Origin of the sequence: Saccharicrinis sp. 156, assembly GCF_050589685.1 — a bacterium.
In the GTDB taxonomy this organism is placed as follows: domain Bacteria; phylum Bacteroidota; class Bacteroidia; order Bacteroidales; family Marinilabiliaceae; genus Saccharicrinis.
Genome location: NZ_JBNGOS010000004.1, coordinates 1 through 57,671, shown reverse-complemented (window position 1 = coordinate 57,671; position 57,671 = coordinate 1). Strand labels below are relative to the sequence as shown.

Genomic DNA, 57,671 nt, shown 5'->3' with positions numbered 1-57,671 from the left:
CAGCATAAACATAAACCTGGCTTGATTAGCAATCCCAAAAGAAATATCCGTATTTAAATCCGATTTACCGCATCCCAGCAAATCAACTACTATGACCCTAAATTCATCTTTAAAATAAGGTACAATCTTTCGCCAAATAAATGAATATGTGGAAATTCCATGAATAAATAAAATAGGTGTGCCTTTCCCGGTTTGGTAATATACCAATTTATGGCTATCCAACAGAACACTGTTTTCTACTAGGTTTACCATTTTTTAAGAATGCGTTTGATGGATATCAAAGTTAATTAAAAAAGCTTATTAAAAGGCAAGTAAAATAAGAAAGGCAATTTACATCAAGAATTCAAGGTGTTTTTTTACCTCCCTTACTATGAATTTAATCTCAAAGCTATTTTTATTGCCATTAACTCCACACCATTACATCAATCAAACGTTTGATTGGAATTAGATGAAATTTCAATCATTTCTTCATATTCCTCGGCCGATAAGTCATTAAAATAATAATGTGACGGATTAACTTTTTTGTTTTTCACATGCACTTCGTAATGCAAATGTGGCGCGGTTGACGTTCCTGTATTACCAACAAAACCAATAACATCCCCTCGTTTAACTTTCTGACCTTTTTTAACGTTAAATTTATCCAGATGTGCATACAGGGTTTTAAATCCAAAACCGTGATCAATCTCAATTCTATTGCCATATCCTGTTTTCTCCCGGGTAATCTTTGATACCTTACCATCTCCTGTTGAATAGATTTCTGTTCCGGTTGGTGCGGTAAAGTCCATTCCCGAATGAAATCGCCGGGTTTTATAAATAGGATGAATTCGATATCCCCATCCGGAAGCGGTACGTTTTAAATCCTTATTGGAGATAGGCATAATGGCCGGCGTAGACATAATCAACTCTTCGTTCCTCTTGGCCATTTCAATAATTTCATCGAACGACTTAGATTGAACATAAGTTTGCTTCATGATAACATCCAACTTTTTAGCCGTCGAAATAACCAACTCCGCATTGTCCAAATCCTCCAACGGCTCATACCTGTTTACACCTCCGAAACCAGCTTTTCGAATAGAATGAGGAATGGAATCGGCCTGAAAAATCACACGATAAATATTTTCGTCCCTGCGCTGAATATCGTCCAACACCTTAACTGTTTCATCCAGTCGTTTGCTCATTATTTCAAACTGTGTTGTTAATCGGGCATTCTCCCTAATCAGTCTTTGCTCTTTAGGGCTATCAATCAAATACGAATAGGCAAAAAAGAACACTAAGCCAAGTACTGCTCCAAAGAAAAATCCGAAGAAAATACGGGATAGATAATACTTAAACCCTTTTTCTATTTTATCGTAACTCAGGGTCTCGGGATTGTATCTAAATTTAACTTTTGGCATGAAGAATTGAAGTTTAAATTTCTTAACGTCGATTTTTAATGATAATTGCTGCAAAATTAGCTAAATAATCTACCTTTGCAACTTCCAAATTTAGTGCTTATTCGCAAAATTAAAACAATAATTGCAATTAATATGAATGCTTCTGAGATAAGAAAAAGCTTTTGGGCTTTTTTTGAGTCGAAACAACACCGGATTGTATCTTCGGCACCCATGGTGGTTAAAAATGATCCTACCCTCATGTTCACCAATGCGGGCATGAACCAGTTCAAAGATATTTTTCTTGGAAACAGCAAACCAATTGCCCCCAGGGTAGCCAACTCGCAAAAATGTTTGCGGGTTTCCGGCAAACACAACGATCTGGAAGAGGTAGGCCACGACACCTATCATCACACCATGTTTGAGATGTTGGGAAACTGGTCGTTTGGCGATTATTTTAAAGAAAACGCCATTAACTGGGCTTGGGAATATCTTACCGAAGTTCTTAATATTGACAAGCGCATTTTATATGCTTCCGTATTTGAGGGCGATAAAGATATGGGCCTGGATAAAGATATGGAAGCCTTCAATTATTGGAAACAATTTCTTCCGGAAGAAAAGATCATCAACGGAAACCGCAAAGACAACTTTTGGGAGATGGGAGAAATGGGACCCTGCGGACCATGTTCCGAGATTCATGTGGATTTAAGATCAGAGGAAGAACGCAAAAAGATTCCCGGAGCCCAACTGGTCAATGCAGACCATCCCGAGGTGATTGAGGTTTGGAACCTGGTATTTATTCAATTCAACAGAAAAGCTGATGGCAGCCTGGAACCACTGCCCTCCAAACATGTGGACACAGGAATGGGTTTTGAACGACTGTGCCGGGTTTTACAACAAAAACAGTCGAATTACGACACGGATGTGTTTGTACCGATCATTAATGAGATTGCTGAAATAACCCAAACACCATACGGCAAGAACGAAGAAACGGACATTGCCATGCGCGTCATTGCCGATCATATTAGAACGATTGCGTTTTCTATTACGGATGGACAGTTACCTTCGAACAACAAAGCGGGTTATGTGATCCGTCGTATATTGCGCAGAGCCATTCGTTACGGATATACTTTTCTGGAACAACGCCAATCCTTTATGCATAAGCTGCTCCCTGCTTTGATTAATTCAATGGGGGATGCGTACCCTGAATTAAAAGACCAACAGGAATTGATTACCAAGGTAATTAAGGAAGAAGAAGAGTCATTCCTAAGGACGTTAGCCACCGGAATCACTATGTTGGACAAAATCATACAACAAACAAAAGGCGGTAATTATAAAGTAGTTGATGGTAAAGTCGCATTTGAGTTATACGATACTTACGGATTTCCGTTGGATTTAACAGAGCTGATTCTGAAAGAAAACGACTTGGTAATTAACCGCAAGGAGTTTGAAAAAGAAATGGAAGCCCAAAAAAACCGCGCCCGAATTGCTACCGCTATCGAAACCGAAGATTGGGTCACCTTGCTACAGGATGATGTGGAAGAGTTTATCGGTTACGATTATCTGGAAACAGACATAACCATAGTTAAGTACCGCAAGGTTACACTCAAAAACAAATCGCTATATCAATTGGTGTTTAACATTACACCGTTTTATGCCGAGAGCGGTGGTCAGGTAGGAGATACCGGTTATATTGATAACGGCTCTGAAAAAGTAGAGATTATCGATACTAAAAAGGAAAACAATTTGATTGTTCATATCACCAAAAAACTCCCAAAAGAAATAAAAGGTGAATTTAAGGCTATTGTGAACAGCACTAAACGACAGGATATTGCCAATAACCATACTGCAACCCACCTTTTACACCAGGCCTTAAGAGAGGTGTTGGGTACACATGTGGAGCAAAAGGGGTCATTGGTTCATTCCGACTACTTACGTTTTGACTTCTCTCATTTTCAGAAGTTAACCCGCGAAGAAATTGAAAAAGTTGAAAAACTGGTCAACAAACGCGTACGTGCCAATTTTGCGTTAGAAGAGATGCGCGAAATACCTGTTGCCAAAGCCCACGATTTGGGTGCCATGATGCTTTTTGGAGAAAAATATGGCGACCTGGTTCGTGCCATTAAGTTTGGTGATTCAATTGAGCTATGTGGTGGAACCCATGTAAAACACACCGGTGAAATCGGCTTCTTTAAAATCATCAGCGAAGCATCCATTGCTTCAGGCATAAGAAGAATCGAGGCGGTTACTGGCGTAAAAGCCGAAGAAATGATTATGACCCAACACAACCTGTTGTTGGCCATTCAGGATATGTTTAAATCATCGGGCAACCTGCAAAAAAACATCGAGTCGCTTATGACCGATAACAATAAGTTAAGCAAGGACTTGGACAGCATGAAGCAAAACTTTATCAATATTGAGAAACGCAATTTGATAGATGGTGCCAAAGAGCTAAATGGCGTAAAACTAATTGCCGCCGTTATTGACTCAAGGTTAGGCGACAAGATGAAAGACCTTGCTTTCCAGATAAAGAAGGAGATGGGTGAATTTGTCGCCATATTAGGTACCGATGTGAACGGTAAACCACAGTTGAGCGTTGTCATTTCGGACGAACTGGCCCAATCAGGTAGAATTAACGCTGTAGAGGTTATTCGGGATTGTGCCAAAGAAATTCAAGGTGGTGGTGGAGGCCAGCCGTTTTTTGCAACCGCCGGGGGTAAAAACCCTAACGGATTAGGTTCTGCCATCGAAAGGGCCAAAGCTTTTGTTTCGGAAAAATTGAGTTAACGGTTGGCTCCTCGTTACCAACCTGCAGACTAAGGAATAGTAAAGCCGGTAATCGAATATGATTACTGGCTTTTGTTTTTATTAATGTATAAAGATTATACCGGTCGTACTTTCAGCGCACCATGGCGAATCATACGCTCGCAGGGATAAAACCCTTTGTTTTTACCCATGGCCTTTCAGGCTCTATCAATTTACAAATAATGAAAAATAGTTTTATTTTCCACATTCTTACCTAAAAATCAAAACAGATTCACTTTCAACCTACTTCATCATGTCCAAGATAATCGGTTTTAAACCACTAAAGAAGAATTCCACGGCAATCACCATCACAATAAGCCCCATTAGGCGCATCATTACATTGTTTCCTGTTTCTCCCAAAAACTTGATAATACGGGAGGAACTATAATAAATCAGGTAAGTCAATAACATCACCAAAACCAAGGTAAGGATCAGCACCGCTTTTAAGCCAAAAGAAGTGGCATCCTCCATTAAAACGATGGCATTAGTAATGGCTCCCGGACCGCAGATCATGGGGATTGCCAAAGGCGTGATGGAGATATCGTTTACATAGGTTTTTATTTCTGAATCTTTGATTTTTACTTTTCCCAAACGAGCTTGCAGCATGTCCATGCCCATAATAAAGAAAATTACTCCACCAACAATACGGAAACTATTGACCGAGATACCAAAGAAATTGAACAGCAATTGACCCGAAAAAGCAAAAGTTAATATAACGGCAAACGCTATAAAAGTAGCTTTCTTTGCTGTTCTTACCCGATGCTCTTGTTCCAGGTCTGCCGTCATGGTCATAAACACCGGCATGGAGCCCAAGGGGTTTATCAACGTAAAAAACGAAGTAAAAGAAAGCAGTCCGAAGGTTAGAAGTTCACTCATAAGTCATCGATTAATTGATGGTTTCAAGTAACCACCGTTTCAGTCGATAGACAATGATATTTATGAGGTTTTACTTTCTTTTATAAATTTTTAATCCATAATAACTGGACGCCGGAGATTGCTGAAACGAAAGCATTAAACTATCATTTCTGATTTCATAGTGCCAACTCGCATGACGTTTGCCTTTAACAAAAATAAAAAGACTATCCCTTTCGGTGTAATAGTTAAACGATAGATGGCTATATAAATCTTTAAATTGATAGACTGACTGAGAACCAGTATTATCGCTATTAAAACGTATGGAATCTGTCCAAACGGTTATGGCATTGTCAAGGTCTTTCGACATGCCCCCCTGTACCCATGTGCCAACAATTTGTTCATCTAAAGTGGCATTCAAAAAATCCAAGCGAGCCTCCTCTTCAGCATCTTTGCTACAAGCCATAAAAGATAGAATACAAATGAATATAAAAAATAGTTTCCGCATCATCTCCCTTTTTCAATATGACTTACTTTTGTTGACAAGGTTGCGTCAACAATTAAAAATGCATTTCCGTTATTTACTATCGCTCATTCCAAATCCAAAAGGGATTAATTAGGATAATATCCTCTGAAAGTTTTCGCTCTATCAACCCCAATATGCCATGCGGATCAACAGGCCCATATGAGGCTAACATATTTTTATCAAAGTTATCTTCGTTCCCAATTGAAACAAACAAAGCTTTATCTGTTTTAAAGGTAAATAAGGCCGTATCTCCTTTAATTATTTTTTCTTGCCTTATTCGTTCTCTTTGCACTATGTCATTCTGTTCGGGTTCATAACTATCCAGTTCCTCGCCCCACAATGTAAAATGCCCTGGCCCTAGATAATGAAAGAGTTCATTAGGATTATTTTCAATATCATATTTCTTTACTATCACTTTGGCTTTATCTCTCGCATCCAGAATCACCTTTTCAGCAACATCTTGACCTCCTGAAACTTTACCTGAAACAATTTTTAAAACACTTAACTCAATTTCGTCACCTTCCTTATTGGTTACACTTACCTCATTGGTATAATATCCCATATCTTTAAAATACTTATCGATCTTTTGGGGTGCAAAATAGATATCAACCTTGTGCCTTACTTCCTCACTTAAAATATTAAATAAATCTCTTGTTTCCATATGTTCTTAATGTTTGGTTCTCTTAAAAGAATACTCCCACAAACGAGTGTCAAGTCAGGTGTGGAATTTCGGGTAAGTTGCCATTATTAATGAATTTTTCAAAAGGAGAAAAAGTAAGCATAGCCATAGCTACGTGATCCTTTTTATCGTGAAGAAAAATTCAATAAGAACAAAACTTGGCCCGTAAGGCCATGCTTGACTTGAAGCCAGATTATTACATCAACTCAAGCAGATCCTTGTACAAAGTATAGTTCTCCTCATCAAAGCATACAAACCGCACTTCCTTAACGGTATTACTTACTACATGCTTAATCGATTTTATTGCGATTTCTGCGGCTTCTTTTTTAGGGTAGCCATAAACTCCGGTGCTAATATTTGGAAATGCAATGGTTATGACATTATTCTGTTCTGCCAGTCTTATTGAATTCAAATAACAGTTCCTCAACTTCTCAGCTTCGCCCGATTTACCACCATTCCAAACCGGCCCTACCGTATGGATTACATATTTGGCAGGAAGCTTTCCGGCAGTGGTAATGACTGCCTCACCGGTTGGACAGCCGCCTTGTCTATCCCTAATCATCATACATTCATCCAAAATAGATTTGCCCCCTGCCCGATGAATGGCCCCATCGACTCCTCCACCACCCATTAATGATGAATTAGCAGCATTAACAATGGCATCGGCTTTTTGCTTTGTGATATCCCCTTGTATAATTTTTATTTTCATGGCGATGGCATTAATTTATCCCCTACAATTTACATATTTTCCATAAAAAACGCTCGATGTATTTACACCGAGCGCTTATATTTTTACAATAGCTAAGAGCTATTGTTTTAGTCCACATACTGATTGTACACTCTTTTTAACCATGGCATTAATAATACAATTATCAAAAAGGCGCCGAAAGTTAGAACTGCATTGGTCAGGAAGAAATAGGATTTCTTTTCGAACAAGTCCCAAAGACCGGATAGTACACCTGAAAGTTTGTTACCGATGGCGGTGCTTAAAAACCACCCTCCCATCATAAGTGCTGCAATACGTTTGGGTGCTAGCTTACTCACCAACGAAAGTCCCATTGGGCTTAGGCAAAGTTCACCAACGGTAATTACACCATAAACTCCGAATAGCCATGCGACCGATGCTTTATCTAATCCATTCTGTGAATAAATCGCCGCCACCACCATTACCAGCCACGACAAAGCAGAGATCAACATCCCCCAGGCAATCTTACCCGGTGTGGTAGGCTCTTTTTTACGTCGGCGAAGCCAGGCAAAAACGCCCACCACCAATGGCGTTAATAATACCACAAAACCAGGGTTAATAGACGCTTGCAACTCTGTAGGCCACAAGCTCAATTTACCACCTTCCGATTTTTGGGCTGCCGATAACGACGCCCATTCCGAATCCGTCATATCTCCTGGTTTTCCTTCCAGGTTACCTTTTGGAAACTCCTTGGTATAATTATCGAAATAAGTATTAGGTCCCTGCTTTGTTCCTAAGTCCTCCCCATGCGGCCCTTGTAATTTTATGGTTCTTGGCAGTGTAGAAACATCTTCTGTTTTCGCAATGGTATTTATCACACTTTCTGTAATCCCTGAAACTTCTCGTGCAGTATTATTTTTTGCCCAATACGTCAAAGCCGAACCATTTTGATGAAATACGGCCCAAAAAATAATTACTACACCAAACACCGCTAACAAGGCAGCGATAGGTTCCCGCTCCGTTTTTTTGTCCGCAGTTTTCCAGGTAGTAAAAAAGAATCCTAACACCGGAATACAAAAAAAGATAAAAGCATCAGTTGAATCACCACCAAACATGGTTCCAGGTATAAACCAACCGAGTACGGCCGCGCCAAAAGCCGGCAAGAAAAGGGCAGTAAATAAGCGGCTCATAGAAACATCACCAGGACGTTTCGGTGATATTTTATCGGCCTCCTTAATTTCCGGAACACGGGCCAAACCAAACAGGAACCAAACTACTCCAACCAGCATACCAATACCGGCAGCAGCAAAAGCCCAGCCCCAACCGTAGGTTAACCGAAGGTAAGCAGCCACAAAGTTACAGACAAAGGCACCTATGTTGATACCCATATAAAAGATATTATAACCAGAATCTTTTAACGATTCATACTCCGGTTTTTCATATAATTTACCAAGTAACACCGACACATTAGGCTTAAACATTCCGTTACCTAGAATAATGAGCAACAGGGAAATATAAAACGCACCCATGGAATCAGGTATGGCCAATCCAATATAACCTGCAGCCATCAGCACTCCACCAATTAATATGGACTTGCGATAACCTAACATTCGGTCCGCAATTAATCCGCCAAAGAACGGGGTTAAATAAACCAAAGCCAGATAAGTTCCGTAAATATCAGCAGCCTGCATGTTCGTAAAGCCTAGTCCGGCAAATTTTGAAGATGAAGGTTCAATCATATAAAGACTGAAAATCCCGAGCATCAAATAATAACCGAACCGTTCCCACATTTCGGTAAAAAAGAGAATCATTAGCCCCTTTGGATGTTTTTGTTTGGACATATTCTAAGCGTTTAAAGTGTAAAGTTGAAAGTTTAAAAGTACCTGCTCCCCAAAAAAAGGTTTCGATCTCCAACTTGCAACGTATCAATGAATATCTTATGGCCGCCGAAAATAGAATAAATTAAGGTAAGTCCTCATGATTAATGTTAGTAATTGACCATTAACCTCAAGCTAAAAGCTGCCGGCTACCAGCTAAAATCAAACCGAATTATTCATGAAAATTCACGAACCATGACGCAAACCGTATGTTTTTTCAGGGATAACCCTAATTTTTTATAAATTTTTCAATACCCAAATTTTGGATTATTGACGAACTTCCCTCATAGTTTACTACTATACCGTAAGTTATTAAGAGAAAAAAATAACACGCGAGCCCTGATGGTGAAAAATTTTACGAATTTTCAGGTTAAACAGCAATAAGTATGTTTAAGCATAAGGACTATGGATAAAAATAATCGTTGTAATTGATATAATTTTGTGCATTGGTTTTTCTTCAGAACGAAATAAGAGCTGCTTTGTTAATCTGCACTGCATGGATCAAAACAAGAAAAGGTGGAAAATACACTTATCTGGTTTGGGCACTCATCCTATTTTTTACAAGTAGATGGAAAAAATATTTTAATAGGTCCCGTGTTGAGCGGGAGTGCATCACCATTTTCATTCTCTATAAAAGCATTTAAAGGAGCCGATGTTTATGCATACGAGGATATTCCCAAGATAGATTATCTATTTATCACCCATGATCACTGGGATCATCTGTATTACAAAACCATGATGGCTTTAAAACCGAAGTTCAAAAAAAATATTTGTGGTTTAGGGGTTGGGGCGCACCTTGAGCACTGGGGAATTTCAAAAGAAATCATCTTTGAAACAGACTGGAACGACATGGTACTGCTCGACGAAGGCTTTGTTTCACACACCACTCCTGCACGACATTTTTCGGGCAGAGGATTTAACGAAACCAAACACTTTGGGCTTCCTTTGTTCTGAAAACGCCAAGTAGCACCTTATTTCTGGGAGGTGATAGTGGATATGATAACCACTTTGCCCAGATAGAAGAAAGATTTGGGCCCTTTGATTTGGCATTACTTGAAAACGGTCAGTACGAGGCCCGGCGGTACATCCATATGCATCCTGACGAAGTGCTGAAAGCTGCCTCTGACTTAAAAACAGAGAACCTGCTTCCAGGTCATTGCGGCAAATTTGATTTGGCCAACCATGCTAGGGATACTCCGTTAAACCCGGATTATGTATTGGAGGTTCGTCACGAGCATGGCAAGTACAATAAAACAAGGCATTACTGAAACAAGGCATAACTTGTCCCTATTACTTTCGGGAGCATCGTTCTGGTGAGTTGAAGTGATGCAACAAAGTGTCTTGTTTTAAAGTAATTTCAATGTGTAATAGAATTTCTAATGCATATTGCGGGTTAAAAACGATATCGAAACTATACGACAACGAAAGTTTTAATTTGGTAACTCCTGTAATTGGAGAACAAGTTTTCCTAAATGAGAACAAACAAGATTACAGGCAGTGGTGGGCTGATGAAAAAACAGCAAAGATTGCCATAAAATAAGTAGCATTTAAAGAAGCTGTCGCAACTATTTTAATCAACGATAAAATATACAGTTACCACCCCATCCCCGCGCCTTTAACGTGTTACTTCCCCCTGACTCCACCGTCAAAAGGGAAGAATTTTGGGCATGACACTTACGTTCTAAAAAGTTTACTATTAATTTTTGAGACACCCTTAAGCTTATGATAATTCCTATCTTAACACCACCATAACTTCTTGTGGAGCTGCCGCCCCCAGGTCAACGCTTAATTTACCGGGTGACGCATTTCCAACAACAATTTTATATTGTCCTTTCCGCCAAACTTTTTTACCCATCTCATTTACTACTTTTAGTTGTTCAGGAGGAATGCTGAAAGCAATCTGTTTTTGTTCTCCCTTTTTAAGTGATATCCTATTAAACGCTTTCAAACTTTTTAAAGGAATACCACCAGTTGTATCCACTGGGCAAACATATAATTGAACTACCTCATCAATATCGTAATCACCCATGTTAGCCACATCCACTTTCACATCAAGACTTTCCGATTTCTTTAATTTTGTCCTGCTTAAAGTTAAACCACTCAGCTCAGTTTTTGAATATGTCAAACCGAATCCAAAAGGAAACATGGGTTCTTTCGTCATATATTTATAAGTTCTCCCTTTCATAGAATAATCTTCGTAAGGAGGCAGCTGATCCACATTTTTAGGAAACGTTAGAGGAAGATGACCTGAAGGCGATATATCTCCAAACAATACATCGGCCACAGCCTTTCCTCCCTGTTCTCCCGGATACCAAATTTGAAGGATGGCTTCGCAGTGCTCCTCAATACCTTCCAGTGAAACAGGGCTTCCGCTGGCAATTAACAGCACCAATGGACCTTTTTTCACCTCAGCAATCTGCTTTACATAGTCGATTTGGTTTTGAGGCAGCTTTAAATCGACTTTATCACCTATGGCACCGGAAGCAATGGCATCCACTTCCTCGCCTTCAAAATCGGCTGTTAACCCCACAACGCAAATAGTAACATCCGACTCCTTTGCGACGTTAGGTGCCCAGTTTTTGGGGTTTATATTTTTATGGAATGGCAAAGCGCCACTTCTGTAGTTCAATGAAGTTCCTAATGAAACGGCATCAGCAACCCCTTCTAAAACAGTTACCAAATTCGGACTTATGCCATAATAACTTCCAATTAACATATCACCGGAGTTAGCAAAAGGTCCGGTCACATAAGGCACTTTAATATCCTTGGCTAAGGGCAGTGTATTGTTTTTATTCTTCAACAACACTATGGATTTCTGGGCCACCTCGCGCGCCAATTCCACATGCTCAGCGCAATGAATCTTATCGGACCCAATGTTAGCATAAGGATTGTCACCTGCATTTCCCACTATGCCCAACCTAAAACGGGTTTTAAACAGTTGTTTGGTACGCTCGTGAATCAATTCCTCGGTGATCAATCCCAGTTCCAAAGCTTTTTGAAGATTACCATATGTTCCGCCACAATTTAGGTTTACCCCTGCTTTTAAAGCCACGGCGGCGGCTTCGGGTGCAGTTTTTACGAACTTCTGTTTCCAGACAATCCCACCGATAGCACCGCAATCCGAAGTTACATACCCATCAAAGTTCCATCGGTCCCTCAACACCTCCTTTAATAAAAAGGTATTGGCACAAGCCGGTTCGCCAAAAACCGCGTTATACGCCCCCATTACTCCTTCCACTTTAGCTTCGGTGACCAAAGCCTCAAAAGCCGGGAGGTAGGTTTCATACAAATCCTGCTGTGTTGGTTCGGCATTAAAAGTATGTCTCACTTCCTCGGGGCCGGAATGTACGGCATAATGCTTGGCACAAGCTGCCGATTTTAAATAAACAGGATGATCACCTTGCAACCCCTTAACAAATGCCACCCCCATTTTCGACATTAAAAAAGGGTCTTCACCATAGGTTTCCTGTCCCCTTCCCCAACGCGGATCCCTAAAAATATTCACGTTGGGTGTCCAAAAAGTTAAACCCGCATATTTACTATGGTTGCCCATATGCTGCGAAACCGCATACTTGGCCCTGGCCTCGGTAGAAATAGCAGAAGCAACCCGATGAGCCAATTCCGGGTCGAAAGTAGCTCCCAAGCCAATTCCTTGTGGAAATACCGTTGCTTTCCCATTGCGGGCCACTCCATGCAAGGCTTCGTTCCACCAATCGTAATCAGGTATATTTAATCGGGGAATAGCAGGAGCCCCATTTACCAACTGGGCTATCTTTTCCTCTGTGGTTATTTGCGAAACCAAAATCTCAACCCTTTCTTCTAAGGGCAATTCATTATTTTCAAATGAAAAATCCTCCTGCTGAGCATTAACTACCGAAAACTTTACCGCAATCGCCAGTAATAACAATATTGTTTTTTTTAAATTCATCATATGTCTGCTTTTAAATTGTCCAAACCCAAATTCCGCGAAAGCAAAATTAATATTTGGTTTCTAGAGATACGGTATGTTTGGCTATTCAAACAGTATTCAACTGGGAATTCTCCCTATTCAACTTCTAATTAATCCTCATTTTAAACTAGACAACCATCTTTTAATTTCTAATAGATATCTTTAAAATCAAATTATACCATAACTTTGTTTTATGGGTTATAGCAAGCATTTACATCTCATTTTTTGGGGTTTCATCTCCGGCTCTTTGCTTTTTTCCGCATATTCAGTGGGCAAATCAAAACTCACAACACCCGATAGTTTGTTAAGTTCTTCTATAAATGTAACCATTCAAAATTCGGAGGCTAATTCAGAAGAACAAATTTTGTTATTAAAACAAAAACTAGAACAATTAACAAGTGCCAGGGATACTGGAAATGCCATTCAATGCTTAATTGGCTTAACAGATATTTATCGTTTTAGGGGGGACTATAACGATTCATTCGATAAGCTATGGGATGCCTTATTGCTGGCTGAAGAAATAGATGATGAAATAAGCCAAATACATATCCATAGAAATTTGGGAATTCTTTATAATATATTTAATAAGGACAGTATGGCCATAAATTACATAAGATGGTCCATCAACAGAATAAAATCGAGTAAATTACCAAAAGAAAACAAACATAACCAAGCTAAACAAAGTTATTTTAGTTTGGCTATAGTTCATCGCGACAATAAGGAATATGATTTAGCCTTAAATTATTTAGATTCTTGTTATTTTTTTAATCCGGACGGGGCCCAACCTTTTGTGGTTGCAGAAAAGGGTCTCATCTACTTAAAAAAAGGTCAGTTGACTATGTCGGAATCCTTTTTAAGCAAGGCCAATCGATATTTTATTGATAACAACGCTAACTACCAAATTGCCACTTGTTTATTTTTGGGTGATTTAAAACAAAAACAAAATAAGTTGGACAGTGCAGAATTTTACTATTTAAAGAGCTTGCAAGCACTAAAAGAAAAAAAAGCATATCTGGAGTACAAACCTCAGATTCTAAAGAATCTGGCCTCTGTATACCTGAAGCAAAACAATCCTCAACTGGCATATTCTTTTTTGCACGAAGGAAACATGGCTTCTGACAGCCTTTTTAACGCCAAAAGTGAGAGAAACAATCAACTTTTTGAAATCAAAAACAAATATAAGGAAGCTCTAATTGAAAAGGAAAAGTTGATTCAGCGACAGCATGACGTCATTCATCAGAAAAACAAGATTCAAAATATTTTGAGCATTTTATTTGGTTTGCTATTTCTATTAGGTATTTCGGCCACCGCACTTTTTAAATTAAAAAACCGCTTGAAGAAACTTAACCTACAACAGCAACTAGAGAAAGAAAAAAGCAGAGCCATCCTAGATGTAAAAAGCAAAGAATTAACTACCTATGCTTTGCAACTTATCGATAAGGACCAAGCTTTAAATGAGTTGTTAGATACCATTAAAAAAGAAGTTCCCGGCAAGTACAATTTTTTACGCAACAAGTATTCCAAAGGTAACCAAAACCTTTGGGAAGAATTCAATATGCGATTTGTAAAAGTTAATGATAATTTTTACGAACGACTTAGAGAGAAACATCCTAACATTACAGCTACAGAACAGAAACACTGTGCCTTGATTAAACTACACTTTGACAGTAACGAGATGGCTAAAATCCTTAACATTTCGGTACAGAGTGTCCATACTTCCCGCTATCGTATACGCAAAAAAGTGGGACTTGCACATAAAGAAAGCTTAGGTCATTATATTGGCAGTTTATAATCAACCTATATCCGGGAATAACAATAACTTTGCTCCTATTGACATGATTTGCGTATAAACGGCGTTGACGCAATAAATTAGGATGACAACACCGTTTTCAACACCTACACACCTAAACTAATGCGACTTTACCAGAACAACCCAATCTTTTCCATCTTTATCAGGAGGATTTCCCAAATCTACATCTTTACCTGCTTCAACCTTTTTTCTACTTCCTTTTTGAAGCTCTCCTCCTGTTCGAGGATTAAACCACATTACACTTAACTTACCCGTGGCCGCTGACAAATCCACTTTTGAAGTTCCTTTTTTTAAGAAGAAAACATAGATTTCCCCCGGCTTGGCAAAAGCATAATCACTTTTGGCAGCTACTAATTCGTCATGGCTTTCCATTTCCCAGAAAGGAATTTTGTTATCCTGGAAAAAATCCAATGCTATTTTCCCTTGATCCCAAAATAAATCACGGCTGGCATAATCCTGGCAAGTCAAATCGCTATGTGCGTGCTTGTAACCGAAATACCATTCGGTACCCCAGCCTCCCGCCATAAACGTCCCCCAAAGCCCGTTCATACGGGCATTATTGTGTTCCGGATTTTCGGCATCCGGCAACAAAGAATGCTGTGCATCTCCTGGCTCGTCACAGGCCACGGCCCATTGTTTGCCTGCTTTTTTCGATTCGTTGATCCATTTCAGAACCGAACCATGCACATTACTAAAATCAGCTTTGTTGGTTTGTACCGAAGGCCCCGTCAATGGGCAATCAGGCCCAAGCATGTCGTAAAACGGATTTCCGTTATGGATTACGATATGATGTTTATACGGATCATGTTCTGCAAAATAAGCAGCCATAGACCAACGTTGCCATTTAAACTGAGGTGCAGTTCGGTTGTCCTTTACCCAATCTCCGCTTTCTTCACAAAGGTTCCAATTTAAGGCCAGGTGGTGCCCAAAACGAGCTATTAACTCGCGGTAGTACAATTTACTATTGGCACCTACTCCTCCATTATCCAACAACCCCTGGTTTTCTACTTCTAGCGTTTTAAAATGAAGAAACATCCCTAGGCTATCGGCGTGTAAAAACAATACTTCCCACTGGTCCATTTTGGAGCAATCGATCCTATCATAAGTGTCGTAATTTATATAAGGAAAAACATTTTGGTCGTCACCTTTAATATTGTTGGTAATAAACGAGAATGCATTCATTCCCTTTGAAGCCAGATAATTTACTGCACCAATGATATCTTTCCCCTTTCCATCTTTCCAGGTTGGGTCACCTTTGTTCCAATGTTTCTCGTGTGCTTCCCATGTTTTTACCAGATTATCTTTGTGTCCGTCATTATGGAATGTGCCATCAAATTCTTCGTATGCCAACATATTTTCCGGTGCATCGGCACCCACTTTCAAGAAATATTCTCCCGACCCGGCAAACTTAAGGTAACGATTGCCGACATATTGCAGGTATCCCTTACTTCTGAAATCCCTTCCTGTTTTATCTGTTTCCTCAATATCAAACGAACCAGAAGATTGATCCATATATTCACCGCTAACCCCTGTCTTTTCCTTATCGCTTACTGCAACAAAACCGCCTTTGCGGAAGTTGACCGTGTAATCCCATTTCCCCAATTCATCAGGAGCAAAATGTACTCGCCACTTATTACCTTTAGTCGAAGAAGTGTTGCCTGCATCACCATCTGCCGCAAAATAACCTGGAACTTTATATTTCTTGCCGCTTGCTTCGTGGGTAAAAGTTACATCGAAACGGTAATGCATGTATGGATTAAATTTATCAGTTTCTGAAGTTTCCGGCCCATCAAAGGTTAAGGTTACTTTATGCCATCTTTTCAACTCTCCTGTTATGGCAGGTTTAACATTGCTTACTTTCTTTTTTCCTTTATAAGCAAGCGGACCAGCATTAGCAGCTGTTGAATTTCTGTCAATCGCCTTTAGTACCTTGTCCGATTTTCCAAGTGGCACAAAAGCAACTCCCGACCAGCGAGCTCTGCTAAACTCTCCGTTAACACTTCCTACTTTTGCTTTTACTGTCACTTTATCTCCCCTATTGACAGTTACATTTCTCCAAACCTTACAATATTTAGCTGATTCTTCGAAAGAGTTAAGACTTAAAGGAGGCAAATAAGTACCTACCTTTTTATCGTTAATTAGAAGTGAATATTCCGAAGAACCATCATTTTCTCCAACACCTAAAAACACCACATCAAAAGTTCCGTTTCTACCCTTAAACACTCTGGTAGTCATAGCTTCTTTTGCTTTATCTGGGTTAATCGCCAACCAATTTTTATCTACATAATAGCTGGTTCCTTCAATGGGGAAATCAATTGCTTTAAGCACAGCAACATCACTTGTGCTTTGAGCAGCAGCAAGCGTTACAGACCTTTTTACCATCAAATCCTCATTAACAACAGGAAATGGTTTAGGCAAGGTTCCGCTACTCACCAACACTTTTGGCCCTTCATCCGCATTAGGAACATAGTTGATATCGTTGGTAAGGATGAACTTATCAAACTCAAATCCATCTTCCCGCATGCTAAATGCAACTTCGTGTTCTCCACTTTTATCAATATCCAGATAAATGAAGTGAGGCACTCCGCAATGCTGTTTTTCGGTACGTTGCTTGCTTTCCCAATGCCAGCTATGCTTATTGGTGCACCATTGCAGTCTTTGCCCTGACTCTGGCCACTCCCCATCTAAACCCACATGCAATCCATTGTCTTCACTACCTGTACTATAAGCTCGCACCCACACGTAATACCTACCTGTTGTTTTGAAGTTTACCTTATAATGAACAAGCGCCATTTTACCCGCTTCACCACAGAAGTTCTCATTAGGAATTAACTTATCATCGTGCGTTACACGCGTATCAGGAATTATTTCGATGTACGAATTATTACTGGCACCTTTACAATGCGGATCATCATCATCTCGACCAACTTTGGGCCAAACGTCTTTTTGATACATATACCACTGACGTAAATCATTCTTAGATTGTCTGTAGAAATATTCGGCTTCCACCGCCACAAGGCCGTCATTTTCCTGAAAGATAACATCTTCGGTTACGATGGGTTTTGTCTGCGCTAATGAACTTAAGGTAACAAAAAGCAAACATGCTACTATAAATTGCAGATATAATGTAGATTTCATATTTATTTTAATTTATGATTAAAAAAATGACAGCATAAATCTAAGTCAATTTATATCTAACACATAGTAAAATTGCCCCTATTTTGGGGTGTAAAATAATATCTACCTATCCACATATTAAAAACGAAAAGCCCACTAAGATCAATCAGCAGGCATTACAATACTGCAGTCTTTGGTTGCCGACTGCAGAGTGAGATAAAATAGGCGAAGACCTCATCATTCATGTGATATGCTAACGCCAAACCAAATGTACAAACGACAACATGTTTGGATCAGAACCTACAAAAAACCAGAAGTCCACAAGGGTACCCTTGTGGACTTCTGAGAATGTTGTTATTTTTAGTATAATAATCTGTAAAGGTTATTTAGGACCAATCAAATAAATAGATCTATTCAATACCGTGCAATAACTTACGCAGCCAAGGCGATAACAATGCCACCAATAAACCAACACCCACAGCGGTGAGCCCCATTGTGCTGTACACATCAATATAAGTGGCCAAACTGTCCTTAGTAGAAGCCACAATGGCCTCTCCACCGGATTGCCCTTCTGAACCTGTTAACGTAGCCAAAATACCTGCCACATAGTTGGAACCTGCAAACGACAGGAACCAAACCCCCATCAATGTGCCGGTTAGCTTAGCTGGAGCTAATTTTGTAACCATTGATAACCCAATTGGCGAAATAAACAACTCGCCGGTGGTATGCAACATATATAAAAATGCTAATGTCCAAAGAGGCACCTTATAATCTACCGCAAAATGATTTCCAATAATAACTACCAGATATCCTAATCCAAGTTGAATAATACCTAAACCAAACTTCAATGGAATGCTTGGGTTTTTGCCAATCTTAGTTAATTTTGTCCACATCATTGAAAACAATGACCCGAAAAGAATAATATAAAGAGGGTTAAAGAACTGCGTATTACCGGCTGTTAATTCAAAGCCTAAAACATTCCTGTTTACATTAACGTCCGCAAAAACGGTCAACGAAGTTCCTGCTTGCTCAAACAATGCCCAGAAAACAATATTGAATATACAAAGGATAATAAAAAGAATCATCCTATCCAACAACACCTTACCTTCTTTAATACCTTCTTTAATTAGATAGATGATAGAAAATATGGCAGTAGCTCCAAGAATAATTCCAACTATACTGTTTTCGTTCACCAAAAGGTAAATCAAAGGAACAATAGCAAGGGATAACACATAAACCAAGTATTCTTTCGAGATGATTCCTCCCACTTTCTTCTTCAAATCTTCAGGGTTTGGTGGCAATGCCTTTTCAATGTAGTATTTTTGTCCCAGGGTAAAAAAGATAAGTCCTAGCAACATACCAATGCCAGCTAACGCAAATCCGTAATGAAAGCCGTAAGTTTCGCCGATATACACACATACTGTCGTTGCCAGCAGTGCACCAATATTAATCCCAATATAAAAGATCGTAAAACCCGAATCCCTGCGTTCATCGCCATCTTTATAAAGTTTTCCTACAATACTTGAAATATTAGCTTTAAAATACCCGTTACCCACAATCAGTAAGCCCATACCCCAGAACAAGGCATTAGGAGTTCCGCCCAGAATAACAAACTCACCAACAGCCATCAAAACGGCTCCAAATACAACAGCTTTTTTGTATCCTAAAAGAGTATCGGCTATTTTACCACCAAGAACGGGCGCCAGGTAAACCAAAGCTGTATACGCCCCATAAATTAGGTAGCTTTCCGATTGTTCAATCAACAATACTTTTAACAGGTACAGGGTCAATAGTCCTCGCATACCATAATAACAGAAACGCTCCCACATTTCAGCCATAAATAGGACAAATAGCCCAAACGGATGCCCTAACAGTTCTTTTTGATTTCCATTCATCTTTAATAGTTCTAATTATTTTATATTGTTTATGTACTAAACGTGATTCTTACTTATATTTGTGAATACGCACAAATGTAAAAAAAAACGAGGCATGAATATAGTGCTTTTTCTCATGTTACAAAGTTTAAATTGTTTTTTTACCTTTTTAATGGAAAAACCAAGGGTATTAACTAAATAAATATAAAAAGTGAAAATATTGACCCCTCAACAAATTAGGGAACTCGACCAATTTACCATCGACAATGAGCCTATAGCCTCTATTGACTTAATGGAACGGGCTGCTCAAAGCTGCATGGATTGGATGGTCTCTAATATTGATGCTACTTCGTATTACGTTTTTGCCGGTACGGGCAATAATGGTGGAGATGGTTTGGCTATCGGCAGAATGTTAGACGCTTTTCCGTTTAACAAGAAAGTTTTTTTGATTCAATTTTCTGATAAGCTTAGTAAGGATGCCAATGCTAATTACAAACATCTGCAAAAAACTGATGCCAATTGCCTTCAAAAAATCGAGTTTTTAAAAGATATTGATTTCGAAAAAATTGAGCCTGATGCCATTATTATTGATGCCATTTTTGGTTCCGGCTTAAATCGTCCTGTTGAAGGATTGGCAAAGTTGGTGATTGATAAAATAAATCAACTTCCCAATAAAATTATATCCATTGATATCCCATCAGGCTTGCTTGCCGAATATGATGAGGATCATACCAACCAGCAGTCTATTGTAAAGGCAGATATTACATTAACTTTTCAAATGCCGAAATTGTCTTTTCTTTTTCCGGAAAACAGCGAATTTGTGGGTCAATGGCATGTGTTAGATATTGGTTTGCTTTCGGAATATATCGAAGAACAACAAGACTTGCACTTACTCGTGGAGAAGTATTTTATCTCTTCTATTCATAAATCCCGCCCCAAGCATAGCCATAAAGGAAATTTCGGTCATGCTTTGTTAATTGCGGGAAGTTACGGTAAAATGGGAGCCGCAATATTAGCAGCTAAAGCTTGCCTGAAATCAGGAGTTGGTTTGCTGACCGCCCATGTTCCGCATTGGGGCTACAATATTATCCAAACCGCTATTCCCGAAGCCATGACCAGCATTGACCGCTCAGAAATGATTTTTACCGAATTTCCCGAATTAAATGGATATAACGCCATAGGCATCGGCCCCGGACTGGATAAAAAGAGAAACACTGTTTTGGCATTTGAAGAGATGCTGGATAAAATTGAGGAACAAACACTGGTGGTGGATGCTGATGGATTAAATATACTGAGTGAAAACAAAAAATTGCTCAATAAGCTGCCCCAACATACTATTCTTACCCCGCATCCAAAGGAGTTTGAACGATTGGCTGGTTCCTGGAAAAATGATATGCACAAACTTAAATTGTTAAAAGAATTTTGCCAGCAAAACAATGTAATCACGGTTTTAAAAGGTGCCCACACGATCACCTGCCTTCCCGATGGTAAATGCTACTTTAACAACACCGGTAATCCGGGCATGGCAACTGCAGGAAGCGGAGATGTATTAACCGGCATAATTCTTGCCTTATTGGCGCAGCGTTATTCACCGGACAAAGCTGCCATTATGGGCGTATATGTGCATGGTAAAGCAGGGGATATAGGATTGCGACACGAATCAGAAGAGTCATTGCTAGCCTCTGATATAATAAGTTCGCTGGGAGAAGCGTTTAAGAGAGTACGATTGAAATAAGAGATTAATATATTTAATAAGTATACCAAATGATTAAAATTAAAATAACACCATTCATCCTGATAGTTGCTTTTTGCGCAACATCAGGTTTGTTCGCGCAGAAAAAAGGAATTGCGCAGGTTGAGGTTAAACCAACCGCTGAAGTCTCCGATGCCACTGCTGAGTCGTTGACCTATATGTTGCCCCAAACAACCATTAAGGTGGATATTGAAATGGAGAAAGTAATTAAAAAAACAGGGCCATATTATCGGTATTCGCAACGCTATTTAAATCTCAACAATGTAATAACCGAAGATGACGAAGAATGGGTCATTAAAGGAGTAAGCATAAGTACCCAAGGGAAAGCGGACGAAAGCAAAAGGTTTAGTATTTTTACAACGGGTAATACTTCTGCTCAAATGCTCACTTTAACTCCGGATGGAGTTTTAGCCGGTATCAACAACAGCTATTCCTTCACGACCGAAGCACCTCACACTGCCACCATATCTACTCCGGCTCTGGCAGATATAGATTTTGACAATGTTGCTTTAAACGAAGAGTTATTATATAAGACCTCTTCTGCAGCTATGGCTCAGGAAGCCGCCAATATGGTTTATCGGTTAAGGACTACCAGAACCGACTTGCTTTCCGGAGAATTAGAAAATTTGCCACCGGATGGTGAAGCCTACAAAACAGTTTTAAAAGAGATAGAAAAACAAGAAAAAGATTTCGTATCGCTTTTTGCAGGTAAAACCGTTACGGTTACTTTAACCCGAAGTTTTGAAGTAACACCTGATCCGCTAAGTAGTTATGAAAATTATGTTATATGCCGTTTCAACCAACAAAAAGGCTTAGTGGATGCCATGGATATTTCAGGAACACCTATCTATTTAAAGCTGAATATTGAGAAAAGAAAAGAATTGAAAAACAATATTACCGCGCCATCGAAAGAACCCGTTAGAAATGGTTTATTCTACAATATACCAGCGGATGCTACCGTAAATATTGTTGATAAAAATATCTCAATTGGTTCTAAAGGCGTGAAATTAGCCCAATACGGTCAGGTTATTTCAATGTCGCCATCGATACTTGCCAAAGAAGGTGTGGTGATTGAGGTTTGTCCGGTTACAGGGGCACTTTTGTCAGTTTCCAGTAAGTAATCCGACCGGCAATAGTCATAACAAAGCCTCAAGGGGACTAGCGCATAAGCAAGGCATCCGAAATTAAGTTTATGAAAAAACTTACAATTTGTAAGACTTGCTGTTAATTACAAATATTTTTGGACACCCCCGTTTCACCATGCAATTCAAACCGACGTATCACATATCTAATTCATGATAAACAGTGACAGTGCATTGGAAATTTAAACCTGGATTATGTATTAGAGGTACGTAATGAGTATTTAAAATACGATAAAACAAGGAGTTTCTGAAACGAGGCATAGCACCGCTCTGGTGAGTTGAAGCAACTCCGTGAAACGCCTTGTTTTGAAGTAGTTTAATTGCGCAACAGGATTTCTAATGCATATTGTGGGTTAAATGATGATAAGCAGAAGAAATTGTTCTTTTGGAAACGGTAAAGGTGACAAAATCAAAAAAATTCATGACAGGAGAAACTAACTTATCTGTTCTTATAAAAGGGATGACCCCCATACTCCATCCAGGCGAATACGTTTTCGTAACCATTAAGGATTTAAACCGGATAAACAGAAAAGACACGATATGCGAGTTTAAAGAAAAAGAAGGAGTAACAATTGTAATCAATAGAATTAAAGCGGACGAATTAGGTTTCAGCTATGATTTTATTGCTTCCTGGATTACACTATCTGTGCATTCTTCATTGGAAGCAGTTGGACTGACTGCTATTTTCTCTGGAGAGTTGGCAAAAAATAATATTAGCTGCAATGTAATTGCAGGTTATTATCACGACCATATTTTCGTCGACAAGGAGGATTCTGTTAGAACCATTGAGGTTCTAACAAACCTATCCAGGAACTTTAAGGAAGAATAATTGTCAACAAGAAGCCTGATAGTTATCACATACTATCCGTTTCTAATTGGTTATTTTAGCGAAAATTAATTAACAAGAACCTCCGTGCCTCAGTGCCTCAGTGTTCGTCATTTCAAATATTACATTCATGAGCAACGAAATATCAAAACTGGAACCCATATCGTTATGGGAGAATTTTTATGCGCTAACACAAATCCCTCGTCCAAGTAAAAAGGAAAAACAGGCAGCCGATTATGTGATGGAATTCGGAAAGAAACTTGGTTTGGAAACTATTGTTGACGGTACTGGCAATGTGGTAATAAAAAAGCCGGCTACACCAGGAATGGAAAACCGTAAGACCGTTGTTTTACAAGGACATGTAGATATGGTGCCGCAAAAGAACAGCGATAAAGTTCATGATTTTGAGAAAGATCCCATTGAAACCTATATTGAAGACGGTTGGGTAAAAGCCAACGGAACTACATTAGGGGCCGACAATGGAATAGGTGTAGCGGCAGCGATGGCCGTTCTGCAATCTAAAGATATACAACATGGACCCATTGAGACCTTATTTACCATTGACGAAGAAACAGGAATGACGGGAGCCTTTGGCCTGGAAGCTGGAATGTTGGAGGCCGATATCTTAATCAATATGGATTCCGAAGATGAAGGTGAACTCTATGTGGGTTGTGCCGGTGGATCCAACGCTAATATGACATTTAACTATAAAGAGGTAGAACCTGATGCTGACACGGTTGCTTTTAAAATTTCACTGACTGGTTTAAAAGGCGGTCACTCAGGAATGGATATTGTATTGGGTCGGGGAAACGCCAATAAACTGATGTTCCGCTTATTAAAAGAGGTAATTGCAGCTTATGGTGTTCGTTTGGCCTCCATCGATGGAGGAAGCTTGCGCAATGCCATTCCCCGTGAAGCCTTTGCGGTGGTTACCGTTCCTGCCAACAATGTTATAGAATTCTCCGAAACCATTGAGGAATTTGCAACAATATACCAAAGCGAATTATCGGCTACCGAACCGAACCTATCTCTGATGGCTGAAAAATGCGATATCCCGGCCACATTGATGGATGAGCTTTCGCAAGATGATTTGGTCAATGCCATCCAAGCGTGCCCCAACGGAGTGATCCGTATGAGCGACAGCATGGAAGGTCTGGTAGAAACCTCATTAAATCTGGCCATTGTAAAATCTGAAGGAGGAAAAACCAAGGCCATGTGCTTAATTCGCAGCTCTGTGGATTCTGCCAAGGAAGACGTGGAATCAACGTTAGAAAGCTTATTCCGGTTGGCCGGTGCAGAGGTCGAATTTAGTGGTCAATATCCGGGCTGGAAACCAAATCCCGATTCAGAAATATTGACTGTGATGAAAGATGTATATCACAAGGAATATGGAAAGGTTCCGGAAATAAAAGGAATACATGCTGGATTGGAATGCGGAATACTGGGCGCTGTTTATCCAAATTGGGATATGATTTCATTTGGCCCCACCATCCGTTTTCCACACTCACCTGATGAAAAAGTGAACATCGAAACAGTAGAAAAATTCTGGAAGTTTTTGGTGCAGACATTAAGAAATGTACCTGTTAAATAGTTTTGTTTCCAACAGAGCATGCCATCGAGAATTGCGCAAAAGTTAAAAGGCATCGAAAATAGAAGCCTCTTATCTTTTGCGTAAATAGTTATTTATTCATACTTAATCGTATTTATTTGATTCTTTATGAAATACTAGCTAATCAACCAAAACCACACTACCCGCCTTTTGTTGTTCAATTACCTTTCTCACATACAAGTTTCTGGTTATCTGGCGCCCCAGGTTAACCAAATCAATTTCAACGGTCAGGGTTTGAGATGAGGTTGCCTTGCCTTGCGGTAGTTCCGGCATTTCTACCCTACCCCGATCGTCCGATTTCACATGATCGTTTACCAGATAGCCACCTGAATATTCCAGTCGTACCGGACAGTTGCGTACCCTTCTCCCCTTATCATCGCATACCAAAAAGAAATTAGATGTATCCAACATGGATACATCGGAAATCAGTCGAAAACCGTTCACAATGTCACTCATTTCGGTACTAGATTCCGAAGCCAAATCCACTTGTTCTCCTTCCACCTCAGTCGTGGTTGATTCATTTAAATATCCGCTCAGCGCATCAATCGACTGTGCAAAATGTTCTATTGCCGGCATATGGCTTCCCTTTTCGATCAATTCAAGCCCCGTTAAATATTTTTCAGAAGCCAACTTCAATGCTTTTCTTTTTCTTTGTTCTTTTATCTCCTGGTATTTCTGTTTCGAAAGGCGATAAAAGATGTACACATTTGACAGATCTTCCCATTCATCCACATATTCGTATCCCTCCAAATATTCTGACGAAGTAGATTTAATCCTGTTTTGCAAATATTCATGTACCCCTTGTTTATCCTCCACCTGATAAAACACGGCCTCCGCTTTAATCGTCGAGTTAATCTGACTCGAAATATCGGCCAAAGCCCTCTCCTTGGCCTTATCTTCGTACAGCATTGGCGATCCAATCTTAGGCGTTATTCCTATACCATAATAGTAATTTGGATTTACAGGCCGCTCTTTCAGCCATGACGGTTTAGTTTGCTCCAATAACTCTGCTTGTTTTTTGGTACCCGAACAAGCAGAAAGCAATGCCGCAATAAGCAGTATTAAAGTAGTTCGCATGTAACTTTTTTATTTAGTTCTCTGGCTTATAGTTAATAATCTCCCCGGTAATTTGCGCTACGCAGTTATCCATTAAAGTATTCTCTAATTCCGTTAGTGTTTTTGCTGTTTTATGGCTTTCAAAAAGCTGGTGTAACTTATCCACACTAATCGCATTATCATATACCTTATCTGTATCATGATCTTTGGTTTGATATTTCCATGTACCCGGAACCAATTCCTTGTAGTCTCCTTCAAAATCGGCATACATAATAATATCAGTCTCTTCTTTGTTAAACACATTTGAAACCGCAACTTCATCCCGATCCCTCCTTTTCATTGAATAAGACACCGTCAGGCTTGCTTTGCGCGTCAGGTTATATTCGTAGTACTTCACCTTATCGTATATGGTTCTTTCCTTTGTTAGCTTGGTAGTTGCATCCTCATATTTTTCAACCCGCTTCAGATATCCCCTTTTTTCGGTTTTCACCAGCCGTCCATTATCCCTTGAATATTTTTGTACATATGCTTCAAATAACGCCTTGGAATCGGGAATGGAGACTTTGCTTTCCACGCCCTTTGTTCTATCCAATAAAAAAGCCTTAAAATTATTGGTACTGGTGGAAGCGGAAGATCCGGCACCAACAACCTCGTAGAGAGGCGAGTTAATATCGTTAATTCCTTTAACCACTTTATTGTTTAACTGACTTGCAATAGTTTTGTAAGATGAAGAATTGGTGTTAACCGACGATATATATATCGTAACCTTGGCATAATCCAATGACTTATTCATCAAATCAAGGCTGTTTTGATAGGTGCTAACACCATCAATAATACCCTTAAAAGTATAATAAGCCGAACGATACATATTGTTATTCATCTGTTCGTTTCCCTTCCTATATAAAGGCTCGTATTTGGCAACTACCCATTTACTTTTAGCATCCTTATAATTCCCGTTAATAGACAAAATTTCGGAGAACTGTTTCTCAGAACCGGCAAACTGCTCTAAACTAAGTGCTTTCACCGCATTTCCATACAGTTGGTTCAAGTAGGTATCTTCAACCTCTTGATAATAACTTTTTTCCTCCTCGGGAAAAAGAAGTTTAATGCCTACCCCTTGTAACTTTTTATAATAATTTTCGGCAGCACGGTAGGCATAAACGGCATCTTTTGCACTTCCGCTTTGATATTGCGCTTTGAAGTTTTCGATTTTATCTTCCAGAACTAATTGTCCGGTGCGCTGAAGCCCTAATTTGGCATCAATATTATTGATGTTTTTGCGCAGGGAACTAAAATAATTATCGGCCGCATCGGCATAAAGACCCGAGTTTTCCAGCAAACTTGCTTTTTTTACATATCGCTTACTGGCACATCCACCTACAATAACCATCAAACAAAACAGAAGTAATAATTGCTTCATATAAATATCGTTTATAAATAAATTAATCTTGAATAAAACAGTTCCTCAAGCTACTTCTACTTCATCATTTCGATAAAGTTACCTTCATTGCTTAAAAACTGTTTCATTAAATGAGCTGTCAGACATGAGTGAACCGGTATTATACCAAGCGTATCACCCGGTTTAATCTGCTCCAGGACCTCTTCACCAACAGAAACTATGCCGTGTTCCTGCGATATGGACCTGACCTCACCCACCACCTGTCCCGTATCCCATTCCAGGCCATTCAACTTAACCACTTTCCCATAAGAAGTAACTCCACTAGGTAATTCTACCCAATCCTTGGAAAGGTGCACTGCCCCTGCATGCATAACTATTTCTTTTCTTTGTGGATGTACAGCCAGTACAGGTGCAGCCAAACAAACCGCTACATCACTCATTTTACAACTACCTATCTGAACCTGGGTATAATCGTAAAAAACGAAATTACCAGGACGATATTCATCCATGCCATAAAAATTGTTGTAAATAGAACAACTCGGCGTGTCGCCCCAGGAAAGTTGCATCAAGGGAAACTCATCTTTTAAAAACGTTTTTATGGCAAGTATTTTTTCCAAAGCAGGTTCAACCATATCCTCTAATTGCTCCTTGTTACGGGCATAGTAAGTGTTACCCGCATGGGTCAAAAAACCTATAAAAATTAACTTCGTGGTATCTTTTAAACAACAAAGTATTTTTTTAATCCCTGATAAGTCACTGGCATTAATACCTGTACGATTATATCCGGTATCGGCCTTAATAAAAACGCCCACCGGATTTTTCAAAGTCTTTTCCAGTTCTTGTATGGTTTCGTCATCTTCCACCAAAATATTCAGATTGATGTTAGCGGACAACTCGTTGATCAGCTCACTATGAATCTTGGTACAAGTCAATGCAACGGTAATATCCTGCCAACCTTGTTGCGCAAAATATTTGGCCATTGTAAACGAGGATACGGTAATCCGCTCCACACCTACTTCCCGAAACCAACCTCCAATTTCAGCGGATTGATGGGTTTTGAAATGTGGCCTAAAGTCTCCCCGCCATCCTTTAACACGCTCTGCCATCTTTTTAATATTGGCCTTACAGATGGAGGTGTTTAGCAGTAATGTTGGTTCTATAATTTGATACATAGCCTTTCGTAATTGGTTGCTCAAATATAATCAACCCTCCTTATTATTACAAAGATAAAAAGGGATGAAACAAATTGTATAATACTATCCGAATCATCCCTTTATTGTTTCAACTAGAACGTTTTATCATTACTCTTCGTGCTCAATTTCTATTTCAATAAAAAACTCACTTTGATTCCCTGCTGCATCCAAGCAATAAACACCAAGGTGGTAGTGACCTTCCGCAACTTCTTCGCTGACTCCTTCGTGAAGTATCGTTACAGGAATAACCATTTCCTGATGGCTTACCGAGGCAGTACTCAAACCATCTTCAAAAGTCCATGTATTTTCATAATCCCAGGCCTCGCCATGATCTTCTTCTGCACCTGATTTTAATTGAATGGCGGAATGCGCATGACTATCAAAAGCACTATGGATATCTACTTTGTAGGATGCCAATTCATCGTTATCTGAAAAATTACATATAAATTCAATTTTATCTCCAGGATGAAAAGCTTCACCATCGACAGGCTTCATCAATTCAATGGTTGGTTTTGTTGTATCTACTTCATCGCTGCTGCTACAGGCAACAAAAACAAAAATAAATATGGGTAATACAAATAATATTTTTTTCATTCTTCTAATTTTTATGGTTAAAAGGAACTTTAATCAACAATTGCAGGTTTCTGCCTTGTTCCGGTATTTCAATTCTTCGGTAAAAACTTATATGATTGAAGTACTTCGTGTTTAAAAGATTACTGCCTTGCAAAACGAGTTCTATCATTTGTTTGCCAACCCAAGCTTCCGTTGAAACTCCAGCCCCTCCAATGATATAACCGTTTGTTTCTTCCTCGTTATTAGATATTCTGCTTTGTTTTAAAGCAAAACGACTATTCAAAAACAAACGAGTGTTTCTTATGGATTTACTTTGTCTGAATATTTTGCAATCCACTTCGGCAAAACCATTAAAGGGTGGCGTAAAAGGTAATGGATAACGTTCTTTTTTGCTGTCCGAAATCCTTTGATTATAGATATATTCTAACGTTACAGAGGAACCTAAAATGCTGTTAAACCATTTTTTCTCCAGGCTAAACTCCACACCCGAAAGCATTGCTTTTGTTTGTGAATATCGATAAATCTGTCCCGCATGTGGAAGCTTGCTAAACTCACCTGTTGGCTGGAGGTACAGATAGTTGGAGAAATAATACAAGTACGGACTTAGTACCAGCATCCAAATTTTATTGTCCCATTCCAGGTTAGCATCTATGTAATATCCTTTCTCCGAACCTAACTTACCATCCCCTTTTTCATGCCTAAACGATCCATGATGTACCCCATTAGCGCCCAACTCGATTGGAGTTGGCATCCTGAAAGCAGTTCCCAGATTCATCCTGGAAATCAGTTGATCGTTTGGCTTATAGACCAACCCAACCAACCAGCTTATATCACCAAAATCCTTATTCAGGTCTGTGCTACGCTGAGCATACAAAGCAGCCTCCTCATTTGAATCACCTTTTGATGTCAGATAATCAAACAAAATATCGTCGTAGAATCCATGGGTTTCAACCGAACCATAATCATATCGGAAGCCTCCGTTCAGTTTCAGTCTATCGTTTAAAGGATATTCTGACTGAACAAAGCCGCCTAAGCTATAGGCATCATACTGAGGCAACAAATAATTATACCCCGTCACATCATTATCCTTTAACTGATACTGCAGGCCCAAGCGCAATTTACCCAATGCCGAGGCGTTTAATTGGTATTTGACATTTGCACTATAGGTCTTTAAACGGAACTCTAATTCCAGATCTTTATTCGTTTCAGGTGCGGTCTGATTTGAATAATGCGTATGGAAAGTGCTCCATTCCTGCCTTAAGTTATCCTGCAAACCCAAATAAAATGCAAGGTCACCATTGCTTAGGAAAAACCTGGTTTGACTGAGCACTTTTAAATGATTGGCTTTCTGATATGGATAATCTATATTCCTATAATCTCCGTCATGTGCTACCCTTTCAATCTTAGGCACCCCATGTGCACCCTGAAAAAACCCTGACTTTTGATAAACACTACTTGCGGAAACCGTTGTTTTATACTTTTCGGTTATTCTGCCTACCAAAACCGACAAGTCTTTTTCTTCACCTGCCGTGTTCTTAAGCCTATTATTATAGATCGGAATATCCGTTTCTAAATATCTAATTTTGACAGAAGGGATTCGGTAGTCACCATAGTCCTGAGCCGAGGCTCTAGCCTTAAAAAAATATTTATCCGACCTACCCGTCAGCGACAATGATCCTCCATAGTTATCATTCACCGATTTCCCGATTAAAGTCACATCGCCCGAAAAAGAATGTTTAGTCGGCAGCTTGTTATTGGTAATGTTTATATAACCACCAATGGCGTCGCTACCATATTCCAAACCGGAAGCACCTTTAACCACCTCTGCCATTTCAATGCTAAAAGGATCCAGCTCCAGACCATGATCGGCACCCCACTGCTGTCCCTCCTGTTTAACACCGTTCTCGCTTACCACAACACGGTTAAAGCCCATACCCCTGATAATTGGTTTAGATGCATGGGCTCCTATATCCATTGCGTTTACACCGGGTAATCGTTCGATGGATTTAATAAAGGTTCCCGTTTGATTTTGCGTAACAAAATTGGCATTTACAACTTCGTTTTTCTTCGACTTGGTTCTACTAATACCATTCACAACTACGGCTATTTCCGTCATCAACCGGTTGTCTGGCTTCAACAAAACTTCAACCTGAACATCTTGCGTAACAAAGAAAGATGAGTCTTTTTTATGGTAACCGACAAACGAAAAGGTAATATTCACCTTTCCTTCCGGCACTTCGTGTTCAAAACCACCATTACTATCTGTTACATCACACATATCGGCATAATGCACATGACAACCAGGCAGAGGAATACCCTCTTCGTCATGTACAACACCTGTAACAGAATACATTTGTGCCCTACTGGTCAATGCGAAGCACACAAGCAGCGAGCACATTATAATGTACTTTCTCACAAATTATTTTGTTAAGATAAAAAATGTCTGCCTACCAAAAACAGGTAAGCTAAGCAGAGATAATAAAAATGCAATTAGGTCAGGATGAATAATGGTGGACCTCTGTGTTTAATTGTCTGATGACTGTTACAGTAAACAAATTCCTGTATCTCATTATTAACAAGCTCCATATAATAATTAGCAACACCAACTAACTCTATTTTCGCAGCTTTATTGAAACTAGCAAACTCAAACTCACATACCGGACAAGCTTTTTTTGTTTCAACCGGATTATTAAAACTATTGAAATCATTGTATTTGCAATGGTGATGCTCGCAACAATGGGATTCATTGGGAGCCTGCCAGTGATGTTGTACCACGTGCGTTGCCTGATAAATGCTTGGAAAAACAAATATCAACACAAACAGTATTGATGTGAAAAATTTAGCTCTCTTCATTGGGCGACAAAAATACATGGAATAAACACGTGACAAGAAAAAATGTTGTTTTTTTTTCTAACATCCAAAACAATTCCATGACCAGAACATTATTATTAATTCATAACTTTATAAACTTCTATACCAAAAACACACGTAAAATGATTGTGAAGGATTTTATCATAATTGGAGGAGGAATTGCTGGTCTTTCTGCTATAAAAGCTATTAGGGACGAAAACAATTCGGGCTCTATACTTTGGATTACGGACGAAGATAGATTACCCTACAAAAGGACAAAAATCAATAAACATATAAACGTTGGGTTTTCTAAGGATGATTTCGCCCTGATTGATCATGATTGGTTGGTTGACAACCAGGTTGAACTATTGTTTGACAAAGTTGAAAGCATTGACACCCATAAGCACGAGCTTTCGTTTCTGCACAGAGGAAACCTGAGATACAGCAAACTTATTGTTGCTACAGGAAACAAACCTAAGCATTTACAGATTGAAGGTATACCCGATGACATTGTTTTTAACGTGCATACAGCACGACAAGTTGATAATATTATTCGTTCCGCATCATCTTCAAAATCATACTTAGTAGTTGGTGCCGGCGTTGAAGGCGTCGAAACAGCCGATCAGTTGGCACAAAAAGGGAAAGAGGTGATTTTGGTAGACCGAAACCCCATTGTGCTGCAGCGATTCCTTACGCCAAAATTTGCCGATTTATTACAGGATTCTATTCGTAAAGCCGGAATTCAATTGATCCTGGATGCCAGAGACTTAAGGTTTATAGTTGATAGATCAGGGAATAACCATATTCAGATCGACCACCGGCAATATAAATGCGACAGGATAATTTCTACCATTGGTTATACACCAAATATTGATTTGGCCTCTGATGCTAATATCAAATGTAACTTTGGAATTTTGGTGGACGAACACCTTCAAACTTCGGCCACTGACGTTTATGCTGCCGGCGACGTAGCTGAACATACCCAGGGGATTGTTACGGGTTTGTGGCACGCGGCCGAACATCAGGGAAAAATTGCAGGGATGAATGCTTGCGGAAAAAAAGAAAAACTGGTATTAAAACCTTTCCGGATGAAGACCGAAGTATTTGGTGAATACTATTTTTCGGTTCCTCCACTGGGAAATAATTTGGAATTGACCGAAGAAAAGAATGGTGATAAAGTAAGGGATATGTACTTTGCAAACGATAGGCTTGAAGCTCTATTAATGAAGAACGATGGAGAACGGGCCAAAATGTACCAAAAAGCACTAATGGAAAAATGGAGCTTACATAAAATAAAAAACGAACTTCCTTTGTAGTCCTGTTTCACGTCAGCGGTCACTCAACATATTTGGTGTAATAAATCATCGTTTTGTTATTTTAAAATCCTTATTTTCGTCAGCAATCCGAATATAACAATTTAACATATGACCGAAGCCATTCATACCGGGGTTTATTCCGAAATTGGGGAAATAGAAGGCGTTATACTGCATACACCTGGCAGCGAAGTAGAAAACATGACGCCAGGAAATGCGGAAAGAGCATTATATAGTGATATTTTAAATCTTTCCGTGGCAGAAGAGGAGTACCAGCAATTAAGTCAGGTATTAGCCAAAGTCACCAATACTTTTCAAGTCAAAGATTTATTGACCGAAATACTCAATATCCACGAAATTAAGGATAGCCTGGTTTCAAAAATATGCAAAGCCGAAAATGTTAAACCCTTAAAAAATTCGTTACTTAAGCTAAGACCGGAAGAGTTAGCCCGGCAAATTATTGAAGGGGTGCCACTTAATAAAAATACGTTAACTGGATTTTTGTCGGATGAAAGAAATGCTTTACGTCCTTTACACAATTTCTTTTTTACCCGCGATGCTTCCATGTCGGTGTACGATCATGTTTTAATTGGGAGAATGGCCAACAAAGTCAGAGAAAGGGAAGCCATGGTGATGGAGTCTATTTTCAATCACTCGTCTAAATTAAGTGGAAAAACACTCAATCCGTATAAATCGAAACAGTACCGGAAAGATATATCCATTGAAGGGGGAGACGTGCTGGTCGCCCGCGAGGATATATTAATTATTGGAACCGGCATTAGAACCAGTACTCAAGGCATTGACTATATCATCCGACAAATACAAAAGAACAAAGGAAAGCATAGCGTTGTGGTACAACAGCTACCATCAAAACCCGAAAGTTTCATTCATCTGGATATGGTGTTTACCCTGCTCGACAGGGACAAGTGCATGGTTTACGAACCTGTAATTATGCAACCCAATAAATACCAAACGATATTAATTTCTATTGAAGATGGCAAGGTAAAAAACATCGAAAAGCAGACTAACCTGGTGCAATGCCTGAATAGCCTAGGCATGCCATTAAAGCCCTTGTATTGCGGTGGACGGAAAGACATCTGGATTCAGGAGCGGGAACAGTGGCATAGCGGGGCCAACTTTTTTGCCGTCGGCCCGGGGAAAGTAATCGGCTATGCGCGTAATGTATATACCATGGAAGAAATGAACAACAATGGTTTTGAGATTATTCCGGCCATGGATGTCATCGAAAATAAAACCAACTTATCTGATTACGAAAAATATGTGATTACCATCAGTGGTGCCGAACTGGCACGAGGTGGTGGCGGCGCCCGTTGTATGACCATGCCGTTTAAAAGAAAACGAGTGGAGTATTAGTCATGTGATGGCAGCAAATAACCGTACAACGGTAACGAATAGGGATATTCATACTTAAACAGACAGGGATTCCAGGATAAAATTAATCATGCAAAACTGATCTCAAAACAAATCCCCATCCCACGTCATTGACATGGTACTTCCCGTGCTATCAGAAGCAAAGGGAAGATCCTCTTTTTTTTTCCTACAAGCTAAATGATAACAACTATTCCGGCTGCATACACCTGCCCATGAATAAAATGGTATTGGTATCTTTTTCGGTAATGGCGAATATAAAAGGTCGGTCTGCCGAGAAATGAATAGGCTGATTAGGACCAACGGATGTAAATGCGATTTCCACACTTGTTACGGCTGCTGCTTCTGTTCCTTTTTCATCTACCTCGATGAAGGTTTTGTGTTTTACCTTTGATATATAAATTCCGCCTCCCTCTAATATACCCGAAAAATCCGCCTCAAACTGATCAAAAGCCAAAGACATTCCCATATTTATCAATGGCTTATTTAATTGATAATCTCCTTCAATCTTAAATTTTGGGAAGCCCAATACAACTGTACGTGCGGTTAAGCTATTCATCCATAAACTCCAGCTATTATCATTGGTAGCTTCAACAATATCAGCTACTGTTTTACCGGTATTAGGCTTTAGTACTACCATATTAAAATGGCCGTTGCCATAAGGCATTTCAACCATCGAAAACAAGTCGTTTTGCGCATAACCTAAATCAGCTTGTTGGTGCATCATATCTACTTTTGTTTCAGCACCTGTTTCAGTATAAAATGAGGCTTCCTTTGTATCACGCTTATCGAACTCGTTTTGCCACTCCCCATAAAGATAAATGGCATTGATCAGGAACATCACATGTTCAGGAGTTACCTGATCTACTATTTGAGGAATTTTTCCATTAGTAGTATCATCTACCCAATTATTGATCGTTTTTTTTGCTCCTTCGGCATCGGAAAAATCAAGGGCACTGACCTCGGCCTTAAAATATTCTTGATTCACTTTTATAAAATCGGGAAGAACAGTGACATCATCCCTGTACCAAATGCTGTTGGCAATATCCAGCGTAAGCTTATTGTCTGCATTTCTTAAAACATCTACCAGCTTTTTCTGATATTGGTTAATTTCATCACCCAGGGATTCATCAAAGGCCAGAATATTGTTCATTTGGGTTAAAGTTTCTCCTTTAGCTCCATTACGCGTCATGCTCAAAGCCTGAAATATACTTAAGGGAGAAATTAAGGCATTCTCACCTTCTTCCACGTCCTGAAGAACTTCTTTAAATATATTGGCTCCAAAAGTATTTGATGATTCTACCAAAGAAGCCGATTTTAAATCCAGCTCAATAGGTGTGTATTCGTTATTATTTTGCGGGTCGTCACTTTTGTTACAAGCTGCAAAACTAAGTGCAAAAAAGCATATCAAAATACGCACAAAATTTCTCATGTTAAGTTGTTTTTAATTTTGTTACGATATGATGATGGAGGATTATTGAAAAGGTTGCTTCCCTAAGGTTAAATTAACTCTTAACCCATTCCAACGCTGCTTCAAAAGTGCTAAATGCTTTGTGTTGCATTTCGGCATGAGACTCTTCAAAAAGCAATAAAACCACGACATTGGGCGTATCTAAAACAACTCCGAGTTTTAAGTTTTCAAAAACATCAATGTTCGCTTTATAAAATTCGGCTATATCCTGCAACTCATTTATCGTCGCATTATTTTCACACGCAGTAAAATCGGTAACGATACCCTTTAATCCGGCATGAACCAAACCTTTCTCTATGTCCGTTTTCCACGAATTAATCACATCTTGCATAACAACACTTCCCCTGAAAGATCTGATTAAAACAGAATCATCTTCAACCAAAGTATGTTCCACATGATATGACATAAACGTTTTTGTTTGACACTAAGTAGTGTAAAATTAATTATTCATCCAATGAAGTATGATAATAACATGAATTAATAGATGTACTTATCACTTATAGGGACGAACGGCCTATCTGCTGTGATTAAAGTAAATTAAATATTTTTTTACGTAAACATACGAACTAAACCATTAAAAATCGGGGCACATATGACGGTTCTGTTTTAACGGTAAAAAAAAATATCATATCCAACAGTACAAAACGAATTTAACATACTGATTTTCTGATTGTATAAATTTTATATATGCCCCAATAGAAACAATCGATTTGATTGATATTGTAATACAGGCTACTTTTGAAATCAGAAAATAATAAAACAATTATTCAAATATTAAAACGTAACATTATGTCACAAATTGGAAAAGAGATTGTAGATTTTGAAGTTCAAGCCTTTGTAAATAACGGATTTGAAACTGTAAAAAAAGAAGACTTAAAAGGTAAATGGTCAGTTTTCTTCTTCTATCCTGCGGACTTTACCTTTGTATGTCCAACCGAGCTTGAAGATTTGGCCAACAAATATGATGAGTTTAAAGCGGCCAATTGTGAAATATATTCGGTGTCCACGGACACTCACTTTGTTCACAAAGCATGGCACGACACTTCCGATACCATTAAGAAAATCAAATACCCGATGTTAGCGGATCCAACAGGGGTGCTTTCAAGAGGCTTTGATGTAATGATTGAAGAGGCCGGCTTAGCCGAAAGGGGTACTTTTATCGTAAACCCCGAAGGTGGAATTGTGGCCTATGAAGTAGTCGCCGGTAACGTAGGCAGGAATGCAGATGAACTGTTACGTCGTTTACAGGCTCTACAGTTTGTTGCCGAGCACCCGGCGGAAGTTTGTCCGGCCAAATGGGAAAAAGGAAGCGAAACACTACAACCAAGCATCGATTTGGTAGGTAAAATTTAATTTAAAATTGCATCGCAACTTTATTTTCTAGTCCACAGATTATGCAAACTAAACAGATTGAAAACTGCGCAATGTTTATATTTTCATCAAAAAACAAATCTGTTCAAACCTGCTTAATCTGTGGATATATGACCAACAAAAATACGACCATTAATCTATACAAGATATGTTAGAACAAGCTTTAAAAGATCAGGTAAAAGGCTTATTTGCCAATCTTAAAAACGAATATACATTTAAGGTTGAATCCAACCCCACCCACCCCCATAAGGATGAACTTGTCGGTTTACTTCAGGAAGTTTCTTCCTGTTCCGAAAAAGTAAATCACACCGTAGAAGATGGCGAAGGTTTGGCTTTCACTATTCTGCAAAACGGAGATGCCTCTTCGGTAGTTTTTAGAGCAGTACCTACAGGACACGAATTTACCACCTTGCTGTTGGCCGTTCTAAACATGGATGGCATTGGCAAGAATTTACCCGACGAAACATTAATGAACAGGATGAAGGGTATCAAAGGAAAAATTGAGGTAAAAAGCTACATCTCACTTAGCTGTACCAATTGCCCGGATGTTGTTCAGGCCTTGAATATTATTTCGATGATGAACCCCAATGTACACCACGAAATTATTGATGGGGCTATGCACCAGTCAGAAGTTAGCCATCTGAATATCCAGGCTGTTCCTTCTGTTTTTGCAAACGGAGAACAATTTCATGTGGGAAGGTCTACGTTAGGGGAACTACTTGGAAAACTGGAAGAAAAGGCAGGCACCGAATTTAAGGCAGCATCGGTGACCGAAAAACAGTATGACGTCATTGTCGTGGGAGGTGGACCGGCAGGCGTATCTTCGGCAGTTTATTCTGCCCGCAAGGGATTTTCAGTTGCCATAGTAGCAGAAACGGTAGGTGGTCAGGTTACCGAAACCGTAGCCATTGAAAATATGATATCCACTCCTAAAACTACCGGTAGTCAACTAACCGCAGACCTCAAACTACATTTAAACGAATACCCCATTGATGTACTGGAGAACAGAAGAGTAGAAAAAGTTGAGTTAGTGGATGGTGTAAAGCAAATCAGCACATCTCTCGGCGAAAAGCTAAGTACCCCGGCAATGATTATCGCTACTGGCGCAAGCTGGAGAAAACTTAACGTTCCCGGCGAAAACGAATATATTGGTTCAGGCGTTGCGTTTTGCACACACTGCGACGGCCCTTTCTACAAAGGCAAAAGAACCGTTGTAATAGGGGGCGGAAACTCCGGATTGGAGGCCGCTATCGATCTGGCTGCCATTGCAACAGAAGTAACCGTACTAGAGTATATGAACGAACTGAAAGGGGATCAGGTTCTGCAAGACAAGTTATCTACGTTACCTCATGTAAAAATAATTACCAATGCTGAAACATTAAGTGTTGAAGGGGACGGAAAAAAGGTAACCGCCCTGAAATTCAAACATCGTGATAGTGGCCATATTGAAAACATTGACACAGACGGGGTATTTGTTCAAATAGGACTAAGAGCCAACAGCGAAGTGTTTTCGGAAGTTGTTGAAACAAATCGTGCAGGGGAAATAATGATAGATCAAAATTGCAGGACTGACATACCCGGAATTTATGCGGCCGGCGATGTGTCGGTGGTGCCTTTTAAACAAATTGTAATTGCCATGGGCGAAGGCGCCAAAGCTGCATTATCGGCGTTTGACGATCAAATTAAGGGCTTGCAATTGGCAAATTAATTGTCAGTATTCCATGGTTAATTGTCAGCGGTAAAGCAATTAATGAAGAAATGCAGACATCCGTGCTGTTATACCTAACTAAGCTTGTACAACGACAGATGCATAATGATATGAATATTCGATTCTATTAAAAGATTAACAAATCCGTCAATGTTGTTCACAAAACAAAGGACAAAGATGTCTCGCTTCCTTCAACCTGCAATATGCATTAGAAAATCTATTACACATTGAAATTGTTTCAAAACAAGACACTCCGCTGCTTCACTTCAACTCACCATAACGATGCTCCCGAAAGTAATCGGGACAAGTGATGCCTCGTTTCAGTAATGCCTTGTTTTATTGCACTTTCAATGTTCACCACGAAGTTCTAATGCATAATCCGGGTTCAACAAGACTCTAACTATATGCAGGGAATGGGAGGTAAGGCTGGAGAAAACGGATTACATTCACATTTTCTGTATTAATTTGCTGCTGTTCTGTTTCCAGCGAAGAAATGGTAAGAGCACCTGATTTTGTATTCGAAATTCACCTAACTAAAATTTCATATCCACACATTCTTAACAGCTTACAAACTGGTATCGTTGTAGTCAGAAAGAAAAACTATGCAACCGAAATAGTTTTTGGAATCATTATAAATATGATAGACACACTTTGATTACTCTCATATTTTCAATAAATTAAGGCAAAATACGCTTGCTAAAAAATACAGCCATGAAATATTTTAATCGAAGAAATTTCATTAGAACAACAGCCGCTGGAGCAGCCGCAATTGCCATTGTTAATAATACCCAAACAACATCAGCCCAATCCACTTCCAAACCAAAGATAATAACCCGAAAACTTGGTAACACTGGTTTGGAGATTCCTGTTTTAAGTATTGGATGTAATTCCGTAAGCAGTCCTTCCGTTATTAAAGCTGCCTTAAAAATTGGGATCACCCATTTTGATACTGCTTATCGTTATCAGCAAGGCAACAGCGAAAAACTATTGGGCGAAACGCTAAAAAACGTAGATAGAAATTCTTTTACGATTGCTACCAAAGTAAGACTGCAGGATACGGATGAAAAATTTCTGGAAATGCTGGACGAAAGCCTTACTCGTCTGCAAATGGATTTTGTAGATATTTTGTACTTGCATGGTATGTCGAACGCCGATATAGTGAAAGATAGGGCCACCATTGCACAACTTAAAAGAGCCAAAGAATTAGGAAAAGCCAAGCACATAGGTTTCTCCACCCATAGAAACGAACCTGACGTTATAAGGGCTGCTGTTGAAGCAGGAGAATACGAGGTAATTCTAACCGCCTATAACTTTAAACATGACGATGCCCATGCCATCAAAAAACAAATGGAAATAGGCGCTAAAAAAGGAATAGGGTTTATCGGTATGAAAGTGATGGCGGGTGGATTCCTGAACAAACAAAACTCGAAATCAGTTAATTACACCGCCGCATTAAAATGGGTACTGAAAGACGAGAATATTTGCACTACCATACCCAGCATGGTTAACCTGGAACAGCTTCAAACCAACATGCAGGTTTTAAGCAACCTGGATCTTTCAACCGAAGAAAAAAAAGACTTGGCTTCGGCACAAAATGAGCAGGGACTTTTTTGTAACGACACCTGTAATATTTGCGTTTCGGATTGCCAAAAAAACCTACCTATTCCGGAATTAATGCGTGCTTATATGTATTCATACGGATACAGAAGCCCGTTGCAAGCCAAAGATTTAATCACAGCACTAAATATTGGCGAAAACCCTTGCCATGACTGCAATAAATGCACGGTAAGCTGTGTGAAAGACTTTGATGTGACCATGAAAATTAAAGACATCAGCAGACTTGCTGTAATACCCACGGATTTCTTAGCTTAATTTAGGACAACTTTTCCAAAGTTGAATACCTGGAAAAAGGCATAATGTCCCATTTTAATTAGAGTATATGAAACACATATCACAAATTATAATTACTTTTTTACTTACTTCAATTTCTAGTCAGGCACAGCTCAAGTTTCCGGAACTTAACAGTTGGCAAAAAGCGGAAAAAACAGTCAACTACACGCCTGATAATCTATGGGAATATATTAATGGCGCTGCCGATTATTACTTAAAATATGGTTTTGTAAAAATGGAGATGATCGAATATTCCCAGTCGTCGGATTATCTCACCGTTGAGGCATATATGCAAGAAACCCCCATTAATGCTTTTGGTATTTATGCGTTTGAGCGACCTTCAAAAACGAACTACATTAATATGGGTGTCGAGGGCTACCTGGAACCTTCCGCTTTGCATTTCTGGGTCGATCAATACTATTTTAAGATAACAAGTAATAAAGAAAACAACGGTAAAACATTGCAAATATTAGGCAAAGCTATAATTGCAGAGAATAAACTGATGGGCTTCAAACCCGATTTCTTGAAATCGTTTCCTTCGATGAATAAAATAGCGCATACCGAAAAGTTTTATGCCCAAAACTATTTAGGACATGAGTTTTTACATTCGGCATTAGAGGCCAGCTACAAGGATGACAATTGCAAGCCCAAACTGTTTATTATAAATTGTAAAAACAAAACAGAAGCTCGGAAGATGGTTCAAAGCTATTTGAACTTTGTGAAATCTGAAGAGAATATTAGGGAAGGAGAAATTTTGCAGTTAGACGATATGTTTACCGGTATTGTTTGTCTGACCCAGTTAAATAACAAAGTTCTTGGCACAACGGAAGCCGACACCCCAGAAACAGCCATTAAGTATTTAAACCGTTTAATATCATCGGCTGCAAACAAACCGTAATACTTGTACAACCAGGTAAAATTGCGCTATCAATGTCCATGCCGAAGTTCTAAAATATAATCCCGGCAAACCCAACTTGGACAAGCCAAAACCTTTTTGGCTTGGACTCGCCCAAGTTGTTTGGCAAAATTTTTTATTTAAATTTAAAACTAACGATAATTGTAGCATGTAATTGCTATGAAGTAAATTATTAAGCGTTAAAAATTTTGCTTACGTAGCTTATCTCAATAAGCTGCCATTTTTTGGCAGAATATTAAGGGTTAGATACTAAGACCGGTCTCCTTGTATCGATTTGCCAAAAACATGGCATTTTTGCTATATGATATCATCTGGATACATAAGGCATGTAGGCTATATAAAATATAGCACGAGAATTCCCGGTCTAAAACGGAAACAAATAACACAACCATCAAGCCAATAAGTTTTATCTTCAAATCATATGAGTGGTATAAAAAAACCATAAACAAATAGATAGGACGGCTGGCCGGTAACCCGTTTTGCAGAATGGCGGAAGATCAATATCAGCTTAAACCTGGATCATGTATTGGAGGTTTGTCATGAGCATTTAAGTAATTTCAATGTATAATAGAGTTTCTTAAATATTGCGGGTTAAAATAAACCATCCGTATTCAACATTAATAACACCCTTTAAAAGTCCCTATTTAGACTTGATTTATTTGTCTGAAAAATTGTAACTTATACGGTATAAACCCCCAAACAATTAGAGTTTATTTATTCATCATAAATTAACGCCGCCATTATTATGCAACAATCTCTTATTTTAGAATTCTCTATTGTTCTTGTTATTCTAATAGGTCTTTTCATTTTTCTTTGGAAGAAAAAACTATTCTCTAAAATAAGGAAGAAATCCAGTCTCCCTTCAAAGGAATCCGAATTAAATACGAAGCAGTCCACAAAGCTAATTCATAAAACTTCAAGCGAAGAAAAAAGTAAAGTTATATTGAAAATATTTCTTTCTTACAGGCGAGACGACAGCAGCGATATTACAGGACGAATCTATGATAGACTTGTTCAACATTTTGGCGACGGGAATATATTTAAAGACGTAGATTCTATTCCCCTGGGAGCGGATTTTAGGGATCACCTTGATTCCGCAGTATCGAAATGTCACTTTTTCCTTGCCATCGTAGGGCCGGATTGGCTATATGCTCGTGATGATGATAGTACATCTTACTTGAATAACCCTTCTGATTTTGTGAGGATAGAGCTTGAGAGTGCGCTCAAACGTGACATTCCTGTGATTCCTATTTTAGTAAGAAAAGCAACCATGCCTCTTGGGAATACCTTACCTGAAAGCCTTAAGCCTTTTATATACCGCAATGGCATCTCAATACGTCCTGATCCGGATTTTCATAACGATATGGATAGGTTGATGCGTGCCATTGAACACCATCTCCCCAAAAACAATTTATAAAATAAAAATTGTATAACTGAACGGTTGCCTGGAATATTTTACTCGGCAGTAACCCTTCTCTGCTCTTCATCAGACGCTGTTTTTCGCTTACGCGCCTTCACAGCCTGGTTGCCGAATTTGTGCGTAAATTTAATGCGTAGCACACGTGGCTCAAAATCCAAACGCCATCTGGCATGAATATTCAGATCCGGTATTTCGGTTTCAGACCCGAACACATTGGTCTTAAATGCATCGGTTAAATTAATACTTAACTGACTGTTTTCATTCTTGAGTTTCATCTGCACACCAATGTCAACCCTTCCCCGTGCCTTAGCTGTGTATACACCCCAGTTTGATTTTGAGGTATAGAACCCTGAAATTTCCGAACTTATTTTTTTGCTGATGATAAAGTTCTGGGTTCCATTGAACATGTATGACCCTTGCTTATAATCTATTTTGGTGTCTTCATAATCCGTTATTGTTCTATTGTGAACCCAGGTAAAGTTATAACGCATCTTCCACCAGGAATTAACATTGACAGGGAATCCCAGCATCACATTCTGAGTTTTAACCTGATCCAGGTTTCGGGAAACAAAATACTGTTTGGTTTCATCTTCGCTTTGTTTGGGTTGAAAACGTGTTATCGCATCTTTGGTCTCGGTATAACTGTAGGACAAAATCCAGGATTTATAACGGTAATCCACCTTTAAGTTATCGCTAAATGCGGGTAACAAATCCTCGTTTCCCGACACATAAGTATCAGGTGTAACAAATGCAATAAATGGGGCCAGCTGGTTAAAGGTAGGGCGACTAATCCTGCGGCTATACGAAAATTGAATCGTATTGTCGTCATTAAATCCATGCGAAGCATAAAAGGTAGGAAACAGTTCTCCATAATGCATGTCGATAATACCTTTTTCCGTTTCCGAATCCAGGGTAGTGTTCATATATTCATATCTCAGTCCGGCAGATAAACTGGTCTTTTTGTTGGGATTAAATTTTGCAGATAAGTATACGGCGCTAATATCTTCCTTCATATTGAACATGTTCGTCAGCTCCTCATCAACTGTCCACATCGCGTTATCAAAATAAGTAAGGCTCACGTCATTCGAAAACCAGGTCATGGTTTCTTTAAATCCTGCTTCCAAACTTAGTTTTTCGTTCACCGATGTGGAAAAATCAACAGCTCCCACCAAAATATCAATAGGTGTTTCTTTGGTGACTCTAAACTCTTCGGTCGACTCCACAACATTGTTCAAACCCAAATTTTCCAGGGTATAATCCGCCGGGTCGTCGTGATAATAATTCAAATAATCGATATTAACATCCAGAATTACCTCTTCATTAAAATGATGCTGTAAATTGATATTGCCCATACCATGAATCCACTTACCCACTTTTTTCTGATTCAGATCGGATTCGTTGGTAAGGTTTTGATCTGTGTAATATTGGATGGCATTTACACCGTCATCATCCCAGTCGCGCACATACCCCGAACCCAGCATGCTCAAAATCGTTTTACTACTGATGGTATAATCAAACCCCATCCTGATATTATGATAGGTTCTAATGGCTTCCCAGTTCATATCCGTGTACGTCTCCAATTCCGAACCATCCACCATAAGTTTTCTGTAGGAATTGATTTCTGTTCGCCTGTTCTGAAAATTTGCATTGTACGAACCAAAATAATTGACTTTATCCACATGGTGATTAATGTCCAGGCTGGCGTTCATTCGCTCACGGTGCGCAACACCGGCCCCCAAGGTAAAGGATCCGTTAGTTCCCAGATCTTCGCTCTTTTTTAACACAATATTGATAATTCCGGCATCTCCTTCGGCATCGTATTTCGCGGGAGGGGTGGTAATGAGCTCAATGCGTTCCACATTGTCGGCATTCATGGCGTCGAGCATTTGTACGGCAGCTGCAATAGGCATTCTGCTCCGTTTACCATTAATCATCACCATCACCCCACTCTTTCCGGCCAACGACAATTCCTCATTCTGGCGATCAACGATAACACCGGGTGATTTTTCCAACACCTCCAGCGCCGTACTCCCCGAAGAGCTAATACTGCTTTCTACGTTCACCACCATCCGATCTATTTTCAACTCATATATGGGCTTTTCCGCCACCACCTTTACCCCATCAATTTCATGTGGCATTTCACCTAATAAAATGGGCTTATTATGATGATGATCTTTAGAACTTCGTATCTCGAAAGGTGTCGAATAACCTTTTTTATAACCCAGCATACTTACTTCGATAATATACTTGCCAGGTTTAAAACTGGTAATACTGTAAAAACCTTCGTCCGTGGCCATCAAACCAGATACCACCGAGGAATCACTTTGATTTATTAAAATAACATTGGCAAAAGAAAGTGGCCGGTTGTCGAAATCGCGCACCGAACCTTGTATTTGGGCAGAAATAGAATTGTTTATTATTAGCAGTATTAACAGGGTAAGGTTTGAAATCCATGAATTGAGCATCATAATATCCTATATAAAGAGTATAATATCTCAATTTACGTATTATAAAACCCTTTGTCAAGCCATAAGTATTTATTATGAGTAAGATTGTATGTATTAACTCCTTCCTATTATTCAACTATCCGCACGCCTCTGGTGGTGAACGAAAGCCCCTGCTGTCCGTATGTTGAAATCATTACTGCCTCAAACAATGGAGGGTTTTTATCATTTACTGTTGCCCAGTCAAAAATAAAATTTGCTCCCGAGCCTCCCTCAACATCTTGTTCTTCTATTATTATTTCGACCGTTTCGAGCGGGCCTAAAAAAATCGGATATTTGATATATTGCCGAATATTTTCTCCAACGGTATTAAAATAATCAGCTTTTAAAATATAAACTGAATCGGTTACCGAAATATTCCGAATACTTACAGTCGTGGTAAGGTCAAATGTCCTATGCTCAAAAACGTGATAAATATAAGAGTATACCGGGAGGTAGGTTTTTCCGAGGTTGTAGCCATCAAAATTCTCGACAGCAGCCTTTTTATCTTCCCAATTTGCTTGCTTGTTTGTATATTTATCGGTCTCTGTTCCGCAAGCAGTAAACACGAAGATAATAAGTAATAATTCTATCGATTTTTTCATATTATTTCTTTCAATTTTGTAAGTGCACGTCCACCAATGGTTTGCCTATGAACACTTGCGTGGGTTAGCCGTTAATTTTGCAAGTACACACCAAGATAAAAATCCTTGCGGATTTTCAGCAACAGCCGGAACAGCAATTACTTATCGCCATTGTTTTTTTTCTCAAATGGTTATGTTTTTCTGTTTGGGAAATATCGGTAGCTGATACTTTAACCTTAACCCCCCTCTTCTAAAAATTTCTTTGTATTATGACTTCCCATAAAGCCTGAACCGCCAGTAATTCCAACTGTTCCCATCTTTTCTGTTTTTTGCAAAGTTATATTGCTTCAAATAAAGGCCAACTGCCACCGATAAGTCTCATGTGGAAAGCATTACACTACTCTCCAAATCTGCACCATCGTTTATCTAATTTAATTACGTTCATATTTAGCCATACGGCGCATTAGTTATATACCTTGTTGAACTAAACCTTCTTCGTTGGTAGACCGAATATAGCTATTTTAACCCGCAATAAGCATTAGATATGGTTTTCATTTAAGTTCTAGGTTGTAAAATGATTTACCTGTTTTGTCTACATAAACAATTATACCGTTAAATCCTTAATCATTCGCCTTCATGACTTGCTCCTGAACGGTGCCTGAAAGTGCCATTACCCAAGCCTTTATTATTGGCCAAGCAACAAAATACAAATAGATTATTGTTCACGGAAACAATAAATTTCCGAATACCCATTTTCAAATCTCTTTAGTCATTCAGTTTTAGGTATGTTTTTTATTTCAAATTAGCCACAATAGGGATAGAATGACAGCTTACTCCGCCTAGCCTTGCAGATCCGGATCTCTCACACTCCTATTACGGACAAGCTGTACAGATTTATTCATTGGATTAAATATAATCCGAGATTTATCATTCGAAATTTGAATATTTCCTTCATGCCGACAGGCATAAGCCGTATCCAGGGAATCCCGGTCTAGAAAATCTTACCTTGCTGTGTAAGCAATGTATATATTTTGATCATCGAATTGGCATGTAGATGAGGTCTAATGCCAATTTTGGGATAATAGTTTTTCAAGATTTCCCTTGCTCAATTCTGTATCCCAATGCTTTTAGCTTGCGAAGATGTTTCCCCTGCACAAGGGCTTGGTCTCTTAACGCACAAATTAAGGCTTCGATCAACAGTAGCCGTTACGACCTACCTTGATTGCAGCCTTAATTGTTAGCCATAGTATTCACTCCCTTTTTTTTCATCAAGGATTTCTTGAATATCATCTTTACATTGCGCTCAAACCGCACCAACTTCTATCTATCCTCCAACTTCTTCAAGATTTTTAATCCCTCTTCCTTTATGGCTTTTGCTATCTATATTACTTTTATAAGTTTCCATACAAGACAAGTGCAAATTAATAAATCTTCCTCCAAAAAATTACGATTTAGGCCAGTCCAAAAATTTTCATGTCTTCTTCTACTGTTTTAACGGTTTGAACATTAAATTCTTTTTGAACTGCTTCCAACAGATTTGGAGTTAACCAAGCTGGCAATGTTGGACCCACATGCGTATTTTTCACGCCCAAATACAATAAAGCAAGATGCACAATAATTGCTTTTTGCTCGTACCATGCAATATTAAACACAATAGGAAGTTTGTTTATATCATCCAAATTCAGAACCTCTTTCAGTTTCAACGCCACAAATGCCCATGAATAGCTATCGTTGCATTGTCCTGCGTCCAGAACTCTGGGAATACCGTTTATATCTCCTAAGTTCAATTTGTTGTAGCGGTATTTCGCACAACCCGAAGTAAGAATTACAGTATCTTTTGGTAGTTGTTTTGCAAATTCGGTGTAATATTCACGGGATTTTTGGCGTGCATCACAACCTGACATGACCACTAATTTTTTGATGGCACCGGAATTTACAGCATCCAGAACCTTATCGGCCAGGGCAAGTACCTGATTATGCGCAAATCCGATTGTAATTTCGCCTGTTTCTATTTCTGTGGGTGGTGCAAAAGTTTTGGCTAATTCAATAATTTCAGAAAAATCTTTATGCCCGTTTGGCAGTTTCTTCTCAATTCTTTTCCATTCGGGCATGCCTGCTGCTCCGGTTGTAAAAATCCTATCGTTGTACGTTGTTTTTTTACGTGGAGGAACTAAACAGTTAGTTGTAAATAAAACCGGGCCATTAAAACTCTCAAATTCTTCTATTTGACGGTGCCAGGCATTACCATAATTACCAACCAAATGTTTATATTTTTTAAAGTTAGGATACGCATTTGCCGGTAACATCTCGGAGTGTGTGTAGATATCAATTCCTTTGCCTTCGGTTTGAATTAAAAGTTGTTCTAAATCTTTTAAATCGTGTCCGCTAATTAAAATACCTGGATTTGTACCCACTCCGATATTCACTTTTGTGATTTCAGGATTTCCGAATGCCGTTGTGTTAGCTTTATCCAACAAAGCCATAACTTTCACCCCGTATTCACCTGTTTTTACAACCCAGTTAAATGCATCTTTTAACGAAATCGGTTTGGTTATCATAACCATACTTTCTTCCATGAAATTGTAAATCTCCTGTTCTTCAAAACCAAGATTAAAAGCATGTTCTGCATAAGCCGAAATTCCTTTTACTCCGAACAATACATATTGTTTCAATCCGCGAATATCTTTATCCGTGTCATAAGTTAACGTACCTACTTCTGGTGCTTTATCGTAGATCCCGGCATCAGAATTGGCATTCCAGCTTATAGATGGATGATTATCAGAAACCTTAACTTTAGATTTCAGGTTATCCCGATAGCTAATACAATCTTTAATTGCTTGAATGATCGACTTGTCATCAAAATTTGCATTGGTGATAGTCATAAACAAACAATTAGTAATGTGTTTACTTTCTGCATTTGTATCAATTCCTTGCTTTCGAGCTTCTATTGTCAAATACGAAAGTCCTTGACAAGCAAACATCAACAAATCCTGAATATTGGAAGTTTCTTCGGTTTTACCGCAAACTCCTTTTACTGTGCAACCTGTGTTCTTGGCTGTTTCCTGACATTGATTACAAAACATACCTTTAATTTTTTAGTATACTCAAAGTTAACTATTGTGTACCAATATGCTGATACATTTCCTATTATTTTGGCTACTAATTTGATAAATCTTCAAAATTGCAATAAACTTCTTTTTTGTATGGATTTTGCCTAATCAAACAGCTGTACTTTTTATAATTGTTCAGTAATGATTTATAAAGTCAGACCGATTCCTGGTATTCTTTGTCTTTTAGAATTTCGTTTAGTAATGCTGTTTTTCCCACTTGTCGTGCACCTGCAACAACAACAGCTTTTCCTCCGTTAACCATTTCCGCTATTGTGTCCTCTATTGTACTGTCAAACATCTTTTTATTTCAAAGTACAATTAAATACCATACTGACCCATCGTCATGCCTTAACATCACCAAAGTATCGAAATGTCCTATCTTTTGCATGTGTACAACGGTTAGGGCAAGATGTCGCAAGCGATTCATCCTACGAAGTGAGGATTGTCCGGCCTCAGAAACGCCCAAAAAAGCGATTGAAAACATTAAGGCCAAAACACACAAGATAAATCTTTTACAGCTATCGTTGGAAGGTGTGTTTATATGTTCCTTTTAACCCGCAATATGCATTAGAAAATCTATTACACATTGAAATTGTTTCAAAACAAGACACTCCGCTGCTTCACTTCAACTCACCATAACGATGCTCCCGAAAGTAATCGTGACAAGTGATGCCTCGTTTCAGTAATGCCTTGTTTTATTGCACTTTCAATGTTCACGACGAAGTCCTAATGCATAATCCGGGTTTAATTCAGCATAACATGAACAAACAGACATTGATATAATTGTTGTCACGAGTTAATACATGACAAAGCATGGCTTGTCGTGACTACAACTGACAATAGCTAAGGTTTTCGTGTTCATAAATGAATTCCCATAAACCATTCGGGTTATGCCAATTAGAATCGAGAGTCTAATCGTTTTATATGCGTTTACAAACACTTATAAGCTGATTTGGAAGGTAAAATAAGGTTTAAATGCACAAAAAAAGTGCCCGGATTGGACACTCTTTTTGTTTTATAACGTTTTATATACCGATTCGTTTCTAAAAAGGTATTACATGCTCAAAACTTTAGTGCAGCTCCAGCTTTTGAACACCTTCACTGGCATCCCCTCGGATAGCCTCAAAAGCAATCTTCATCTCTTCCAGTTTTTCGGGATGGGTCTTGGCCAGGTTTTTCTCTTGTCCGATATCCTCTTTTAAATTAAAAAGTTGATATTCATTTGAATTACCCACTTCAATATTCACCTGTGTATTCACCGGTTTTCCTTTGTAAGGAGGAATCATGGCCCAATCGCCATTACGATATGCAGTTCTTGATGTAGCTTCAATTACCAAATCATCCCTTCCCTTATCTGTTTTTCCTAAAAATACATCCAGCATGTTCTCGCTATCGGCATCCGGTTCTTCCACCCCTACCAGTTTAGCCAACGAAGCCATTAAGTCCATTTGACATACCAGGGCATCCGAAACTTTTGGCTGGATAGTTCCTTTCCAATAAGTAAAGAAAGGAACGCGGGTGCCAGCTTCGTATAAGCTATACTTCCCTCCTTTCAACACTCCTGTAGGTGCATGATCACCTAGTTTCTCTACTGCATCGTCATAATAACCGTCATTTAAAACTGGGCCATTATCACTTGAAAACACGATTAAAGTATTCTCCATCAATCCTTCTTCTTCCAATGCCTTGATAAATTCGCCTATACACCAGTCGGCCTCAGCAATAACATCTCCACGGGGCCCTAAATTGGTAGATCCAACAAAGCGAGGATGCGGAGTACGGGGAACGTGAGGCTGTTGCATGGCGTAATACAAGAAGAAGGCTTCGTTTTTGTGTGCTTTTACATAGGCCTGCGCTTTTTCTAAAAAGTGATCTGCCATATCAACATCTTTCCAGCGGGCAGCTTCTCCACCCTTCATGTATCCGATACGTGGAATACCATTAATAATTGTGTTATTGTGCCCATGGTGCCACTTCATTTCGCATAACTCAGGATTATCCTTACCTGTTGGTTGACCTTTGAAATTGTTTTTATAATCAATTTCTATAGGGTCGTTTTTATCCAGGTTCGCCACATGACCGTTATCGATATAAACGGTAGGTACCCGATCCTGGGTGGCCGCCATAATGTAAGCATAGTCAAATCCAACTTCGTTAGGTCCGGGGCTCACTCTATCGTTCCAATTAACAATTCCCGTTCCCAGGCCCAGGTGCCATTTGCCCACAATACCGGTATGGTAACCAGCCGTTTTTAACATTTTTGGAATAGTCATTTGTTCTGTCCCTATTAACAGAGGAGCAGTACCGGGAAGAATTTTCGCATTTTTATTACGCCAAGGATAGGTTCCTGTCAACAGACCGTACCTACTTGGCGTACACGTTGCAGAGGTAGCATAGCCATTAATAAATTTAACACCCCCATTGGCCAGCATGTCCATGTTAGGGGTTGAAAGTTCTGTTGCCCCATAGGCACCAACATCACCATAACCCAGGTCATCCATGTAAATAACTATAATGTTTGGCTTTTTGGAAGCTTCACTTATTTCTGCTTGCTTTTTACCTGCTGGAGCACATCCTGCCATAACCGCTAAAGCAATCAAAAATGGATAAATCAAGTTTGAGTTTTTCATGTGTATTATATATGTAAATTATTTTCTGTCATTGCTATGCTTTATCAAAAGCATACCAAAGATAAAATAATTCATTATTGAAATACGACACAATAAAACATAAATAAGGGGGGTAATATGTGCTTTTGGGCACAATTAATAATTATTAGCGTACAATATCGTCATAATACCCGGTGCTGATTTGAAGATACACATGGCATTATTTGTTCCAGTCCACCATACTCATCTTATTATATATGGTGACCGGTGACATATAAATTTCGGACTTGAATGCCTTGTAATCTTCGGAAGCGTCGGAATCATAAAGCACATAAGCAGCCCATTGAAAAAGTTGTTCACCAAATCCGGCCGCTATGGTTAATCCATCGGTATAATGCTCAACTTTTCGCTTACCTTTTTTCGAAAGATATTGCACACCTCTTCTGATTACACCTGTCACTTTTCGGCTTTCGTAATCTCGGATATGCATTAACTCATGTGCAAATAATCCAATACGCGCTTCTTGCGGCACATCCGATAATAACACACCGTTAAAATTCACATCATTATTCACATAAATAATATACTGACGGTTCTTCTTGCCCAGAAATAAAGACCAAATACCAGGACGCGCGGTCATGGTGGTTTTTAGCTTCTTTGTTTTGATGCGTATTTTGCAATGGTGTAAATCTGCAAATTGGGTGTACGGAACTAAAAAATTACTGAGATACATTTTTTTGAAAGTAGTATCTACTTTTAAAGAACCTCTTTGCCAATAATTCTTTTCATTGGATTGTGCTAACCCGTTAATGGGAACTGTAGATAAGAAAAATATACTTGTAAAAATAGTTGCGACGTCCTTCAGCTTCATGTCTTTCTCATTTACCTTATTTTATAAATAAAATGCAAAAAGGTTTCAAAAAGTTCTTTTCGAACAGCATAAAAACCAAGGTTAATCGTCAAACACCGCAGCCACAAACGGAAAGACCACACCCATAAAAAATGTTAAATTTCATTTCCCATTACAAGTTGATCGATTGGGTCTCCCTTTTAGCTAAATTATTACACTATTGACCATTGATTTATTGTGTAAAAACCACTTGCCATTTAATACAGCCATTCAAATGCACTTCGGTAAGCTCCAATTTCATTGACATAATCTAAAAGCCGTCCATAAAAACTATGCTGGCCAATGGTGGCACTATCACCTACGATAACCAACTTTTTACGCGCCCTGGTCATGGCCACGTTCATTCTTCGGGTATCCGCTAAAAAGCCGATCTCTCCTTTTTCGTTACTTCGAACCAAACTGATATAAATAACATCCCTTTCTTGTCCCTGAAAGGAGTCGATGGTATTCACAGACAGCTGAAGGTTACATTTTTCGAATTCTTCCTCCACCCCTTTAAAATTTACCTGCAACAATTTTACTTGTGCTTTATATGGCGAAATAACGCCAACACTTGCTTCGCTTCCAATGCCCTGACTCTCCAGGCCACCAAAATACTGTCTGAAATGTTTTAGTATCAAGTCACTCTCTTCCGGGTTAAAAGAACTTTTAGTTTCCTTGTCGACCTGCTCGAAAAACCCACAACCTGCCGTATCCACAAATTCAATGGCTAAGTCGCCATCAAAAAGCGTCCAGTTCTCCACTTTATCATTTGCCTTAAGCTTGTCGCCATAGAAATATTGGCTCGAAAAACGCATGATTTTTTGGTTCATTCTGTATTGCTCCCGCAACATCACATCCGCCCTATTTCGTTTGATGGCTTTCTCAAACAAAGTCTCGTCCAATCCGGCCCTGGCTGCCTCAAAAGATTTTATGGTAGGGGGCAACTGACAATGATCTCCGGCAAAAACGACACGGTTTGCTTTTGTGATCGGAATCCATGTGGCAGGTTCCAATCCTTGGGCTGCTTCATCCATAAAAACCGTATTAAATTTCCTGTCTCTTATTTGATAGTTGGAAGCCCCTACCATGGTGCTGGCAATTACTTGAGCGTTACTTAAAATATCGTTGACAATGTAATATTCCAATTGCTCCGCTTCCTTTTTGAGCTTACTCGATTCCTGCAACAATAATCTTCGCTGCCGACGTTCTTCATGGCCAAAATTACGCTTGTATTTCATCGCCGTTCGGTAATATTCCTCGGCCTGCTTTTTTATGGCTTTCAAATCTTTGTAATTAGTATGATGTGCAATTCTGGCATCCAGCGTTAAGCTCAGTATTTCCTGGGTAACCCTTGCCGGATGTCCAACTCTAACGACATTTAACCCCTTCTCCCCCAATTTTTCGCATAACAAATCGATAGCTGCATTGCTTGGGGCACACACCAACACCTGACTCTCCGATTTTAAGGTATGGCGAATACTCTCTACCAATGTAGTAGTTTTTCCTGTTCCGGGGGGGCCATGAACAATGGCCAAATCATTGGCTGACAAAATAAGGTTCAGTGCGCGGTTTTGACTTATATTTAGCTGAGGAAGGATGAGCCCTTTCCTTTCAGTAAAAGTAGCTTCCTCCGATTCCAGCAACAAACTTCTCAAATACGCCAAACGGTCATCTTGTGGAGTGATCACCAAATTCAAGGCTCTTTCCATTTCCAGATAGGCATTTTCATCAAACATCAGCTGAACACCGACATTTCCATCTTGCAACCAATCCGGCTCCTCATCTCCGTTCAAGGTAATTATCATTTCAATTTCGCCAGCCCGGTTCACCACACCGCTTACCGCATGTTTATTTTCATTGTTATTTCCTGCATAGGAAAACAGCGAAACCAATTTTCCGGACTGAAAAAGATGTGATTCCTTGTGCTCCTTGGGTCTGGATACTTTTACCAGCAAGCGCTCCCCGGCATCAAACCTGGCACGTTCAATATTTAACGGATACCAGCAAACCCCTTCTCTCCTTCTTTCCACCACCGAAGTGTTGGACATCTTACGTTTATATTGAAGCAAATCTTCTTCTTTCTCCTTTAACAGAAGCTCGTGTACCTTCTGAAGTTCCTGAATAGCCCTTCTCATAATAATCCTGATTATTTCGTGTACGAAATTAACACATCAAAATTTAAATACGAGAGGAACAAACAATTTTCTATGTAACATTACCATAACATTTACGTTAACATCTTAAAAATAAAACTTAAACAAAAACTATCTTTTATGTTAATTTATGGATGGCGCTCATCTCACATCAAAACACTCCCCTCAAAAAATATTACGTGCCCAAATTGTAATGAAAAGGGTGGTATTGTAAATAGTTATTACGGACGATATTTCCACTTGTTTTGGATTCCAACATTCTCGTTGGGTAAAAAAGGTGCATCACAATGTAGTAAATGCAACCATATTTTTGAACCTAAACATATGTCCGAAAATATAGAAAGACAGTACAAAGAAATGAAGTGCGAAGTTAAGCTTCCTTTATGGCATTTCTCTGGATTAATCATCATTGTTTTAATCGCTGTGATTATGACTTATTAGAGCAAGGCTATACCTAAAAATGAATAACAATACCTGACCAATCCGATAGCTGGTGATGCGTATAAATACGGGGAATAACCAGAGCGCTTTTTTCAACCATAATGGTTGTTGATGTCAAGGATGACAGCATTATGTTTTTGCAAAACAATTATGGTTTTAGCACAATAAGCGGCATTGAAATAATTGATATAGATTCATATTATAGACAGGATATGTAAATTATGCCGAGAACAGAATTAAGAAAAATGTTCGATAATGGGATCATTTATAAGGTGACCAGGAATTAGTTTGGGACTTGATTCAATAGTTGAGTAAAACCTTTGATTGTCATTTGCAATTAATTGATTGAAAATATTAATGGTGCGGTTTCGTCTGATTTCGCACCATTTTTTTTGCCTAATCGCAACTTCGGCCATACCTTTGTTTGGATGGTTTACAAAGTGTTGGCCGACATAATATTCATGCTACACCTCTTTTTTATTGTTTTTGTCGTGCTTGGGGGTATTCTTGTTTTGAGGTGGGAAAAGCTGGTTTGGGTTCATATTCCTTTAGCTTTGTGGGGAGTTATTGTTGAATGGGGTAATTTTATCTGCCCATTAACTCCCTTAGAAAATAAACTGAGAGAACTAGGTGGAGGTACTGGCTTTGAACTAAGTTTTACTGAGCAATATCTTTATCCAATTGTATACATTGACAACCTTAATCGCGAAGTACAGTTGGTATTGGGACTAATTGTTCTGTTTATAAATTTTGTGGTTTATTCCATGGTATTCCTAAGAAAAAAAAATCATGAGAAAAGATAAACACATATGGTTCCGGTTTTACGCCGAGTTAAATGACTTCCTCACTGCAGATAAAAAACAGGTCTCTTTTAAATATGCGTTTATCGGACCTTTAAAAGTGGAAGAAGCTATCTTGTCGATGCGGGTACCGTTGTCAGAAATAGACTTGATCCTTATTAATTCACAGCCTCAAACACTCGACTATTTTCTTAATCATAATGATTACGTCTCGGTTTATCCGGTATTTGAATGTTTCGATATTTCACCGATAAACAAACTTCGCAAAGAACCTCTCCGTCGCTCTACCTTTATCCTGGACGTACACCTTGGCAAACTGGCCAAATTCTTGCGAATGGCAGGATTAGACACCCTGTATAGCGATCGTTTCGAAGATTCGGAGATTATCGATATTTCTTTAGAAACAGGACGGATAATACTAACCCGCGACAGACAGTTGCTTCATTCCAAACGCATAAACCACGGGTATTTCGTTCGCAACATCGACCCGCTGAAACAATTTAAGGAAGTATTGGCAAAGTTTAATTTGGGTTCACAACTTAAACCCATGATGCGTTGTCTGAAATGCAACAACCCACTGGAACCTATCAACAAAACAAAGGTCTTGAATAGAATAAAACCTGCGATACTCAACCGTTTTGACACCTTTTATACCTGTAAGCAATGCAACCATATCTATTGGAAAGGAAGCCATTATGAAAGAATGACCGAATTTTTGGCTTCAGTCAGGCATTCCTGAAGCCTATGGTTAGAATTAATAAATCAGCAACCCAATTACTACGTAAGCATCTTATTTCCTACCCAAAGATTCATAAGTTTTTTACTAAAAAAAGCCATACATAGCAAAACTGTTTAATCCGGATTATGTATTAGAGGTTCGTCATGAGCATTGCAAGTACAATAAAACAAGGCATTACTGAAACGAGGCATAACTTGTCCCGATTAATTTCAAAGAATTTATCGTGGGTAAAAAAATTACATTAAAATTTCATCGCACTTGATGTTGCGGGGATTTATATTTGCATGTGTAATATTTTATATGGCGGTATATAATTCAAGTCGCTACTCTATATAGTAAGTGTAATTGCTATATTATGGTCATGTAGGATTATTAAATATTTATTGGTATATTTATGTCGCCATAATAAATATTACACAAATGAAAACTAGACTCTT

Annotated in this window: 44 protein-coding genes (1 of these 44 running past the window's edge); 19 read left to right on the top strand and 25 right to left on the bottom strand. The window is 39.0% G+C overall.

Features of this window, described 5'->3' with window-relative positions:
* Together ACRD64_RS03020 and ACRD64_RS03015 are read right to left on the bottom strand one after the other, a co-directional pair.
* Positions 1 to 252, bottom strand: the 5' portion of a protein-coding gene (locus ACRD64_RS03020) for an alpha/beta fold hydrolase (protein WP_430931685.1). Its footprint begins 579 nt before the window's first position; the window shows 252 of its 831 coding nt (coding positions 1–252); it begins with the start codon at positions 250 to 252; the stop codon falls past the left edge of the window.
* A 170-nt stretch (positions 253 to 422) separates the two neighbouring features.
* Positions 423 to 1,394 (bottom strand): M23 family metallopeptidase, encoded by a 972-nt coding sequence (locus ACRD64_RS03015; protein ID WP_430931684.1) that lies wholly within the window; start codon positions 1,392 to 1,394, stop codon positions 423 to 425.
* A 132-nt stretch (positions 1,395 to 1,526) separates the two neighbouring features.
* On the opposite strand from ACRD64_RS03015, the gene alaS reads away from it, so the two are divergent.
* Positions 1,527 to 4,157 (top strand): alanine--tRNA ligase, encoded by a 2,631-nt coding sequence (alaS, locus tag ACRD64_RS03010; protein ID WP_430931683.1) that lies wholly within the window; start codon positions 1,527 to 1,529, stop codon positions 4,155 to 4,157.
* A 261-nt stretch (positions 4,158 to 4,418) separates the two neighbouring features.
* Here alaS and ACRD64_RS03005 read toward each other — a convergent pair whose 3' ends face one another.
* The 5 genes from ACRD64_RS03005 to ACRD64_RS02985 form a co-directional block, all read right to left on the bottom strand.
* Positions 4,419 to 5,051 (bottom strand): MarC family protein, encoded by a 633-nt coding sequence (locus tag ACRD64_RS03005; RefSeq protein WP_430931682.1) that lies wholly within the window; start codon positions 5,049 to 5,051, stop codon positions 4,419 to 4,421.
* Between the two features lie 70 nt (positions 5,052 to 5,121).
* Positions 5,122 to 5,493 carry a hypothetical protein gene (locus tag ACRD64_RS03000; protein ID WP_430931681.1) on the bottom strand — a complete coding sequence of 124 codons (372 nt, stop codon included), beginning with the start codon at positions 5,491 to 5,493 and terminating at the stop codon, positions 5,122 to 5,124.
* A 118-nt stretch (positions 5,494 to 5,611) separates the two neighbouring features.
* Positions 5,612 to 6,214, bottom strand: a complete 603-nt coding sequence (locus ACRD64_RS02995; protein WP_430931680.1) for a hypothetical protein — start codon at positions 6,212 to 6,214, stop codon at positions 5,612 to 5,614.
* Between the two features lie 214 nt (positions 6,215 to 6,428).
* On the bottom strand, positions 6,429 to 6,941 hold the full coding sequence (locus ACRD64_RS02990) for an O-acetyl-ADP-ribose deacetylase (protein ID WP_430931679.1): 513 nt from the start codon (positions 6,939 to 6,941) through the stop codon (positions 6,429 to 6,431).
* Between the two features lie 107 nt (positions 6,942 to 7,048).
* On the bottom strand, positions 7,049 to 8,758 hold the full coding sequence (locus ACRD64_RS02985) for a peptide MFS transporter (RefSeq protein ID WP_430931678.1): 1,710 nt from the start codon (positions 8,756 to 8,758) through the stop codon (positions 7,049 to 7,051).
* Positions 8,759 to 9,310: 552 nt separating this feature from the next.
* On the opposite strand from ACRD64_RS02985, the gene ACRD64_RS02980 reads away from it, so the two are divergent.
* From ACRD64_RS02980 to ACRD64_RS02970, 3 genes are all read left to right on the top strand, one after another.
* Positions 9,311 to 9,748 carry an MBL fold metallo-hydrolase gene (locus ACRD64_RS02980; protein WP_430931677.1) on the top strand — a complete coding sequence of 146 codons (438 nt, stop codon included), beginning with the start codon at positions 9,311 to 9,313 and terminating at the stop codon, positions 9,746 to 9,748.
* A complete protein-coding gene (locus tag ACRD64_RS02975; RefSeq protein ID WP_430931822.1) occupies positions 9,745 to 10,062 on the top strand; it encodes an MBL fold metallo-hydrolase in 318 nt (105 codons plus the stop codon). Before ACRD64_RS02980 ends, ACRD64_RS02975 begins: the two co-directional genes overlap by 4 nt.
* A 92-nt stretch (positions 10,063 to 10,154) precedes the next feature.
* Entirely contained in the window at positions 10,155 to 10,334 is a 180-nt protein-coding gene (locus ACRD64_RS02970) for a hypothetical protein (protein ID WP_430931676.1), read from the top strand.
* Positions 10,335 to 10,526: 192 nt separating this feature from the next.
* Here ACRD64_RS02970 and ACRD64_RS02965 read toward each other — a convergent pair whose 3' ends face one another.
* The gene (locus ACRD64_RS02965; protein ID WP_430931675.1) at positions 10,527 to 12,725 is read right to left on the bottom strand and encodes a glycoside hydrolase family 3 C-terminal domain-containing protein; all 2,199 of its coding nucleotides are present in this window, start codon (positions 12,723 to 12,725) and stop codon (positions 10,527 to 10,529) included.
* A 286-nt stretch (positions 12,726 to 13,011) separates the two neighbouring features.
* Here ACRD64_RS02965 and ACRD64_RS02960 point away from each other — a divergent pair, with 286 nt between their 5' ends.
* A complete protein-coding gene (locus ACRD64_RS02960; RefSeq protein WP_430931674.1) occupies positions 13,012 to 14,535 on the top strand; it encodes a tetratricopeptide repeat protein in 1,524 nt (507 codons plus the stop codon).
* Between the two features lie 117 nt (positions 14,536 to 14,652).
* Here the strand turns inward: ACRD64_RS02960 and ACRD64_RS02955 are convergent, their stop codons facing one another.
* Both ACRD64_RS02955 and ACRD64_RS02950 read right to left on the bottom strand, forming a co-directional pair.
* Complete coding sequence (locus tag ACRD64_RS02955; RefSeq protein ID WP_430931673.1) at positions 14,653 to 17,691, bottom strand: DUF5060 domain-containing protein; 3,039 nt, start codon at positions 17,689 to 17,691, stop codon at positions 14,653 to 14,655.
* 389 nt (positions 17,692 to 18,080) lie between these two features.
* Complete coding sequence (locus tag ACRD64_RS02950; protein WP_430931672.1) at positions 18,081 to 19,565, bottom strand: peptide MFS transporter; 1,485 nt, start codon at positions 19,563 to 19,565, stop codon at positions 18,081 to 18,083.
* A 190-nt stretch (positions 19,566 to 19,755) separates the two neighbouring features.
* Here ACRD64_RS02950 and ACRD64_RS02945 point away from each other — a divergent pair, with 190 nt between their 5' ends.
* The 4 genes from ACRD64_RS02945 (at position 19,756) to ACRD64_RS02930 (ending at position 24,856) form a co-directional block, all read left to right on the top strand.
* The gene (locus ACRD64_RS02945) at positions 19,756 to 21,279 is read left to right on the top strand and encodes an NAD(P)H-hydrate dehydratase (RefSeq protein WP_430931671.1); all 1,524 of its coding nucleotides are present in this window, start codon (positions 19,756 to 19,758) and stop codon (positions 21,277 to 21,279) included.
* Positions 21,280 to 21,308: 29 nt separating this feature from the next.
* The gene (locus tag ACRD64_RS02940; protein WP_430931670.1) at positions 21,309 to 22,418 is read left to right on the top strand and encodes a DUF4831 family protein; all 1,110 of its coding nucleotides are present in this window, start codon (positions 21,309 to 21,311) and stop codon (positions 22,416 to 22,418) included.
* 442 nt (positions 22,419 to 22,860) lie between these two features.
* Entirely contained in the window at positions 22,861 to 23,268 is a 408-nt protein-coding gene (locus ACRD64_RS02935; RefSeq protein WP_430931669.1) for an ACT domain-containing protein, read from the top strand.
* Positions 23,269 to 23,395: 127 nt separating this feature from the next.
* The gene (locus ACRD64_RS02930) at positions 23,396 to 24,856 is read left to right on the top strand and encodes an aminoacyl-histidine dipeptidase (RefSeq protein WP_430931668.1); all 1,461 of its coding nucleotides are present in this window, start codon (positions 23,396 to 23,398) and stop codon (positions 24,854 to 24,856) included.
* Between the two features lie 138 nt (positions 24,857 to 24,994).
* Here ACRD64_RS02930 and ACRD64_RS02925 read toward each other — a convergent pair whose 3' ends face one another.
* The 6 genes from ACRD64_RS02925 to ACRD64_RS02900 all read right to left on the bottom strand — a co-directional run bounded on the left by ACRD64_RS02925 (position 24,995) and on the right by ACRD64_RS02900 (position 31,948).
* The gene (locus ACRD64_RS02925) at positions 24,995 to 25,951 is read right to left on the bottom strand and encodes an LPP20 family lipoprotein (RefSeq protein ID WP_430931667.1); all 957 of its coding nucleotides are present in this window, start codon (positions 25,949 to 25,951) and stop codon (positions 24,995 to 24,997) included.
* Positions 25,952 to 25,964: 13 nt separating this feature from the next.
* Positions 25,965 to 27,350: a hypothetical protein gene (locus ACRD64_RS02920; RefSeq protein WP_430931666.1), complete on the bottom strand. Its 1,386-nt coding sequence runs from the start codon at positions 27,348 to 27,350 to the stop codon at positions 25,965 to 25,967.
* Between the two features lie 56 nt (positions 27,351 to 27,406).
* Positions 27,407 to 28,501, bottom strand: a complete 1,095-nt coding sequence (locus ACRD64_RS02915) for an alanine racemase (RefSeq protein ID WP_430931665.1) — start codon at positions 28,499 to 28,501, stop codon at positions 27,407 to 27,409.
* 129 nt (positions 28,502 to 28,630) lie between these two features.
* Positions 28,631 to 29,116: a DUF4625 domain-containing protein gene (locus ACRD64_RS02910; RefSeq protein WP_430931664.1), complete on the bottom strand. Its 486-nt coding sequence runs from the start codon at positions 29,114 to 29,116 to the stop codon at positions 28,631 to 28,633.
* Between the two features lie 4 nt (positions 29,117 to 29,120).
* Positions 29,121 to 31,511 carry a TonB-dependent receptor gene (locus ACRD64_RS02905; RefSeq protein WP_430931663.1) on the bottom strand — a complete coding sequence of 797 codons (2,391 nt, stop codon included), beginning with the start codon at positions 31,509 to 31,511 and terminating at the stop codon, positions 29,121 to 29,123.
* Between the two features lie 74 nt (positions 31,512 to 31,585).
* Positions 31,586 to 31,948 carry a hypothetical protein gene (locus ACRD64_RS02900; protein ID WP_430931662.1) on the bottom strand — a complete coding sequence of 121 codons (363 nt, stop codon included), beginning with the start codon at positions 31,946 to 31,948 and terminating at the stop codon, positions 31,586 to 31,588.
* 77 nt (positions 31,949 to 32,025) lie between these two features.
* Here ACRD64_RS02900 and ACRD64_RS02895 point away from each other — a divergent pair, with 77 nt between their 5' ends.
* Together ACRD64_RS02895 and ACRD64_RS02890 are read left to right on the top strand one after the other, a co-directional pair.
* The gene (locus tag ACRD64_RS02895; protein WP_430931661.1) at positions 32,026 to 33,261 is read left to right on the top strand and encodes an NAD(P)/FAD-dependent oxidoreductase; all 1,236 of its coding nucleotides are present in this window, start codon (positions 32,026 to 32,028) and stop codon (positions 33,259 to 33,261) included.
* A gap of 108 nt (positions 33,262 to 33,369) precedes the next feature.
* Positions 33,370 to 34,632, top strand: a complete 1,263-nt coding sequence (locus ACRD64_RS02890) for an arginine deiminase family protein (RefSeq protein ID WP_430931660.1) — start codon at positions 33,370 to 33,372, stop codon at positions 34,630 to 34,632.
* 205 nt (positions 34,633 to 34,837) lie between these two features.
* Here the strand turns inward: ACRD64_RS02890 and ACRD64_RS02885 are convergent, their stop codons facing one another.
* Complete coding sequence (locus ACRD64_RS02885) at positions 34,838 to 36,079, bottom strand: serpin family protein (RefSeq protein ID WP_430931659.1); 1,242 nt, start codon at positions 36,077 to 36,079, stop codon at positions 34,838 to 34,840.
* A 73-nt stretch (positions 36,080 to 36,152) separates the two neighbouring features.
* Entirely contained in the window at positions 36,153 to 36,524 is a 372-nt protein-coding gene (locus ACRD64_RS02880) for a hypothetical protein (protein WP_430931658.1), read from the bottom strand.
* Between the two features lie 383 nt (positions 36,525 to 36,907).
* Here ACRD64_RS02880 and ahpC point away from each other — a divergent pair, with 383 nt between their 5' ends.
* From ahpC to ACRD64_RS02855, 5 genes are all read left to right on the top strand, one after another.
* On the top strand, positions 36,908 to 37,471 hold the full coding sequence (gene ahpC / locus ACRD64_RS02875; RefSeq protein ID WP_430931657.1) for an alkyl hydroperoxide reductase subunit C: 564 nt from the start codon (positions 36,908 to 36,910) through the stop codon (positions 37,469 to 37,471).
* Positions 37,472 to 37,637: 166 nt separating this feature from the next.
* Positions 37,638 to 39,197, top strand: coding sequence for an alkyl hydroperoxide reductase subunit F (gene ahpF, locus ACRD64_RS02870; protein WP_430931656.1), 1,560 nt, complete (start codon positions 37,638 to 37,640; stop codon positions 39,195 to 39,197).
* Positions 39,198 to 39,908: 711 nt separating this feature from the next.
* A complete protein-coding gene (locus tag ACRD64_RS02865) occupies positions 39,909 to 41,069 on the top strand; it encodes an aldo/keto reductase (protein WP_430931655.1) in 1,161 nt (386 codons plus the stop codon).
* Positions 41,070 to 41,136: 67 nt separating this feature from the next.
* Positions 41,137 to 41,985: a DUF6599 family protein gene (locus ACRD64_RS02860; RefSeq protein ID WP_430931654.1), complete on the top strand. Its 849-nt coding sequence runs from the start codon at positions 41,137 to 41,139 to the stop codon at positions 41,983 to 41,985.
* A 961-nt stretch (positions 41,986 to 42,946) separates the two neighbouring features.
* The gene (locus ACRD64_RS02855) at positions 42,947 to 43,420 is read left to right on the top strand and encodes a toll/interleukin-1 receptor domain-containing protein (RefSeq protein ID WP_430931653.1); all 474 of its coding nucleotides are present in this window, start codon (positions 42,947 to 42,949) and stop codon (positions 43,418 to 43,420) included.
* A gap of 38 nt (positions 43,421 to 43,458) precedes the next feature.
* On the opposite strand, the gene ACRD64_RS02850 is transcribed toward ACRD64_RS02855, so the two are convergent.
* The 7 genes from ACRD64_RS02850 to ACRD64_RS02820 all read right to left on the bottom strand — a co-directional run bounded on the left by ACRD64_RS02850 (position 43,459) and on the right by ACRD64_RS02820 (position 55,236).
* A complete protein-coding gene (locus ACRD64_RS02850) occupies positions 43,459 to 45,891 on the bottom strand; it encodes a TonB-dependent receptor domain-containing protein (RefSeq protein WP_430931652.1) in 2,433 nt (810 codons plus the stop codon).
* Positions 45,892 to 45,998: 107 nt separating this feature from the next.
* On the bottom strand, positions 45,999 to 46,511 hold the full coding sequence (locus ACRD64_RS02845; protein ID WP_430931651.1) for a DUF3124 domain-containing protein: 513 nt from the start codon (positions 46,509 to 46,511) through the stop codon (positions 45,999 to 46,001).
* A gap of 1,430 nt (positions 46,512 to 47,941) precedes the next feature.
* Positions 47,942 to 49,573 carry a hydroxylamine reductase gene (hcp, locus tag ACRD64_RS02840; RefSeq protein WP_430931650.1) on the bottom strand — a complete coding sequence of 544 codons (1,632 nt, stop codon included), beginning with the start codon at positions 49,571 to 49,573 and terminating at the stop codon, positions 47,942 to 47,944.
* A 181-nt stretch (positions 49,574 to 49,754) separates the two neighbouring features.
* Positions 49,755 to 49,898 (bottom strand): hypothetical protein, encoded by a 144-nt coding sequence (locus ACRD64_RS02835; protein ID WP_430931649.1) that lies wholly within the window; start codon positions 49,896 to 49,898, stop codon positions 49,755 to 49,757.
* A 772-nt stretch (positions 49,899 to 50,670) separates the two neighbouring features.
* Complete coding sequence (locus ACRD64_RS02830; RefSeq protein WP_430931648.1) at positions 50,671 to 52,230, bottom strand: sulfatase family protein; 1,560 nt, start codon at positions 52,228 to 52,230, stop codon at positions 50,671 to 50,673.
* A gap of 199 nt (positions 52,231 to 52,429) precedes the next feature.
* Entirely contained in the window at positions 52,430 to 53,080 is a 651-nt protein-coding gene (locus tag ACRD64_RS02825) for a hypothetical protein (RefSeq protein WP_430931647.1), read from the bottom strand.
* A 236-nt stretch (positions 53,081 to 53,316) separates the two neighbouring features.
* Entirely contained in the window at positions 53,317 to 55,236 is a 1,920-nt protein-coding gene (locus ACRD64_RS02820) for an AAA domain-containing protein (RefSeq protein WP_430931646.1), read from the bottom strand.
* A 138-nt stretch (positions 55,237 to 55,374) separates the two neighbouring features.
* Between ACRD64_RS02820 and ACRD64_RS02815 the strand changes: the two genes are divergently transcribed.
* The 3 genes from ACRD64_RS02815 (at position 55,375) to ACRD64_RS02805 (ending at position 57,234) form a co-directional block, all read left to right on the top strand.
* Complete coding sequence (locus ACRD64_RS02815) at positions 55,375 to 55,695, top strand: zinc-ribbon domain-containing protein (RefSeq protein WP_430931645.1); 321 nt, start codon at positions 55,375 to 55,377, stop codon at positions 55,693 to 55,695.
* Between the two features lie 341 nt (positions 55,696 to 56,036).
* The gene (locus tag ACRD64_RS02810; RefSeq protein WP_430931644.1) at positions 56,037 to 56,498 is read left to right on the top strand and encodes a DUF2784 domain-containing protein; all 462 of its coding nucleotides are present in this window, start codon (positions 56,037 to 56,039) and stop codon (positions 56,496 to 56,498) included.
* Positions 56,485 to 57,234: a Mut7-C RNAse domain-containing protein gene (locus tag ACRD64_RS02805; RefSeq protein ID WP_430931643.1), complete on the top strand. Its 750-nt coding sequence runs from the start codon at positions 56,485 to 56,487 to the stop codon at positions 57,232 to 57,234. Before ACRD64_RS02810 ends, ACRD64_RS02805 begins: the two co-directional genes overlap by 14 nt.
* Positions 57,235 to 57,671 lie beyond the last annotated feature (437 nt).

Bases quoted from the DNA above. Each gene is read 5' to 3' on its own strand.
- ACRD64_RS02970 (WP_430931676.1), top strand. From the start codon at position 10,155: ATGTGTAATAGAATTTCTAATGCATATTGCGGGTTAAAAACGATATCG.
- alaS (WP_430931683.1), top strand. From the start codon at position 1,527: ATGAATGCTTCTGAGATAAGAAAAAGCTTTTGGGCTTTTTTTGAGTCG.
- ACRD64_RS02820 (WP_430931646.1), bottom strand. From the start codon at position 55,236: ATGAGAAGGGCTATTCAGGAACTTCAGAAGGTACACGAGCTTCTGTTA.
- ACRD64_RS02965 (WP_430931675.1), bottom strand. From the start codon at position 12,725: ATGATGAATTTAAAAAAAACAATATTGTTATTACTGGCGATTGCGGTA.
- ACRD64_RS02830 (WP_430931648.1), bottom strand. From the start codon at position 52,230: ATGAAAAACTCAAACTTGATTTATCCATTTTTGATTGCTTTAGCGGTT.
- ACRD64_RS02995 (WP_430931680.1), bottom strand. From the start codon at position 6,214: ATGGAAACAAGAGATTTATTTAATATTTTAAGTGAGGAAGTAAGGCAC.
- ACRD64_RS02925 (WP_430931667.1), bottom strand. From the start codon at position 25,951: ATGCGAACTACTTTAATACTGCTTATTGCGGCATTGCTTTCTGCTTGT.
- ACRD64_RS02865 (WP_430931655.1), top strand. From the start codon at position 39,909: ATGAAATATTTTAATCGAAGAAATTTCATTAGAACAACAGCCGCTGGA.
- ACRD64_RS02860 (WP_430931654.1), top strand. From the start codon at position 41,137: ATGAAACACATATCACAAATTATAATTACTTTTTTACTTACTTCAATT.
- ACRD64_RS02895 (WP_430931661.1), top strand. From the start codon at position 32,026: ATGACCAGAACATTATTATTAATTCATAACTTTATAAACTTCTATACC.
- ACRD64_RS02850 (WP_430931652.1), bottom strand. From the start codon at position 45,891: ATGATGCTCAATTCATGGATTTCAAACCTTACCCTGTTAATACTGCTA.
- hcp (WP_430931650.1), bottom strand. From the start codon at position 49,573: ATGTTTTGTAATCAATGTCAGGAAACAGCCAAGAACACAGGTTGCACA.
- ACRD64_RS02880 (WP_430931658.1), bottom strand. From the start codon at position 36,524: ATGTCATATCATGTGGAACATACTTTGGTTGAAGATGATTCTGTTTTA.
- ahpF (WP_430931656.1), top strand. From the start codon at position 37,638: ATGTTAGAACAAGCTTTAAAAGATCAGGTAAAAGGCTTATTTGCCAAT.
- ahpC (WP_430931657.1), top strand. From the start codon at position 36,908: ATGTCACAAATTGGAAAAGAGATTGTAGATTTTGAAGTTCAAGCCTTT.
- ACRD64_RS02990 (WP_430931679.1), bottom strand. From the start codon at position 6,941: ATGAAAATAAAAATTATACAAGGGGATATCACAAAGCAAAAAGCCGAT.
- ACRD64_RS02815 (WP_430931645.1), top strand. From the start codon at position 55,375: ATGTTAATTTATGGATGGCGCTCATCTCACATCAAAACACTCCCCTCA.
- ACRD64_RS02955 (WP_430931673.1), bottom strand. From the start codon at position 17,691: ATGAAATCTACATTATATCTGCAATTTATAGTAGCATGTTTGCTTTTT.
- ACRD64_RS02930 (WP_430931668.1), top strand. From the start codon at position 23,396: ATGAGCAACGAAATATCAAAACTGGAACCCATATCGTTATGGGAGAAT.
- ACRD64_RS02940 (WP_430931670.1), top strand. From the start codon at position 21,309: ATGATTAAAATTAAAATAACACCATTCATCCTGATAGTTGCTTTTTGC.
- ACRD64_RS02915 (WP_430931665.1), bottom strand. From the start codon at position 28,501: ATGTATCAAATTATAGAACCAACATTACTGCTAAACACCTCCATCTGT.
- ACRD64_RS02805 (WP_430931643.1), top strand. From the start codon at position 56,485: ATGAGAAAAGATAAACACATATGGTTCCGGTTTTACGCCGAGTTAAAT.
- ACRD64_RS03015 (WP_430931684.1), bottom strand. From the start codon at position 1,394: ATGCCAAAAGTTAAATTTAGATACAATCCCGAGACCCTGAGTTACGAT.
- ACRD64_RS02890 (WP_430931660.1), top strand. From the start codon at position 33,370: ATGACCGAAGCCATTCATACCGGGGTTTATTCCGAAATTGGGGAAATA.
- ACRD64_RS02920 (WP_430931666.1), bottom strand. From the start codon at position 27,350: ATGAAGCAATTATTACTTCTGTTTTGTTTGATGGTTATTGTAGGTGGA.
- ACRD64_RS02985 (WP_430931678.1), bottom strand. From the start codon at position 8,758: ATGTCCAAACAAAAACATCCAAAGGGGCTAATGATTCTCTTTTTTACC.
- ACRD64_RS02825 (WP_430931647.1), bottom strand. From the start codon at position 53,080: ATGAAGCTGAAGGACGTCGCAACTATTTTTACAAGTATATTTTTCTTA.
- ACRD64_RS02885 (WP_430931659.1), bottom strand. From the start codon at position 36,079: ATGAGAAATTTTGTGCGTATTTTGATATGCTTTTTTGCACTTAGTTTT.
- ACRD64_RS02910 (WP_430931664.1), bottom strand. From the start codon at position 29,116: ATGAAAAAAATATTATTTGTATTACCCATATTTATTTTTGTTTTTGTT.
- ACRD64_RS02900 (WP_430931662.1), bottom strand. From the start codon at position 31,948: ATGAAGAGAGCTAAATTTTTCACATCAATACTGTTTGTGTTGATATTT.
- ACRD64_RS02845 (WP_430931651.1), bottom strand. From the start codon at position 46,511: ATGAAAAAATCGATAGAATTATTACTTATTATCTTCGTGTTTACTGCT.
- ACRD64_RS03005 (WP_430931682.1), bottom strand. From the start codon at position 5,051: ATGAGTGAACTTCTAACCTTCGGACTGCTTTCTTTTACTTCGTTTTTT.
- ACRD64_RS02935 (WP_430931669.1), top strand. From the start codon at position 22,861: ATGACAGGAGAAACTAACTTATCTGTTCTTATAAAAGGGATGACCCCC.
- ACRD64_RS03000 (WP_430931681.1), bottom strand. From the start codon at position 5,493: ATGGCTTGTAGCAAAGATGCTGAAGAGGAGGCTCGCTTGGATTTTTTG.
- ACRD64_RS02950 (WP_430931672.1), bottom strand. From the start codon at position 19,565: ATGAATGGAAATCAAAAAGAACTGTTAGGGCATCCGTTTGGGCTATTT.
- ACRD64_RS02835 (WP_430931649.1), bottom strand. From the start codon at position 49,898: ATGTTTGACAGTACAATAGAGGACACAATAGCGGAAATGGTTAACGGA.